The sequence below is a fragment of the Stappia sp. genome, assembly GCF_040110915.1.
GTDB lineage: Bacteria > Pseudomonadota > Alphaproteobacteria > Rhizobiales > Stappiaceae > Stappia.
In genome coordinates this window covers 169,222-226,892 of the sequence record NZ_CP157793.1, presented here as the reverse complement: position 1 = coordinate 226,892, position 57,671 = coordinate 169,222, and the positions used below count along the sequence as shown (strand labels likewise).

Here is a 57,671-nt window from a genome sequence, read left to right as displayed (position 1 = left end):
CATCATGCAATCGGACGACGAAGCCGCTTGCGCGCCCCGTCCCGCGGCCTCGAGCGGCGCGGCCGTGGCTATCCCAGAAGCTGCCTCAGGACGGCGACATCGTCGCTCAACGCACGCACCCGGGCGCGCGCCTCTTCCAGCCGACGCGTGTTCTGGTCGTTGGACAACAGGCCCGCCAGAGCGAGATCCGCCATCGCCTCGCCGATCTCCTGGGCGCTCAGGCGGCCGTCGGGCCGATACCAGCGCGACGTCCAGTTGGCCATGCCGATCACCGCGAAGGCGGCGATATGGGTGTCCACCTGACGGAATTCGCCGGCGGCGATGCCCTGCTCGATGCAATCGACATAGTAATCGTAGATCGCCCGGCGCGAGCTGTTGTAGTCGGCGAGCAGATGGTCGGGGATCTGCGCCTCCAGCCGCGCCAGGCGCACGAAGCGCGCACCGCTGGACAGCCGCCGCACCACCCCGTCGACGATGGCCACCCGCAGCCGTTCGGCCGGGCTGTGCGTCGTGTCGTCGGCCAGTTCCCGCAACCGGCTCAAGGGTTCCAGCGCCTCCGTGTCGATCAGCGCCGCCAGGATCTCGTCCTTCGATCCGAAATAATGGTAGATCGCGGAGCGGCCGAGACCGACCTCGCTGGCGATGGCCGCCATGCTGCAGCGATCGTAGCCCTTCTCGTCGAACATGCGCGCGGCGATGTCGAGAAGCTGTTCGCGCACCAGTTCCTTGCGCGGATTGGTGTCGCGCCGCTCCGCCTTCGGCTGACGCGCCTCGCCGCGCTCGCCGGCGCCATCGCCCCCGTTCCCCATTTCCGTCTCTCCCCGGCGGTCCTTCGCCTCGATACATACAGCAGGTTTTCTACCATCGGTGACGCGCGAAGCGGAACCGGCCCCGCGCCGCGCCTGCCCGCCGTCAGCAAAAAATCTCGAACAGGCCGGCCGCCCCCATGCCGCCGCCGATGCACATGGTCACCACGCCGCGCCGCGCCCCCCGCCGGCGCCCCTCGATCAGAAGATGTCCCGACAGACGCGCGCCGGTCATGCCGAAGGGGTGGCCGACCGCAATCGCGCCGCCGTTCACATTGAGCTTCTCCGGATCGAGACCGAGGCGGTCGCGGCAATGGACCGCCTGGCTGGCGAAGGCCTCGTTCAGTTCCCACAGATCGATGTCGTCCACCGTCAGGCCATGCCGGTCCATAAGCTTCGGCACGGCGAGAACGGGACCGATGCCCATCTCCTCCGGCGCGCAGCCCGCCACGGCGATCCCGCGCAGGGCGCCGAGCGGCGCAAGCCCCAGGCGCTCCGCCCGCCGCCCCTCCATCAGAACCAGCGCCGCCGCGCCGTCGGACAGCTGGGAGGAGTTGCCCGCCGTCACGAAACGCCCCTCCTCGACCAGTTCGCCGTTGGAATAGACCGGCGCCAGACCGGTCAGGCGCTCCAGCGTCGTGTCCGCCCGCGCGCCCTCGTCCCGCTCCAGACGCACGTCCTCATGACGCGTCTCGCCGGTCTCGCGATCCTTCACGAGCTTGCGCGTCGGCAGGGGGGCGAGTTCCGCGTCGAAGCGGCCGGCGGCCTGCGCGGCGGCCGTGCGCTGCTGGCTCTGCAGCGCGAAGGCATCCTGCGCGTCGCGGTCGACGCCATGACGGGCGGCGACGAGTTCGGCCGTCTCGATCATGGGCATGTACATATGCGGCCACCGCGCGGTCACCGCCCGGGAGCGGTTGCGATGGGTGTTCTTGTGGGCATTCTGGGTGAGGCTGATCGATTCCACCCCGCCGGCGAGCACCGTCTCCATCCCGTCGAGCACGATTTGCCGCCCCCCGATGGCCAGCGCCATCAGTCCGGACGAGCACATGCGGTCGACCGTCATTCCCGGCACGGTGTCCGGAAGGCCGGCGGCGGCGGCGGTCAGACGCCCGATGTTGTAGCCCTGCGTGCCCTGTTGCGCCGAGCATCCCATGACGACGTCGTCGACCTCGCCGCCTTCGACACCCGCGCGCTCCAGCGCGGCGCGCGCGGCGTGGCCCGACAGCGCCGGCGCCTCCGTGTCGTTGAAGGCTCCCTTGTAGGCTTTCGCGATCGGCGTTCTCGCCACCGAGACGATGACTGCTTCGCGCATGACAACTCCCTGCCCGGATTCTCTTGCCGGGCGCGGCACTGCGCACGCCCGGGACGGTCCCGGCCTTTTTCAGGCGGACCGGCACGAGGCGCATCGTCCAAGAGGACGAGCGGCCCCTCGACCACCACCTGCCGAATATTCAACGCTCAACCGATAAATTGACACTACGTCGATTAATCGGCATGATGGTGAAAATGCCGACACGGATCGGGCAACGCAGCGGTCGGGCCGGGAGCCCGGGCCCGGCGACAAGATCCGGCGCAAGGCATTGCATCGCGGGAGGAAGCGACATGTTCGACACGGGACGGCACACCGCCGAAATTGCGGATCTCATCGAAAGCATCTACGACACGCTCACCGGCGGCGGCACGCTGCGCCAGTGCCTGATGCTGGTGCGCGACGCCACCGGCGCGATGGAGGTGACGCTCGAGATCGAGACCCGGGGCGCCAGCGTTCGCCACCGTCGCCTGACCTCGAGCGCGGCGGAAGTCCGCGACGAGACGGCGCGCGACGCGGGCCAGCGCCAGGAGCTGTTCGCCACCACCGGCGCCCGGATCACCGCCGACTGCGGAGATCCGCAGGAGGACCACTACCGTCTGCATCTGACGCCGAGCCACGACGGTCAGCCGTTTTCGCCGGACGTTCAGCCGCTCGCCGAGGATCTCCTGCGGCACATGCGCCGCGCGCACCGGCTGGCCGCCCGCATCGACCGGTCCGAGCAGGAGCGCAACGTCTATTCCGGCACGCTCGACCGCCTGGCCGTCGGCGCCATCTTCCTCGATGCTCAAGGCCGGGTCATTCACACCACGCGGGTGGCGCGCGACCTGATCGACAGTCAGGACGGATTGCGGCTGTCGCGCGGCACCCTCGCGGCGGCCGACGCGCTCGACAACCGCGCCCTGCAGGCCGCCATTCGCAGCCGGCTCGCGCCCGCCGAGGCCGCGCCCCGGCCGCATCCGCAAACGCTGGTCGTGTCGCGCCCGTCGGGCGCGCGCGAGCTCGGGCTCATCGTGCACAGCCTGAGCAGTGCGCCCGAAGCGCCGGGCGGCTTCGCCGCCGTGGTGATGATCCGCGATCCGGACCAGGGCGGCGAACCGGAGCGCGCGATCCTGCGCAATCTTTTCGCGATGACGGCGGCGGAAGCGGAAGTCGCCTGCAGCCTGACCTCGGGCCTGTCGCTGGACGAAACGGCGCAATCCCTCAACATCAGCCGCAACACGGCCCGCACGCATCTGCGCTCGATCTTCTCCAAGAGCGGCATCAGCCGGCAGACGGAGTTGATGCGCCTGATGCTGAGCAGCGCGGCCATGCTCGGCATGACGCCGATCGCCAGCCCGGACGACTAGAGCAATTTCAGCAAAAGCTGGAGACTTTTGCGCTCGCGAAATTGCGTAAAAACAAAGACATAGAGTATTTTGCGTGATTCGACATTCACGAGAAATGATCCAGAACGGCCGGCGCGACGGTCGGCCTCGCCCGAACGGCTTGTGTGCGGCGGGAGAGGCGTCGGCCGACCCGCCGCGCGACGGGCCGGCCGGACGGTCAGCAATCGCACTCCACGAAGCGACCGTCGCCGCAGGTCGCGCAGATCTCGGCGATGCGCGCCTTCAGGGCACGGCGCGCCCTGTGCAGACGGACTCCCAGATGGTTGAGGGTCACGCCCTGCTCGGCGGCGACCCCGGCGCGGGGCTCCTCCTCCAGATCGATGCGGCGGATGAGATCGGCGTGATCGTCCCTGAGCCGCTGAAGCGCCAGAGGCACGCACCGGCACAGCGGGACGGCCTCCGCCTCGGGCTCGTCCCGGTCCGCGCGCGGTTCGCGCGCATAGGCCTCCTCGCCGCGCCGCCGGCTCGCCCGCCGGCGGTAGTGATCGATCAGCGTGGAGCGCAGAACGCACTGCAGCCAGGCCTCGGCCTGGGCGCCGTCGTCCGGCGCATCGTGGTGCCGCAGCACCTTCAGACAAAAATCCTGATAGGCGTCCTCCACGTCTTCCGGCCGACTCAGGCGCCAGCGCAGGTATCGGACGTAGAGGCTTCGGTTCTCGATCAGGCGCAGATGCGCCGTTCTTGCCGCGCCGGAGGGGCGGACGGATACAGACATGGACGGATCTCCAGGGATCAGCGTGACACAGGGCCGACGGCGGGTCGCACGCCGCGTCGGCACGGATCGATCAGCTTGCCGCCTGGAGACGCGGCGGTCGGAAATGGGAATAGGCGCGCGACCGCGGTCCGGGCGCCCCTGCAAGGCGCACCGGACGCTCGGCACGCAGGCCGATCACCGGAGCGAGCGGCGGGGGCGGAAGGATCGCCACGCAGGGCCCCACGATGCGGCAGCAACGATCGGCCGTTGCGGCCGGGCGCAAGGGCCCCTCGGTGCCCGGGGATGGCGCCGCACGCGCCAGAATGTGCCGCGCAGAGCGGCCGGCCGGCGCGTTCGACCGGGACACCGCCGGGTGATCCGCCGCGATTGCGGCATCGATCATCGGGGGACTGGCGGCGGGCCGCGTCGCTCCGCCGAGCACCACCACGAGCATCGCGGCCAGGGCGAGGCTCCACCCGATGCGCCGCGTCGCCTGCGCCCATCCGGACGTTTTCAAGGTCCTTGGCGACACCATTTCGTCCCCGTGCGATCCCTGTCAGACCGGGCGGCGACGGGGCGACCGACGTCCGGTCTCCTGCCCCGCCGCGGCCCGATATCGGGAACGTGGCGACACTCTGTGTCGATTTCGGGATCCGGGCGGAACGGTCACGGGATCGTGATGACCCCGCGCACGCCGCCGGAGGCGGCGCACCCGGGGAGCACGGGCCGGGCGGCCCGGACGGTCAGTCGTCGCCCGTCGTCGCGTCGCCCTGCCGCATCATGGCGCCCGGCCGGCCCTGCTGCGCCTGCGTGGCCCGCATGGCCGCGCGCCGCTTCTCCATGCGCTCCAGACGCTTGGCCGGCGCGACGATTTCCTCGCCGGTGACCCGGCCGTCGCCATCGGCGTCCAGCGCCTGAAAACGGTCGACCATGCGTGCACGGATCATCGCCGAATGCAGCGCTTCATACTCGTCGAGCGACAGGGTGCCGTTTCCATCGGCATCGTAGGTTTCGAGCTGACCGGCAAGCCCGCTCCGCAGTTCCTCGGCGCCGAGGGTCCCGTCGTCATCGGCATCGAAGGCATCGAGCCACATGCGGCCCATCATTCTTCCCATGGCTCCCTGGCCCATCATGCCCCCCTGGCCCATCATATCTCCCATGGCCCCCTGGCCCATCATTCCTTGCATGCCACCCTGGCCCATCATTCCGGCGCCCATCATGCCGCCGCTCATCATGGCGCGGTGCATCCGATGCATCGCGGGCATCATGCCCTGCCCCATCATTCCCGAGCGCATACCCTGACTCCTCATGCCGGAATTCATGCCCTGGCCCATCATGCCGGAGCCCATGCCCTGGCCCATCATGCCCATTCCGGGCATGTCCGATTGACCGCTCCCGCCGGGGCTTTGGGCCCAAGCCGGCGCGGCCGTCGCCATTGCGAGGGCAAGAGCCGTAGTCAGCGCGAGCGCGGTCATCGATTTGCGTTTCATCGGTTACCTCATGCGTTTCGAACCGGAAGCGGGAAACGCCCCGCTCCTCTCTTCTTCAGACGCATTCAGGCTTTCGAAATTACAGGCCGGCGCCGGCCGTGTGCAGCGCCCCGAGGCGCGGTCAGCTGACATCGAACCATGTGGTCATGCCGGCGGCGGCATGTTCGAGCATGTGGCAGTGGTAGAGCCACTTGCCCGGATTGTCGGCGACAAAGGCGATCCGGGTCGTCTGGTCCGGGCCGATCAGGAAGGTATCGCGCCAGGGGCGTCCCTCGTCGATGTCACTGCCGGAGCGCTGCAGGATCCGGAAATGATGCCCGTGAACATGCATGGCATGAATGAAGGCCGTCTCGTTCACCGTTTCCAGCACGATGGTTTCGCCGCGCCGGGCCGCGAACAACGGCGTTTCGGGCATGTTCGCCACGCCATTGAAGGCCCAGGCCTGACGGGTGCGGCGGAAGTCGCCGCCGCGCATCTCCTCGCCGCGATAGGTCACCGGACCGATCGGGCGCATCGCGCCGCCGGTCATGCGCAGGCGCACCGTGCGCGCGCTCGCGAGATCGGGCTCGGGAAGCGGGTTCGGCCGCACGACAGGCACCTCGCCCGCCCGCTCCGCCGGCGCGTCCGGCGGCTCGCCCGCCCGGATGCGCGCGAGCGGAAGGGGAGCGGCGCCGGACACATCCTCCAGCGGGATCTGCGTTCCCGCCTCGGGCACCACCAGAAGATCGACGCGCTGCGCCGGCCCCAGAAGAAGCGGCGCATAGGCGAGCCGCACCGGCTCGGGCAGCGCCTGCCCGTCGTAGGCAAGCACACGAGCGTCGAAGCGGTTCGGATCGAGCGCGAATATGCGCGCGTTGGAGGCGTTGATCAGCCGCAGCCGGCAGGGCATGTCCGCCGGCACCGTCAACAGCGGATCCACCCGGCCGTTGACCGTCACGCGGTTGCCGAGCCGCCCGGCATGGCTCCAGTCCATCAGCGACCCGAGGCTGGCGAGATCCAGCCGACCGTCGTCGCCCACCACCCAGTCGTCGAGCATGAGCGTCAGATCCCGTTCCGGCGGGAAGGCCGGGACCTCCTCCTCCACGATCAGCGCTCCGTAGAGCCCGCGCGCGACCTGATTCCAGCTCTTGTTGTGGGCGTGGTACCAATAGGTTCCGGCATCGGGCGCGACGAAGTCGTAGGCGAAGGTCTCCCCCGGCGCGATCGGCGCCTGTGTCAGCCCGGCGACCCCGTCCATCGCATTGGCGAGGCGCAGGCCATGCCAATGCACGGAGGTCGGCTCTTCCAGCCGATTGGTCAGGCGCACGCGCACCCGGGCGCCGCGGGTGACCCGAATCTCCGGACCGGGCGCGCTGGCATTGTACGTCCACAGATTGGACGGCAGCGCGTCAGCCGCGCCGATGGGCGCGCGCGACGGCCCCGCGACAAGATCGATAACCCCGCCGGCCGTCGCCCGCGCATCGCGCGCCAGGGCGAGGCCGGGGGCCCGGGCGGCGAGCAGCGCCGTGCCCGCCCCCGCGAGAAATCCGCGTCGTGACAAAGCCATCATGCGGCCTCCGGAACGGTGAAGGAGGTGGTCATGACCGCGGTCATCGCGAACACGGCCACAAACGCGAGCGCTTCCAATGCGAGCGCCCGGCGGAAACGGAAACCGGCCTCGGCGCCGCCCGACGCAAGCGCCGGCACGAAGCGCCACTTGTTGAGCGCGGCGATGCCCAGAACGAGCGCGACCAGCCCGAGCTTGGCGAGCAGCACCTGTCCGTAGCCCGCGGTCACGAGCGGAACAAGACCGCCGAGCAGCACATAGGCGAAGCCCGCCCCCGCCAGGACCAGCACGGGCACGACGACACTCGCCTGACGCCCGAATCGCTCGGCAATCTCGGCTGCCCGGCGCCTGTCGTCTGACGCGCCGGCCAGGCGGTAGAGCGGGGCCAATGCCCCGACCCAGTAGGCGAGCGCCAGCAGGTGGATCGTCACCAGCCCGCCGAGCGCCCACTGCGGCGCCCGCGTGGCATGGCCGGTCAGGGCGAAGGAACCGGCGACAAGCACCGCGCCGACAAGCGTCGCCGGACCCCGCAAGGGGCGGACCAGGGCGGCGAGCAGAAGGAGGCCGAGCCCGGCAAGGCGGACGCCGGTCGAGGCGCCGAGCGGTCCGTCCAGGCTGATCATGAGGATGTCGGGGTCCGTCATGCCGGCCCACTCGTCCAGCATGCGCCCGCCCTGCACCATCACGCGGACCACGGTGGCCGCGATCGCGAGCAGGGTTGCGCCGATCGCCAGCCGGCGAAGTGCGCCGGCCACCGCGACGCCAACGCGCGGCATCGCGATGGCAAACAGCAGCGAGCCCACTGCAACGAGACTCGAGGCATAGAGAACCAGCTTGCTCGCGGCCGCGAGCAAGCTCCAGGTGTCGAACAGATCGGTCAAGGCTCACTCCCCCGCGACGGAGAAGGAGAAGCCGCCGGTCATCACATGCCCATCCGCCCCGAGCGCCCGCCAGCGCACGCGATACAGGCCCGCGCCATCCAGATCGGGCGTCAGGGTGATGGTCTCGATCTTCGCGCGGGTGGGAATGGCAACGCCGATGTCGTCGCTGCGGCCGCCGCGCTCGCGGACGATGTCCACCTTCATCAGCCGGGCGGGATCGGAAAAGCGCAACTCGAGGCGTTCTGGCGCCGACGCCAGTCGGGCGCCGTCGGGCGGCACCGTCCCGCTCTTTTCGGCGTGCGCCAGACCCGGCGTCGCCGCCAGGCCGTTCGTCAGGCCGGCGATCACGCCGGCAGTCACCACAGTCGCAATTGTCTTCATTGCATGTCTTCCAGATGTGTCCGCGACGGGCGCCTTTCGCACAGACCTCGCGCAAGAGCCGTGCGCACGCCCAAACGGGGCGTCGGCAGGCCGGCGCCGGGTGACGCGCCGTCGACGGTGTCGGGGATCGACCCGCGCGCGGCCGAACCACGGCGCGGGCAAGCTCACACGCTCTGGAAGCGGACGCGTGGCGGAGGCAGGTCGACGGACGTTGCCCGCCCCGGCGCGAGATCGCGCAAGGGGCGCGGCTGCCGGCAGCCGTGGCAGATGGCGGAGGCTGCTTCTGCGGCGCTCACCGGCAGCGCGGGCGCGCCGCAATGAGAGACGAAAATCGACGGAGCCGTGGTCGTGCAGTCCCGGGACGGACCGACCGTCTGGCGCGGGGCGGCAGGGCGGAGCGCGGTCTGCGAAGCATCGCCGCGACGGGACGCTGGCGCCGCGCCGGGCGCACCCTGAACCGCCAGCACCGTGCCGCCCTCCCTTGCGGATTGCGGGACGCCGGCGCCGCCGTGCGCGGCGACCGTGCCGACCAGCATGGCAAGCCCGGCCGCGAAAACGGTCAGGACAATCGAGAGGCGGACGATGGCGCGCGGCAAAGCGGGCATGACCTTCCTGGGCACAGGGAGCGACGGTCGCGATCTCGCAACGCGATTGTGGCCAAAGTCGGTCGGCCGTCCCGGTCGGAATGTCGCAGCCCGTTAGCGGCTGCCCCGCGGGGCCCCGCTCACTCCCACTCGATGGTGCCCGGCGGCTTGGAGGTCACGTCGTAGACGACACGGTTGATGCCCCTGACCTCGTTGATGATGCGCGTCGCGGCGCGGCCGAGGAACTCCATGTCGTAGTGGAAGAAGTCGGCCGTCATGCCGTCGACCGAGGTCACGGCCCTCAGTGCACAGACGAATTCATAGGTGCGCCCGTCGCCCATGACGCCGACCGTCTGGACCGGCAGCAGCACGGCGAAGGCCTGCCAGATCGCGTCGTAGAGACCCGCCTTGCGGATCTCGTCGAGATAGATCGCGTCGGCCTTGCGCAGGATCTCCAGCTTCTCGCGGGTCACGCCGCCCGGGCAGCGGATCGCGAGCCCCGGTCCCGGGAAGGGATGGCGGCCGACGAAGGCGTCGGGCAGGCCAAGCTCGCGGCCCAGTTCCCGCACCTCGTCCTTGAACAATTCGCGCAACGGCTCGACGAGCTTCATGTTCATGCGCTCGGGCAGGCCGCCGACGTTGTGGTGCGACTTGATCGTCACCGACGGCCCGCCGGTGAAGGACACGCTTTCGATCACGTCCGGATAGAGCGTGCCCTGCGCCAGGAAATCGGCGCCACCGATCTTCTTGGCCTCGGCCTCGAACACCTCGATGAACAGCCGGCCGATGGTCTTGCGCTTGATCTCGGGGTCGCTCTCGCCCTCCAGCGCGCCGATGAAAGTGTCGGCGGCGTCCACATGGACGAGCGGGATATTGTAATGTTCGCGGAAGAGCGAGACGACCTGATCCGCCTCGTTCATGCGCATCAGGCCATGGTCGACGAAGATGCAGGTGAGCTGGTCGCCGATCGCCTCGTGGATGAGGACGGCGGCGACCGCGCTGTCGACGCCGCCGGACAGGCCGCAGATCACCTTGCCGTCGCCGACCTGGGCGCGGATGCGGGCCTTGGCGTCCTCGCGGAAGGCCGCCATCGTCCAGTCGCCGGCAAGGCCCGCGATCCTGTGCACGAAGTTGGACAGGAGCTTCGCGCCGTCCGGCGTGTGCACCACCTCCGGGTGGAACTGCACGGCGTAGAACCGCCGCGCCTCGTCGGCGATGGCGGCAAAGGGCGCGCCATCGGACACGGCGACCGCCGTGAAGCCCTCGGGCAGCGCCGTCACCCGGTCGCCGTGGCTCATCCACACCTGATGCCGGCTGCCGACCTCCCACACGCCCTCGAAGAGCGCGCAGTCGCTGACCACATCCACATAGGCGCGACCGAATTCGCGATGGTCGGAGCCTTCCACGCCGCCGCCGAGCTGGGCGACCATGGTCTGCTCGCCGTAGCAGATGCCGAGCACCGGCACGCCGGCGTCGAAAACCTTTTGCGGGGCGCGCGGGGTCGTCGCCTCGGTCACGCTCGCCGGGCCGCCGGAAAGGATCACCGCGTTCGGGCGAAGCTCCTCGAAGGCCTGATCGGCGGACTGGAAGGGCACGATCTCCGAATAGACGCCGGCCTCGCGCACGCGGCGCGCGATCAGCTGGGTCACCTGGGAGCCGAAGTCGATAATGAGGACGCAGTCTGTCATGCGCCGCTTCTACCCAAAGCGTCGCGGGTTTTGAACCGAAATCTGCGCGCCCGTCGCCGGGCTGCCGCAATCTGGCGCGAAGACTGCGGATAACGTCGCCCCCGCCGCCTGCCACGGCGGGCCATCCTTTGACCCGCCGCCACCGCACCCGTAGGCTCGGCAGGCGTTCGCGGCCACGAGTCGCGGCCGCGAAGGGGGCCGGGCGCGAAGATTTCGCGCAGGAACCACGCGGGCGGGGATCCTCCACACTCGCGCGCGCGTTTTTCAAGGGAGCCGCGTCATGCGGACAGATCGTCCATGAGTTCACAGCCCCCCACCTTCGTGCGTCCCGGCGAGAAGGACATGGACCAGGCGCTCGCCGACGCGGCGGCGCAGGAGGCCAGTGGCGATCCGGATGGCGCGCTCAGGGTCTATCTGGAGCTGGTGCAGCGCGACGACCGGGCCCATGAGGCAAAGTACCGGGCCGGCACGGCGCTGATGCGGCGCGGCGATCTGGACGAGGCGGTGACCTTGCTGCGCCAGGTGTCCTTCGCCTGCCCCGATCACGTTCCCGCCCGCGCCAACCTGGGCAACGCGCTGCTGTTGCTGGAGCGCATCGAGCCGGCGCGCGATGCCTTTCTGGCCGTGCTCGAGCGCGCCCCGGACAACCGCAACGCGCTCTACGGCCTGGCCACCGTGCTGATGCGTCTGGGACGGCCGGACGAAGCCGCCCCCTTCGCGCTGCGCCTGAAGGAGCTGCTCCCCGGGTCGGCCGCCGTGCTGACGCTGGATGCCGATGCGCAGGCCGCGCTGAACCGGGTCGCGCCGGCGATCGCGCAATACCGCCAGGCCCTGCGCATCGATCCGGCCTACGGGCCGGCGCTCACCGGGCTGGCCGAAACGCTGTTCCGGCAGAACCGGCTCGACGACGCGGAAGACTACGCCCGCAAGGCCGCGCACATTCAGCCCGAGTCGGCGTCCCTGCAGGCCCTGCTCGGCCGCATCCTGCTGGCGCGCGACGATCTGTCCGGGGCGCTGGCCGCCTTCGATGCCGCCCAGACCCGCGAGCCGGAGAATCCCGACCACGCGGTGCAATTGTCCTCCTGCTACCGGCGCGCCGGCGATCTCATCGGCGCCCTGCGGCAGGCGCGCTATGCCTGGGAACTCGATCCCACCGGCAAGGCCGCGGCCAATGCGCTCGGCACGGCGCTCGCGGCCGCCGGCGCGGCGCAGCGCGCGCGCACCGTGCTGATGTGCCAGGGCCAGCGGGACAAGGTGCCCGACGGCTTCTGGGAGGAGGTCGAGGCGCTGATCGTCCACCTGGACACCCAGGCCCGCACGGCCGCCGCGAAGCGCGACGCGCAGGAGCGCGCGGCGGAGACGGAGCCGGCGGCAGACCTCGACGGCGCGCACGGGGTCGCGGCTCTCCCGGACGCGGATCCCGATGAGCGGGAGGCCACCGACGCGGAGGCCATCGAGGCGAATGCCAACGAAGCGGGCGCGACGACGGCCCGGCGCAAGAGCCCCGCGCCGGATGCGGACGAGCCGGAAACCCTGCCGCTCTTTCCCGACGACCCCTGACCGATCCCCCCGACCGATCCCCCCGACCGGCGTGCCCACGCACCTGCACGGAACGCGTGCATGGCTCCCTCCGACCTGATACATTCTGGTGAATGAATATGTCGGGGAGGACGAGGATGATCACGCGCAGGACATTCGGGCGCGGCCTGCTGGCCGCCGGCGGCATCGCGGCAGTCGGAGCGGGGGGTGGCGGAGGTGCGTCCCGCGCGCGGGCCGCGACGCTTGGCGACGACGGGCTCTACAAGCAGGACTGGTTCGTCGAAAGCTTTCTGGAACTCTCCGACGACATCGCCGAGGCGCAGGACGCGGGCAAGCATTTCGTCGTGATGTTCGAGCAGGCCGGCTGCCCCTTCTGCCGCAAGACGCATGAAGTCAATCTCCAGCGCGCGGATTACCTGCCCTATCTGAAGGAGAATTTCGCGATCCTGCAGCTCGATCTGTTCGGCGCCCGCGAGGTCGTGGATTTCGACGGCGAGGCAATGGAGGAGCGCGCGCTCGGCCGCCGCTGGCTCGTCAATTTCACGCCGACGATCCTGTTCTTCCCGATGCAAGCCGACACGGTGATCGGCCAGCCCGGGCGCCAGGGCGAACTCGCCCGCATCCAGGGCTATCTGCCGCCCTTCTACTTCTACCATTTCTTCGAATGGGTGCGCTCCGGCGCGCATGAAACCCAAGGCTTCCAGCGCTACGCCAACGACCGGGTCAATCAGCTGCGCGAGCAAGGCACGGACCCGGACGCCTGGCGGCTCGGATAACCCGGATGCCGCTGCAAAACCGCGTCGCGCCGGATGGCGCCCTGCATGCCACGCCCCATCGCGGCACGCTCATGGGCAATCGCGGCGGGCGGCTGCACGATCCCGCGACGCGGCGGCTCCTGTCGCAGGGGTGGCGCTCGATCCGCTGGATCGCCTGCACCCTGTGTTTTCGCAGGCGCCATCGCGACGTGATGGGGGCGGGCTATACGGAATTGTTCTTTCTCGACGAGGTGACCGCGCTCGCCGACGGCCACCGCCCCTGCTTCGAGTGCCGGCGGGCCGACGCCCTGCGGTTTCAGGCGGCGTGGCAGACCGCTCACGCGCTGCCCACGCCCCCGCGCGCCAGCGAGATGGACGCACTGCTGCACCGCGAACGGCGCACAGGTCGCACCAAACGCACCCTGCGCCGTCCCCTGTCGGACCTCCCGCCGGGCAGCATGATCCGCATGGGCGACACCCCTCTGGCGGTGCGCGAGACCGGTCTGCTCCCCTGGTCCTTCGCCGGCTATGGGGCGCAAATCGCCCGACCGGCATGCGAGACGCTGGTGGAGCTTCTGACGCCGCCGGCGGTCGTCGCCGCCTTGCAGGCGGGGTACCGTCCGCTGTGGCACGCCAGCGCCGGCCCGTGCTGAACGCGGCGCCTATTCGGCGGCGTTCATCTGCACGGAGACATTGCCGATCGCGGCCTGGATATGGGCGCAGAGCGCGTCATGCACCGGATCGGTGGCCCCTGCGGCGCGCACCAGCGTGATGTCGCAGGGCGGCAGCGGCGGAAAGCCGTCGCCCTCGCCCAGAATGCGCATGCCTGAGCGCACCGCGCTTTCCGGCAGCACGGCGACCGCGAGCCCCGCCTGCACCGCGCCGATCAGCGCGGCGGCGCTCGACGACGTGTAGGACACGACATGGCGGCGGCCGACGCGATCCAGCGCCGCCACCGCCTGCGCCCGCCAGGAACAATTGTTCGGGCCGAGCGCAAGACGCAGCGTCTCCTCGCAATGCAGGCACAGCTTGGCCGGCGCAACCCAGTGCAAGGGCTCGCGGCGGATCACGTCGCCAGCGATATCCTTGCAATCGTCGGAGGTGATGATCGCGAGATCCAGATCGCCGCGCCGGATCAGATCCACCGTGGACAAGGATCCCTGACACTGCACGGCGATCTCGATCGCCGGGTTCAGCCGGGCGAAGGCGGCCAGCACCTGCGGCAACAGACGTTCGGCATAATCGTCGGGCAGGCCGAGCCGCACCCGCGCGACCGTGGTGGGCTCGGTGAACTGGCACAGCGTCTCGTCGTTCAGCCGGATCATCCGCTGCGCAAAGTCGATCAGCCTGTGCCCGTCCTCCGTCAGGCGCGACTGGCGGCCGTCCTTGACGAAGATCGGCCGCTCCAGCCGTTCCTCGAGCCGTTTCATCTGCATGGAAACGGCCGACTGGGTCTTGTTGACCGCCTCCGCCGCCTTCGTGAAGCTGCCAAGCTCCGCGATGGCCAGAAACGTGCGCAACTGGTCGATGTCCAGAGCATGCGGCATGGATCGCGTCTCCCGTGTCTCGACGCCTTTCGTCGAGGCCCTGCGTCAAGGCCTCCCGGCGGGCCATCAAGGCCAGGCCCTAATACATCACCGATTGAGATCAGTATCCATTCAAAACATTCGATTGTCTCATTATTAAGCCTGACTTACCGTTCCAGTCATCGCAACAGCAAACCCCGCACCGACCTGTCCGGTCGTGCCGCTGACACCAGGCGTTTCCCCGCGAGGCGCCGGAAAGGAGACTGACGCCATGTCGCAGACCTGTGACCCGCGCGCGCCCGCCGCGCCTCCCTGCCCTCCGTCCCGCGGATCCGCGCTCCAGGCCGGACGCGGCGCGCTTGTCGCCGGCGCCGCGCCGGTGGCGGGCCTCATCGCCACGCTGTGGCGGCGCTACCGCAACCGGCGTCAGATCACGCGGCTTCTCGACATGGACGAGCGCATGCTGCGCGACCTCGGAATCGAACGCGCCGACGTTCAGGCCGCGCTCTACGGCGACCACGGGCTCGATCCGAGCGTGAAGCTGAGCCTCTTGCGCAACCGCTCGGCCAATCGCGCCCGGCCGGCCCGGCGTCCCTGACCACACCTCGAGTGCGCCCGGGCCGGCGACCGGCTGCCCGTCGGTCGCCCGCACATCGGCAATCCTGCGCTGATCGTCTTGCCAACGACCCGCGCGCGGCACGCCCCTTCCGCCGCGCGCCCGGTCCGCAAGGCCCTGTCGGCCCCTCGCCGACGCACCTGGCCCGCCCTTCGGGGCGGGCTTTTTTTTGGCGCGCCACGTTTTTTTTTGCGCGCCACGTTTTGTACGCCACGGACGAGCGAAGCCCGGCATCCCCGGTCAGGAGAGCCCCCGCGGGATCCGAATCAGGAGCGGGTGCGCCCCTCCGAGGACACCTTCTCGAAAAACGTCTCGAAGCCGCGGATCTGCGTGTCCTGGATGTCGCGGCCGAGCGCGATCCAGCGATCCAGCAGGGCGGCGTCGCGGTCCGTCGGCGCGTCGTTCGGTGCCTCGTCTGCGGGCGCGTCGTCTGCGGGCGCTTCGGCGTTGGGCGCATCGTCGTTGGGCGTGACGGAGGCCTGTTGGCCCGGGCTGTCGGTGTCCGGCGCTTTCGTTCCGGTCGCGGGCGCGGCCTCCGGGCGCCCCGGTTGCTCGAACAGGCCCAGATAGCCGTCCCAGAAGGAGCGCATCGCCTCGGTGTAGGGCGCCATCATCCGCATGGGATTGGGCGCCGGTTTCGGTCGCCCGCGCGCATAGCCGGCGAGAAAGGCGTCCAGCAGGTCCCGGGCCGGCCCGCCGGTGAACTGGCGCGCCACCTGGCCGAGCGCGAGCGTGGCGACGACCGGCATCAGCGTTTCCACGCCGGGGCGCTCCAGACCGGTCTGCCGGGCCACGAAATCCGCCAGCGCGCGCTGCGTCTCCGCCGTGCCGAAGAACAGCGCCAGCGGCTCGCCGACCAGACCGTCGGGATCGGGCAGCGAGCGGATGCGCCCGGGCCCGGGCATCAGCGCCATCAGCGTCTCGAGGCTGGACGGCGAGGTCGCGAAGCGGCGCAGGCCGGCAAAGGCGGCCGGCATCAGCGCCTCGGCCGCGCGCAGGATATCGCCCTCGCTCCAGCCGAACTGCCGCTGCATCCGCTCGACCACGGCAGCCGGGTCGAAGGCAGCGGGATCGAAGGCAGCCGGAGATGGAAATCCGTCGCTCATGGCGCGCCCTTCCTGGTTGCGGGGCCCCATCATCGGCGCTTGCACCGGGTCGGTCAAATCCGTCACCGCGCGGATGCCGCGCGGGTTGACGGCCGGATCTCAGGGATCAGTAGGCGTAATCCGCGAAGGCGCGGGCCAGATCGCCCTTCCACTCGCCGTGATAGCGGCGCAGCATGACATCGGCCGGCGACAGTCCGCTCGCCAGCGTCTCCTCGACAGCCGCGAGATGCACGCGCTCGTCCTGGCCGCCGTCGTTGATGCGCGCGCGCCGCTTGAGCCCCTCGCGGGAGAGCGCCGCCATCTCCTTGGCGATCTCCAGAACGGTCGTCCCGCGGAACGGCGTCTCCAGACCGCCGCGCGGCACCGCGTCGCGCAGGGCCGCGCGCTCACCGTCCGTCCAATCGCGCACCATCTGCCACGCCTGATCGAGAATGCCGGGATCGTAGAGCAGCCCGACCCAGAGCGCGGGCAGCGCGCAGATGCGCCGCCAGGGGCCGCCATCCGCGCCGCGCATTTCCAGATATTTCTTCAGCCGCACATCCGGGAACAGGGTCGAGAGGTGGTTGTTCCAGTCGCCGAGCGTCGGCTCGGGGTCGGGAATCACGCCCTTGAGCGCGCCGTTCATGAACTGGCGGAAGGTCGTGCCGGTCACATCGTGATAGGCGCTGCCGCGCTTGACGAAATACATCGGCACGTCGATCGCCCATTCGACATAGGCCTCGAAGCCGAAGCCCTCGTCGAAGGCGATGGGCAGCCCGCCGGAGCGGTCGTTGTCCGTGTCCTTCCAGATCTCGGCGCGGAACGACCTGAAGCCGTTCGGCTTGCCGTCGGTGAAGGGCGAATTGGCGAAGATCGCGGTGGCCACCGGCTGCAGCGCCAGACCGACCCGCATCTTCTTGCGCATGTCGGCCTCGTCGGCGAAGTCGAGGTTCACCTGGATCGTGGAGGTGCGATACATCATGTCGAGGCCGAGCGTGCCGACCTTCGGCATGTAGCGCGTCATGATCTCGTAGCGCGACTTGGGCATCGCCGGCACGTCCTCGCGCCGCCAGGTCGGCGTCATGCCGAGACCGAGGAAGCCGATGCCGAGCGGTTCGGCCACCTGCCGCACCTGCGCCAGATGGCAATTGGTCTCGCGGCAGGTCTGGTGCAGGTTTTCCAGCGGCGCGCCGGAAAGCTCGAACTGCCCGCCCGGCTCGATGGAGATCGCGCCGCCGCCGACCGGATCCGCCAGACCGATGATCAGCCCGTTGTCGTCGATCCGTTCCCATCCGAGCAGGCGCTCCATGCCCGACAGCACGGCCTCCACGCCGCGTTCCCCGGCATAGGGAATCGGCGACAGATCCGCGACGTTGAAGCCGAATTTCTCGTGTTCGGTGCCGATGCGGAAGTCGCTGGGCGGCTTGCATCCGGCCTCGAGCGTCGCGGCGAGCTCCGCCACCCCGCCAACCGGGGTGATGTCGATGGTGTCGCGGGCCATGATCGGTAATCCTTCGAATGGTCGGCGCGCACCATACTCAGCCGCCTGCGGCAAAACAAATGCGATTTTTCGTGATCCGACGCCAAAGGCCGGGTCGCCGAAAACCGTGAGCTCACTCCCAGTCTCCGACGACCGCCTGCACGAGCGCAAGGGCCGCAACGGCGGCCGTATCGGCGCGCAGCACGCGGGGGCCCAGCGGGATCGGCGTGACGGAGGTTTCGGCGCGCAATCGCGCGCGTTCCTCTTCCGAAAACCCGCCCTCCGGGCCGATCAGCACCGCGAGCGGCCCGCGCGCGAGCGTCTCCAGCGCCGGCAGCGGGTTCTGCGTTGCCTCGCCCTCGTCGCAGAAGATCAGCCGGCGCGCGCCCTCGGCCGCCGCCCAGCCGGCAAGCAGCTTGTCGAGCGCGACCGGCTCGCGGATCTCAGGGATACTCAGCACCCCGCATTGCTCGCAGGCCTCAATGGCGTTGGCGCGCATGCGTTCGAGATTGACCCGCGCCGCCTGGGTGTGGCGGGTGATCACCGGCCGCAGCACGCCCGCTCCCATCTCCACCGCCTTTTGCACCATGTAGTCGAGACGCGCGTGTTTCAGCGGCGCGAAGAGGTAATGCAGGTCCGGCGCCGCGCCTTGCACGCGCGTCCGCTCCCGGCAGACGAGCGACGCCTGCTTGCGCCCCTCCACCTCCAGCTCGGCGCGCCATTCCCCGTCGTGCCCGTTGAAGACGAGCACCGCATCGCCCGCCTTCAGCCGCAACACGTTCAGCAGGTAATTGGCCTGGGCCCGCTCGACGGCGACACGCGCCGCCTCCCCGAGCGGCGCCTCCACGAACAGACGCTGCATGCGAAACTCGTAACGCGGCATTCGATTCCCGATCCCTTCGATGTCCGTTTCCCGGTGCCCGCGTCCCCGCTGCGGATGGTCCGTGGCCGCATGGCGCCGCGCCTGTCGATAGCCCCGCGCCGCCCCTTGACGGGGCTGCCCGACTGGGGTCCCCTCACAGGCCGGTTCGACGCAGCGGGGACGGTCTTGGCAGACAGCAGCAACATCGCCGAATACTCGGTGTCAGAGATTTCCGGCGCGATCAAGCGCACGATGGAAGACACCTACGGCTATGTGCGCGTACGCGGCGAGCTGGGTCGCATCTCGCGCCCCGCCTCGGGTCACGTCTATCTCGACCTCAAGGACGAGCGCGCCGTGCTGTCCGGCGTCATCTGGCGCGGCCAGGCCAGCCGGCTCAAGATCCAGCCCGAGCAGGGCATGGAGGTGATCGCCAGCGGCAAGATCACCACCTTCCCGGGTCAGTCCAAGTACCAGATGGTCATCGACACGCTGGAGCCGGCCGGCGTCGGCGCGCTGATGGCGCTTCTGGAGGAACGGCGCAAGACACTCGCCGCCGAGGGCCTGTTCGCGGCCGAACGAAAGCGCCCCCTGCCGGCGCTGCCGCGCGTCATCGGCGTGGTCACCTCGCCGACCGGCGCGGTCATCCGCGACATTCTCCACCGCATCTCGGACCGCTTTCCGCTGCATGTGCTGGTGTGGCCGGTGCGGGTGCAGGGCGAGACCTGCGGCGCGGAGGTCGCCAACGGCATCGCAGGCTTCAACCGTCTGCCGGAGGGCGGCGCGATCCCGCGCCCGGATCTCATCATCGTGGCGCGCGGCGGCGGGTCGCTGGAGGATCTGTGGGGCTTCAACGACGAGGCCGTGGTGCGCGCGGCGGCCGCCTCCGACATTCCGCTGATCTCCGCCGTCGGCCACGAGACCGACTGGACGCTGATCGATCATGCGGCCGACCTGCGCGCCCCGACGCCCACGGGTGCTGCGGAGTTCGCCGTGCCGGTGCGCGCCGAACTGCTGGCGAGCGTCGACGATCTGGCCCGCCGTCAGGTCGCGGCGCTGCTTCGCCTTGCCCGCACGCGGCGCACGGAGTTGCGCGCGGCCGCCGCCGCCCTGCCCTCGCCGCGCGACCTTCTCGCCTTGCCGCGTCAGCGCCTCGACACCTCCGGCGAACGGCTCGCCCCGGCGCTGAACGCGACCCTGCGCGACCGGCGCAACCGCTTCACCGCCGCGACCGCGCGGCTGTCCCCGCATGCGCTGGCGCGCGGGCTCGGAATCGCCCGCGAGCGGCTTGCCGGGTTTGAGGGACGCCTGGCGCGTGCCCACGCCCAGCGCCTCGCGGCGGAGCGGGCGCGGCTGTCCGCCTCCGCCAAGCTGCTCGACAGCCTGTCCTACAAGAACGTGCTCGCGCGCGGCTACGCGCTGGTGCGCGACGCGGACGGCCAGCCGATCCGCTCCGCGAAGGGCGTCGTTCCGGGCGCGCGGATCGGGATCGAATTCGGCGACGACAGCCGGCTCGACGCGGTCGCCGGCGGCGACGGCCCCGCGCCCGCGCCCTCCGACGACGCGCCCGCGAAACCCGCCGCGAAACCGCGCCGGGCCAAGGCGAAGGCTGCCGCGGCGAAATCGGCCCCGACGCAGGGCACGCTCTTCTGACAGCGCAGGATCTGATCGCCGAATGCAAAAAGGGGCGCCGCGCGGGCGCCCCTTTGTCTTGTCGCGACGTTTCCTCGCTGGCCGTCACATGATCGACGGCAGGAAGGTCACGATCGCCGGGAAGGCGACGAGGCCGCCGATGGTCAGCACGTCGGCGACGAAGAACGGGGTCGCGCCGCGGAAGACTTCCTGCACCGGAATGTCGTCGCGCACCCCCGCCACCACGAAGCAGTTGAGCCCGATGGGCGGGGTTATGAGACAGAGCTCCGCCATCTTCACCACCAGGATGCCGAACCAGATCGCGCACATTTCCCCCGACATGCCGAAGGCGCTGTCGGCCGCCGACACGCTCTCGCCGCCGTTGAGCGCGATCACCGCCGGATAGACCACCGGCAGCGTGAGGATCAGCATGCCGATCGCATCCATGAACATGCCGAGCACCGCATAGGCGCAGAGGATCAGGATCAGCACCAGCCAGGGCGAGAACTCCAACGACACGATGAAGTCGCGGAAGGCCTCGGGAAGCTGGGCGAAGCCGAGAAAGCGCACATAGACCAGCACGCCCCAGATCAGGGTGAAGATCATCACCGTGAGCTTGGCCGTCTCGTGCAGCGCCTGCCACAGCTGCTTGCCGCGCATGCCGTTGACGACGGCGGAGACGAGCACGACGAAGGCGCCGAGCGCACCGGCTTCCGTCGGCGTCGCATAGCCGAAGTAGAGCGAGCCGAAGATGATCACCACCACCGCGATGATCGGCAGCGTGCCGGGCACCGAGGCGAAACGCTGGCCCCAGGTGAAGCCGCGCACCGGCGGCGCGTCGCCCTTCCACATCGCAAGCCCGATGATGATCGCCACATAGACGACGGCCGAGAAGATGCCCGGCAGGAAGCCGGCGATCAGCAGCTTGGCCACCGATTGCTCGACCAGGATCGCGTAGATCACGAGGATGGCCGAGGGCGGGATCAGCGAGGCCAGCGTGCCGCCGGCCGCGACCACGGCCGCCGACAGGCGCTTGGAATACCCCACCGCCAGCATCTCGGGGATCGCGACGCGGGCGAACACGGCCGCCGTTGCGACCGATGCGCCGGAGACGGCGGCGAAACCGGCGGTCGCGAAGACCGTCCCCACCGCCATGCCGCCCGGCAGCCAGCCGAGCCAGCGCTTCGCGGCCTCGAACAATTGCCGGGTGAAGCCGGCATAGAAGGCGAGGAAGCCGATCAGGATGAAGGTCGGCAGCACCGACAGCGAATAGGTGACCGACTTGGAATGCGGAATGGTGCCGGCCATCTTGAGCGCCACGACCACGCCGCGCTCGAAGCCGAGCTTCTGGGTGAAGATCGCGATCAGCCCGAGAATGCCGACCAGAGCGGCGGCGAAGGCGACGCGCATGCCGAAGATGACGAGGACGAGAAGCAGGCCCGTCATGATCAGGCCGATATCGAAGGGGGTCATCGGCCGCGTCCTTCCCTGGTGGTCGTGTCGTCGTCGGAGCCGAAGGTCTCCTCGATTTCGTGACGGGCGACGTCCTCGATGTCGGCGATCACCGGCACCGCGATCGGCTCGGCCCCCGGATCGCGCACGAGACGCCAGTAGCCGTAGATCTGCAGGGTGAGGCGGGCGAGCAGGAGCGACAGGGCGACCGGCACCACGAGTTTGGACGGCCAGGTCGGCAGGCCGATGTCGATCGAGCTGTCGCCGATGGTCCAGGAGCGCTCGAAGTGGAACCAGGAGCCATAGACCAGCGCCGCGACGACGAGCCAGATCAGCACCACGCCGAGCAGCTCGAACACCCACAGCGCGCGCCCCGACAGCTTGCCGAGGACCAGTTCCATGCGGATATGGCCGCCGAGGCGCTGGCAGTAGGCGACGCCCATGAAGGCGAAGACGGCCATGGCCTGCTCGGTGATATCGATGAACCCGGGAACGGGCAGGTTGAAGCCGTTGCGGCCGATGATCTGAAGGACCGCAAGTAGCATGAGCACGAGAATGCTTGCCGCGGCCACCATGTTGAACGCGTTCTCGACCTTGAGCAGCCACCCGTCGAAACGGATGTATGTGCCCGGCCGTTGCCGCGATGCGGAGGCGGATGTCATGACGATCTCCAACCGGTGCGCCGACACGGCGCCGGATCGGGAAACAGGGCGAAAGCGACAGGGCGCAAGACGGAATCGATATGCGGTGGCGCCGGTAAGCGGATGCGCCGGAGCGGTGTCCGTGCGTCGCGACGTCCGTGCGTCACGACCGGAGCGTCGCGATCGACGCCCGACCCGCACCAGGCGGACCGTCGCGGCCAGCGACCGAGACGGGTCGTCGGTCCCGGCTGTCGAGACGGACAGCGCGTCCTTCCCTCGGCGCGCGACGCGCCCCCGATACCGGCCGGCGCGTCGGACGCGCCGGCCGTCGTCCCGTCGAGGCGGGAGCGGTGCCGGATCAGTTCAGCTTGGACTGAACCAGCTCAAGCAGCTCCTTGCCCGGAATGCCCTTGGCGTCCATCTCCGCGACCCAGGCGTCCCAGAGCGGCTGACCGGCCTTCGCCTTGAAGGCGTCGATCTGCTCCTTGGGGAAGGTGACCTGCTCGATGTTCATCTCCTCGAGCGTCGGGTACCACCTGTCGTAGACCTTCTCATAGGTCGCCAGATAGTGGTCGATCGCCGGGCCGACGGAGGAATCGAAGGCTTCCTTGAAGTTGTCCGGCAGCGCGTTGTAGGCGTCGATGTTGACCACGACCGGGCAGTTCACCGTGCCGGGGTTCAGGTTGGTGGTCCACCAGTTGCCCGCTTCCACCGTATTGAACGACAGATGCGCGTGCGGGGCGAAGGAGGCTGCCCTGACGGTGCCCGAATCGATCGCCTGGAAGGTCTCGGACGCCGTCACCGTGGTCGGCACCGCCCCGATCGTCTCCATCGCCGTGCCGACACCGCCGAGCGCGCGCACGCGCATGCCCTCGAAGTCCGACACCTGGGTCGGCGCGTCGCCCTTGCCGACGAAATTGTACTGCGGCATCGGCGAGGACATCACGAGCCGGGCGTTCCAGCGCGCGAGATCCTTCTCGACCGCCGGATGGGCATAGACCGCACGGTCCAGCTCGACCTGCGTCTCCAGATCCGGCACGCCAAGGAAGGGCAGTTCCAGAACGGTGAGCGTCGGGTTCTTGTCGGCGTGGTAGGAGGCGCAGAACTGGGCCATCTCGAAGGCGCCGATCGAGATGCCGTCGAGGTTCTCGCGCGACTTCGACAGGGATTCGCCATAGGCGAGATTGAGCTTGAACTCGCCGTTCGTCTTCTCGCTGACCAGTTCGGCGAGCTTCTCGACATGCTCGGTGAAGGCGCGGCGCTTGCCCCACAGCGAGACGTTCCACTCAAGCGCGATGGTCTCGGCGGCGAAGCCGAACGTCAGAACGGTGGCCGTGCCAAGCACGGCCAGTTTGCGGCCTGCATGCATGAATTGATCCTCCCACAGGATGTTGTTCGCGTATCCCGCGCCCTCCGACGCGAGCCGGTTTTAACTGCGCAAACACCATGCCAGTTTCGCCCCCCTTCGCTCAAGGGGCACGACTGACGCAACGTCGCGGGTATCGACCGCCGGATTGCGGGCCGTTCGCGCCGCCGTTGTTCGATTGCCCCGCCCCACTCTTCGGCAACTTCTTGCCGAGATCGTCGGCGGATCGGCAAGAAGTTGCCGAAGGGCGGATTCTCCCCGTCGGACGCAAATCGGGGCCGCGCGGTGTCCCGCACGGCCCCGTTGCGTGTCCCGGGGGTGTTCGAAGGATGCGTTGGAGCCCGCGTCAGGCGGCCCGAACGGCGGCGAGGAAGTCTTCCACCCGTGCCTTGAGCTGCTCGGACTTGCTGCTCAGTTCGCCGGCGACGGCCGTGACCTGGGTGGCCGCCGCGCCGGTTTCTCCGGCCGCGCGCGTCACCTCCAGGATGTTGCTGCTGACCTCCTGCGCGCCTTCGGACGCCTGCTCGACGTTGCGGGCGATCTCGCCGGTGGCGGCCGTCTGTTCCTCGACCGCGGAGGAAATCCCGAGCGCGATGTCGTTGATCTCCCCGATCACGGCGCCGATCGACTGGATGGCGGCCACCGCGCCGTCCGTCTCGGACTGGATGCCGGTGATCTGCTTGCCGATGTCCTCGGTGGCCTTGGCGGTCTGGCTGGCCAGTTCCTTGACCTCCGCCGCGACGACGGCGAAGCCCTTGCCGGCTTCACCTGCGCGCGCCGCCTCGATGGTGGCATTGAGCGCCAGCAGGTTGGTCTGCTCGGCGATGTCCGAGATCAGCTTCACCACGTCGCCGATCTTCTGGGCGGCGAGCGCGAGGCCCTGCACCTGACGGTCGGTGTCGGCGGCCTGCGACACCGCGCCCGATGCGATCTTCGACGAGGCATCGACCTGACGGGCGATCTCCTGGATCGAGGTGGTGAGTTCCTCGGTCGCGGAAGCCACAGTCTGGAAATTGTTCGAGGCCTGTTCGGCGGCGCTGGCGACGTTCGTGGCGCGGTGATTGGTGTCCTCCGCAATGCCCGACATGGACACGGCGGTGCTTTCCATTTCCGTCGAGGCGCCGGCGACCGCGTTCAGCAGTTCCGACACGCCGGCGTCGAAGTCCTGCGTCAACGTCTCGATGCGGCGGGCCCGCTCCTCGCGGGCGGCGCTTTCCGCCACCTCGCGCGCGGCCAGTTCCTCGGCCTTGATCATGTTTTCCTTGAAGACCTCGACGGCGGCCGCCATGGCACCGACCTCGTCGCCGCGTCCGGTCCCGGGAATGTCGGTCGTCTTGTCGCCCTTTGCGAGCCGGCCCATGGCGCCGGTGATGGCCTGGATCGGACGCGAGATGCCGGTGCCGATCAGCCAGGCGGCGAGACCGCCGATCAGGAGGCTGAGGACGGCGGCGCCGGCGGTCACCGTCACCGCGGTCTTCATCGCCGCGCTCGTCTGCGGTCCGAGCGTGTCCTGCTCGCTCTTGATGTCCAGCTTCATGGCCTCCAGCGCGCTCGCCACGCGCGGCCCGATGGCCCCGAGCGTGCCGTCGATCACCGCGTTGCGCTGCGCGATCGCATCGTGAACGCCGCGCAGGGCCGCGACATAGGTTTCGCGCAGATCACCCAGACCGGCGGCGGCGGCGCGGCGTTGCGGATCGGCAAGCGCTGCCACCATCGCCTGCTGCGCGGCCTGCATCTCCTCCGCCTCGCGCATCGCACGGTCGAAGGCGACCTGCTCGTTGGTGACCAGAAACTTCGAGGCGTACAGGCGCAGCATGAGCAGATTGCGTTGCGCCGCTGCGACCCGATAGGCGCCGGCGAGGTTTCCGTCCGCCTCGGCCCCGGTCATGATGCGGGCCAGGGTGGCCTCGATCTGCGGACCGACCTTGTCGAGCGTTCCGAACACCAGACCGTCGCGCGTCGACTGAAGGCGAACCACCTCGTCGAAGGCCTCCAGATAGGCGTCGAGATCGCGGGCCGTCTGCTCGACCACGGCTTTCTTCTCGGGGCTGTTGACCAGGCCGGCCAGACGCTCGTTGAGCTCCTGGGTGCGCGTGGCGCGCTCCTGCACCCGGGCGATCGCTTCCTGCGAGGCATTGTTGGTGAACCCCAGGACCGCCAGGCGCGCCTCCAGCAGGTTGGCCTGCACCTCACCAGCATAATTCGTCTGGATCGCGGTCGCGCGATAGCGGGACAGGCCATCCTCGCCGCGCCACAGATTCACGCTTCCCGTGACGCTGATCCCGAGAAGACACAGCAGGACGAGACCGAAGCCGCCCATCACCTTTGTCGATATGCCGATGTTGGCCAAGAATTTCATCGCAACCCCCGAAAAAACGAGCCCCAGGACCGGGGTGCCCGCGGATTTCACGCAAGCGTCTTCCGCCCGCCGGACGACGACGGGCATGACGTGACGGTATGGAGGCACAGCGATCAAAATTGTTTCTTGAACAATTTCGCACTTATATTAATTCAGAATTTATATAAATAAGATAATCCTTTAGCCCGATCCGCCTCGACGACCGGGACGCAAGGGCTGCATCGTTCCCGTAACTGTGTCGATCTGTCGGCACAGATTTGCGCAAGGCCCACCGCAGCCCGGCAAGGCCCGTCGTCGCGCTTTGCCGGGGCGCCATGGCTCGCCCGCCGTTTCCGGTTCCGCCCCTGACGAGAATTGTTCAGCCCTGGCGGGAAATGCCCAGCCGGCTCATCTTTTCGTTCAGCGTGCGGCGCGGCAGGTCGAGTTCCTCCAGAACCGCCGCGATCGATCCGTCATGGCGGGACAGGGCGTCGGCGATGATCCGCCGTTCGTGGGCTTCCATCAGATCCTTGAGGCGACCGCGCGCGACCGCCCCCGTCCGGTCGCGCGCGCCGCTCGCCAGCGTGGACAGGGACACGGGCCCCATGGGCGTGGCCAGCACGAAGCGCTCAGCCAGATTGCGCAACTCGCGCACGTTGCCCGGCCACGTGTGGGAGGCCAGAAAGGCGAGGTCCTCGTCGCTCAGCACCGGTCGCGCGCTGCCATAGTCGGCCGCGAAACGGTTGAGGAACCGGTCGAACAGGAGATGCACGTCGCCGCCGCGCTCTCTGAGCGGCGGGATGCGGATCTCCACCGCGTTGAGCCGATAGAGCAGATCGGCGCGCAGGCGGTTGTCCGCCACGGCCGCGTGCGGGTCGGTGTTGGCGGCGCTGACGACGCGAAGATCGACCGGCACCGGTCCGCGCCCGCCGAGACGGTCGACCTCGCGCTCCTGGAGCGCGCGCAGGAGCTTCGGCTGGAGCGCCAGCGGCATGGAGACGATCTCGTCGAGAAACAACACGCCGCCGTCCGCCTGTTCGATCCGCCCGGGTCGCTCCCGGTCGGCGCCGGTGAAGGCGCCGGCCTCATGGCCGAACAGTTCCGCCTCGACCATTGTGTCCGGCAAGGCGGCGCAATTCACCGCAACGAAGGGGCCTTGCGCGCGCGGCGAGAGTTCATGCAGGGCGCGCGCCACCACCTCCTTGCCGGTGCCCGTCTCACCGATGATCAGCACCGAGGCCTCGGTGGCCGCGTAATGCGCGATCTCCTCGCGCAGCCGCCGCATCTCCGGGCTTTCGCCGATGAGCCGCGCCTCCAGGCCCTGCAAGTCCTCCAGCCGGCGCGTGAGCGCGCGGTTTTCCAGTACGAGCCGGCGATGGTCCACCGCCCGACGCACCACCGCCGCCACGACGTCCGGGTCGAAGGGCTTTTCGATGAAATCCGCCGCGCCCTGGCGCATGGCCTCCACCGCCATGGCCACATCGCCATGACCGGTCAGCAGCACCACCGGCAGATCGGGATCGATCTCCTTCGCCCTGCGCAGCAGATCCAGCCCGCTGGCGCCCGGCAACAGCACATCGGAGACGATGCAGCCGGGAAACTCGGCGGTGATCCTGTCCAGCCCGGTCTCGGCATCCACGGCCTCGATCGGCGTGAACCCGGCCAGCCGCATCCACTGCCTGAGGCCCGCGCGCATGGCCGGGTCGTCATCGACGACAAGCACCGGCGGGGCGCCCTCCCAGGCTCTTTGCGTCTCGCTTCCTTGCGTCTCGCTCACGTTTCGCTCACGCCTCGCTCGCCTCACGGGCTGCGGCCTCGCCGTCGCGCTGTGGCGCCCGCGCGTCGCACCCGGTCGCAGGCAGCGCCAGAACGAAGGCCGCCCCGCCGCCCGGGCTTTCCGAAACCGTCAGCGTTCCGCCGAGGTCATCGACGATCCGGGCGGAAATCGCAAGCCCGAGCCCCAGGCCGCCGGCCGCCTGCTTGGTCGAATAAAACGGCTCGAACACCCGCGTCTGCGCATCCTGCGGAATGCCCGTGCCGTTGTCGGAGATCTCCACGCGGACCTGGCCGCCTTCCGCCCAGGCACGGGCCTCCACCCGGGGTTCCCCGACGCCCTGGCAGGCGTCGATCGCATTGCGCAGCAGGTTGACCAGCACCTGTTCGACGCGCAAGGGCGCGGTGTCGGCGCTCAGGGCCGTGTCGGGCAACTCCAGATGCAGCTCCACGCCGGTTTCCGCGATGCGCGGCTGCACCAGCTTGGCGCTCGTCTTCACGCAGTCGCGCAGGTCCACCGTCTCGATCCGCGATTCCGCCGGACGCGCGAAGCGCTTGAGATCCTGCGTCAGCATCGCCATGCGCTTGCGCAGCGCATCGATCTCGTCGAGATTCTCGCGCACCGCACCGGTCTCGCCGCGCTCCTGATAGAGCCGCGCGCCGGAGACGAACATGCCCAGCGCGGCGAGCGGCTGGTTGAGCTCATGCGCCACCGCCGCCGACATCTCTCCCACGGCCGCCAGCCGGCTGGCGCGCTGCAGGTCGGACTGCGCCGCGCGCAGCTCCGTCTCGACGCGGCGGCGTTCCTCGACTTCCTCGGTCAGCCGCCGGTTCAGATCGCGCAAGGCGGCCGCGTCGCGCCGCAGGCCGGCGGTCACCCGCCGCAGCCGCCAGCCGCGCACGACCAGCAGCGCGATCGCATAGAGCAGGATGAGCGTCACCGCCCCCGCCCAGACCGCCCCGCGCGGCGCCAGCAATTCGTGCATGGGGGTGAAGTAATGGATCGTCCAGTTCAGCAGACCGACCTTGAGGCGGGTCTGGCGAAAGGCCGTGCCGTCGATGACCAGTTCGGTGGCGCGCGCCGGCCCGCGCTGCAAGGTGGCGAGCCGCACGCCGCCGTATTGCCGGTTTTCGCGGATGGCGGCGACCACCATGTCCTCGAGCGGCGCAATGGAGGCGTAGCGCCAGGTGTCGCGGGCGCTCAGGAAGACCACGCCATGCACGTCGCTGAGTGCGACGAGTTCGCCGCCGTCGCGCCAGCTGCGCTCCAGCCGGTCCATGTCGACCTTCACCACGACGACGCCGCGCGGCTCGCCCTCCGGCGTGGCGCGGGCGAAGAAGAAGCCCGGCTTTCCCGTCGTCGCGCCGACCGCGAAGAAACGCCCCTCCTCGCCGGCCATCGCGGCCTCGAAATAGGGGCGAAACGCATAGTTGCTCCCGAGGAAGGAGGAAGCCGTGTCGAAGTTGCTGGTGGCGACCGTCCGTCCTTGCGCGTTCATGACATAGAGCGCCTCGGCGCCGGTCGCGGCCGCCAGTTCCTTCAGGAAGCGGTTGGTCGCATCGACCCGGCCGGGGTCGACCAGCACCCCGACCGCCCTCGGGTCGCGCGCAAGCACATAGGGAAGATAGCGATACTGCTCGAGTTCGCGCAGGATCGACTCGCGATAGAGCGTCAGCCGCTCGCGGGCGCGGGTGTCGCTGTCGGCCTGCACCCGGCCCTGCACCCAGTCGGCGAGAAAGACCGCCGCCACCAGGACAAGCACGGGCGGCAGCGCCCAGGCCCAGCGCAACCAGAAAACGTTTTTCCGCCATATTGCACGCTCTGACATATCCGTCGTGGACTTGCCCGGGCTGCGGTCATATGTGTTTCGTATCGTCATGGCCGTGTTCGGCAGGCGGTTTGCGGGGAGGCGCGCGGAGCGATCCGAGTGCGGCGGCACGCGCCGGAGCGGCGTCCTGCCCGACGGCGCGTTGCGGGGCAAGACGATCCGCGATGCGGGACACATCACCGGCCCCACATTGACCGGCCCCATAATGACCGGAAAGGACGCCAATGCAATTTTCGTTGAGTGAAGAAGAAACCCTGATCCAGGACACGGCGCGCAGGCTCGCCGAGGACCGGATCGCCCCGCTTGCCGAAGAGCTGGACCGGGGCGAGGGCCGGGAGGCCTTTCTCGCCAATCTGCGCTGCCTTGCGGAAAACGGCTTCATGGGGCTCAACGTGTCGCCGGACCATGGCGGCACGGGCGCGGGCACGGTGGCCTTCGCCCTCGCGGTGGAGGAGATCGGCCGGGCCTGCGCCTCCACCGGCGTGACGGTGTCCGTGTCCAACATGGTCGCGGAGGTGATCCAGGCGGTGGGGTCGGACGAGCAGCGGGCGGCCTATCTGCCGAAGCTCACCGACGGCACCTATTCCGCCGGCGCCTTCTGCCTGACGGAGGCCGGGGCCGGCTCCGACCCGTCCGCGATGAAGACGAAAGCCGTGGCCGACGGCAATCACTATGTGCTCAACGGCGCGAAGCTCTACATCACCTCGGCGGAATACGCCGGCGTCTTCGTCGTTTGGGCGGTGACCGATCCGGACGCCCCGAAAGGCCGTGGCATCAGTTGTTTCCTGGTCGAGGCCGACACGCCGGGCGTGGTCGTCGGCAAAGCGGAAAAGAAGATGGGGCAGACGGGATCGGCCACCAACGAGGTGCTGTTCCAGGACTGCCGCGTGCCGGCGAGCGCCATGATGGGCACGCTCAACGACGGCTTCCGCATCGCGGTCGGCGAGCTGGCCGGCGGGCGCATCGGGATCGCGGCGCTGGCACTCGGCATCGCGCGCGCCGCCATGGAGCGGGCCAAGGCCTATGTCGCCGAGCGCCGGCAGTTCGGCAAGGCGATCGCCGACATGCAGGGCGTGCAATGGATGATCGCGGACCGGGAGACCGATCTCGAGGCGGCACGGCTGCTGATCCTTCAGGCGGCAAGCCTCAAGGACGCCGGCAAACCCTTCGGCCGCGAGGCCTCGATGGCCAAGCTCTTCGCCTCGGAAGCCGCGCAGCGCGCCACCTACACCGCGCTGCAGCTGCACGGCGGCGCCGGCTACATCCAGGACTATCCGCTGGAACGCTTCGCCCGCGACGCGCGGATCACCACGATCTACGAGGGCACCTCGGAGATCCAGCGGCTGATCATCGCGCGCGAGGCGATGAAGGCGGTGTGACGCAGGACGGGTCGCGAGAGCGGCCCTGCGGCGAGACCGCCTTGCGTCGCTCAGCCACCACAAAAACGGCCGGCGCCGACGCGCCGGCCGCGTTTGAAAGACGCGCCCGCCCCGTTCACGCGGGACCGGCGCCCGCGCAAGATCAATCGGACGGCAGGATCACCGCGTCGATGACGTGAATGACGCCGTTGTCCGCCTTGATGTCGGCGGTCACCACATTGGCGCCGTCGACGGTCACACCGCTGCCGGACTTCACGACCTCGATGGTGCGGTCGCCGCTGCCCTTGAGCGTTTCGACTTCGCTGGTCCCGTCCGCGATCATGTCGGACGTCACCTCGCTGCCGACGACGTGGTAGCTGAGAATGGCCGCGAGCTGATCCTTGTTCTCCGGCTTCAGCAGGTTTTCCACCGTGCCCTCGGGCAGGGCGGCGAAGGCTTCGTCGGTCGGCGCGAAGACCGTCAGCGACCCGGTCGTGGCCAGCGTCTCGGCGAGACCCGCAGCCTCCGCGGCGGCAAGAAGCGTGGAGAACGAGCCCGCTTCCTTCGCGGTTTCGACGATGTTCGCCGCATTGGCGGCACCCGCCATGGCAAGAAACGCGGCAGCAGACAGACCGATGATCGATTTACGCATGAAGATGCCTCCGTTTTTACATTACGAAAAATTCACATTGGCGCGCCCGACCGGATGTCAGGCCGGACACGACGGGTTCTACGCGCCACGGAGACTTCAGTTTTATTCGTTTAATTCAAAATCAACCCTGATTTGCATTTGATCCGCAACCGACCACGCCGCGTACGCGCGTCCCGCGATGCGGTTGTGGCGCCTGCGGGAAAACCCCACCTCTCTTCACAAGCAATTGATCCCGGTCAAGGATCGGTCATGATCCTCGTCCTAACGTCCGGGTCTGGATCGGCCGGAGGCGGATGCGTGACGGATGCGCCCGGCCGGATAACGGAGGGATATCCATATGGCGATCAAGGACATCACAACGCTCGTCGATCTGAGCGGCAAACAGAAGACCGCGCAGGTGGCGCTGGAACTCGGCACCCGCACCGGCGCTCATGTCACGGGGCTGACGGTCGCCTTCGAGCCGGTGGTCCCGGGCTTCATCGCGGCCCCCATGCCGCCCGACTACGTGGAGATCGCCCGCAACCAGGCGCTGAAGGCCGCCAAGGAATCCGGCGAGGTCTTCACCGAGATGGCCCGCAAGGCCGGCGCCTCCGCGGAGGTGCGCACGGCGGAGCTCATCACCGGCGGCTCGACGGAGCCGGTGCTTGTCCATTGCCGGCTCACCGACCTTGTCGTCATCGGCCAGGAGAACCCGGACGATCCGGAGCCCATGCGCGAGATGCTGATCGAATCGGTGCTGTTCGAGGCCGGCGTTCCCGTGCTCGTCGTGCCCTACATCGGCGGCGGCCTGCCGATGAAGAACGTCATGGTCGCCTGGGACGGCAGCCCGACGGCGAGCCGCGCGGTGCATGCCGCCCTGCCCATGCTGCAGATGGCGGAGAAGGTCACGGTCATGATCGTGGAGACCGGCAAGGCGGCCGCCGGCCAGCCGGGCGCCGACATCGCCACCTATCTCGCCCGTCACGGGCTCAACGTGACCATCGACGTCGTGCCCCGGCCGCAGTCGGGCGTCGCCGACGCGATCCTCAACTACGTGTCGGACAACGGCATCGACATGATCGCCATGGGCGGCTACGGCCATTCGCGCATGCGCGAGTTCCTGTTCGGCGGCGCGACGCGGGACATCCTCGCGGCGATGACCGTTCCGGTGCTGATGGCTCACTGACCGGCGCGTCTGCCCGCCGCGACACCCGGTCGCGGCGGACAGTCTCGCGGGGGCGCCGCGACACCTGGTCGCGGCGGACAGTCTCGCGGGGGCGCCGCGACACCTGGTCGCGGCGGACGGGGGCGCGGGAGTGCCATCGAACCGTCGTGAATCGGATACACAGTGCCCGGGGAGGCGTCGCCGAAAGGCGCCGAAGGATCGATGCCGTCGGCCAGGTGCGCGGACGGGCTGAAGCCGAAGGACGTTTCCCGTGACCCTGCGCAATCTCGAAGGCCTCTTCCGCCCGACATCGCTCGCCGTCGTCGGCCCCGACCGGATCGGCGAGGCCGCGCTGGACCTGCTGCTCACCCGTCTCGCCCAAGGCGGCTTTCGCGGTCCCATGACGGTCGTCGGCTGCGGCAAGGACGTGCCCGACGGCTTCCGGCCGAAACGCCGGCTTCAGGATCTCGACGCGCCGGCCGATCTCATGCTCTACGTCGGCGCGCCGTCCGAGGCCGCCGAGGCGATCCGCACCGCCGGCGACGCCGGCACCCGCGCCGCCATCGCCCTGTCGCCCGGTTACGACCGCTGGAGCGAGGCGGAGGTGACGGCCGCGCTTCAGGCGGCGCGCCCCAATACCTTGCGCCTGCTCGGCCCCGGCAGCCTCGGCGTCGCCGCGCCCGCCGCCCGCCTCGCCGCGCATCTGGGCGTGACCCACGCGCAGGCCGGCGACCTCGCCTTCATCGCCCGCTCCGGCACCATCGTGAACGCGACGCTCGCCTGGGCGGCGTCCAACAGCGTCGGCTTTTCCGCCGTCGCGTCGCTCGGCCAGCGCACCGACATCGACGTGTCGGACCTGCTCGACTGGTTCGCGCTCGACTACCGCACCCGCGCGATCCTGGTGCATCTGGAAACCATCGGAAATCCGCGCAAGTTCCTGTCCGCCGCGCGCGCGGCCGCCCGCTCCAAGCCGGTGATCGTGCTGCGCTCCGGCGCCAGCCGCGAGGCGCGCGGCGAGGGGCGCACCCATGCCGGACGGCTCGCCGTCCCGGATGCGGTGTTCGATGCCGCCCTGGCGCGGGCCGGTGTCCTGCGCGTCGACGACATCGACGAGATGTTCCAGGCGGCGGAAACCGTGACCCGGATCAAGCCGGGCGCCGGGCGCCGTCTGGCCATCGTCGCCACCGGCGGCAGTCTCGCCACCATCGCCGCCGACCAGCTGGAGCGGCAGGGCGGCGCGCTGGCCGATCTCGGGCCCGACAGTCGCGCGGCGCTGGCCGCGCTTCAGCGCCCCGGGCGCGACGGCGCCAATCCGCTGGCGCTGCACGAAACCTCCGCGCCGGCCGACTATGCCACCGCCGCGACGACGCTTCTGTCGGACCGGGCGGTCGACGGCGTGCTGGTGGTCGCCGCGCCCTCCGCCTTCGCGCCGGTCGCCGAAACCGCCGATGCGCTGGCGGCCGCCTATGCCGCCTATCGGCCGAGCTACGGGCGCAAGAAACCGCTGCTCGTGTCGCTGGCCACCGGCGCGCCGCTGCCGCGCCAGGCGCTTGATGCGGCGCGCGTGCCCTGCCATGGCAGCGCCTTCGAGGCCGTGCGCGCCTTTCTGCACCTTGCCCGCTACGCCGAGGGCCGCGACCAACTGATGGCCGCCCCGCCGAGCCTGCCGGACGATTTTTCCCCCGATGTCGCCCGCGCGCGGGAGCTGGTCCGCGCCGCGCTCGACGCGGAGCGGACCTGGCTCACCCCGCCGGAGGTGGCCGCACTGCTTGACGCCTACGCGATCCCGCAGGTGCCGACGCGCCTTGCCGAGACGCCCGAAGCGGCGGCGGAGATCGCGCGCGAGATGCTGACCGGCAGCGATCGGCTCGCGCTCAAGCTCGTCTCGCCGGACCTCCCCTTCAAGTCGGACGTCGGCGGCGTGGTGCTCGATCTCGACACGCCGGAGGCGGTGGAAACGACGGCGCGTGAGCTGATCGACCGCGTGTCGGCCGCCCACCCGCAGGCCCGGATCACCGGGATCGTGCTGCAGCCCATGCTGGTGCACAGCCACGCCAGCGAGCTGTTCGTCGGCATGGCGGACGATGCCACCTTCGGGCCCGTGCTGCTGTTCGGCCACGGCGGCACGGCGGTGGAGATCGTCGGCGACATCGCGCTCGCCCTGCCGCCGCTCGACCTCAACCTGGCGCAGGCCCTGTTGCGCCAGACGCGGATCGTCAAGCTGCTGAACGGCTTTCGCAACCGCCCGCCCGCGCATCTCGACGCCATCGCGCTGACCTTGGTCAAGATCTCCCAGATCGCCACCGACATTCCCGAAATCCGGGAGATGGACATCAATCCGCTGGTCGCCCATGGCGCGGGGGTCTGCGCGCTCGACGCCCGGGTCGCCATCGCCGAGCCGGCGCAGCGCGCCGGCCGCCACGGCACCTCGCGGCTGGCGATCGCCCCCTACCCCAAGGAATGGGAACGCACGCTGACGCTCAAGGACGGGTCCGACGTCTTCGTCGCGCCCGTGCGCCCGGAAGACGAGGAGCGTTACCGCCGCTTCTTCGAGCATGTGTCGGCGGAGGATCTGCGCCTGCGCTTCTTCGCCCCGGTCAAGGAGTTCAATCACGCCTTCATGGCGCGGCTCGTCCAGCTCGACTATTCGCGCGCCATGGCCTTCGCCGCCTCCGATCCGGCGACGGGCGAGATCCTCGGCGTGGTGCGGCTGCACGCCGACCCGGACCATCGGACCGGCGAATACGCGATCCTGGTGCAATCGTCGCTGAAGGGCGTCGGCCTCGGCTGGGCGCTGATGCAGCTCATCATCGACTATGCCGCCGCCGACGGCATCGAGACGATCAAGGGCGAGGTGCTGAAGGAAAACACCACCATGCTCGCCATGTGCACGGGGCTCGGCTTCTCGATCAAGTCGTCGCCCGACGACGACGCCATCGCCGAGGTCACCCTGCCGGTCGCGAGCGCAGCGGCCGGCGGCTGAGGCGCGCGGGCGCCTCTCGGCCGCGACTGGACCGCCTTACCCGGCGCGGATCTCGCTCAGGCTCTTCACCGGCGTGATCGCCTCCGGATCGAGCTTGAGGTGCAGCAGCGCGGGCTTGCCCGAGGCCAGCGCCCGTTCGAACGCCGGGCCGAAGGCCTCCGCCGTCTCCACCGTTTCCGCGTGGGCGTCATAGGCGCGCGCCAGTGCCGCGAAATCCGGATTGACCAGCGTCGTCGCCGACACGCGCCCCGGGAAGTCGCGCTCCTGGTGCATGCGGATCGTGCCGTACATCCCGTTGTCGACGACCACCAGCACCAGCGCCGCCTTTTCCTGCGCCGCCGTGCCGAACTCCTGCATGGTCATCTGCAGGCAGCCGTCGCCGGCAAAGCAGACGACCGTCCGCTCGGGATACTTCAGCTTGGCGGCGACGGCGGCGGGCAGGCCGTAGCCCATCGAGCCGCTGGTCGGGGCAAGCTGCGTGTTCATCTCGTGGAAGCGGTGGAAGCGATGCACCCAGGTCGCGTAATTGCCGGCGCCGTTGGTCAACACCGCGTCGCGCGGCAGGTGGCTCTCCAGCCAGTCCATGACATCGGCCATCTGCAGCGCACCGGGCACGCGCGGACGCGCCCCCGACCACGCGAGATAATCTGCATGGGCAGCCTCCGCCGCGCCCGGCCAGGGGCATTCGACCGGGGGCTGAACGGCCTCCAGCGCCGCGCAGAAGCCGTTGGGCGAGGCATGGATCGCCAGCGCCGGACGATAGACGCGGCCGAGTTCCTCCGCACCGGCATGCACATGCACCAGCGTCTGCGCCGGCACGGGAATGTCGAACAGCGTGTAGGACTGGCTCGGCATCTCCGACAGACGGCCGCCGACCAGAAGCACCAGATCCGCCTCGCGGATGCGCGCAGCCAGCGCCGGATTGATGCCGATGCCGACGTCGCCCGCATAATTGGGATGGTCGTGATCGAACAGCATCTGGCGGCGGAACGAACAGGCCACGGGGAGATCGAAGCGCTCGGCGAACCGCGTGAAGGCGGCGCGCGCGGGCTCGCTCCAGCGGCTGCCGCCGAGGATCGCGATCGGGCGTTTCGCCGCCCACAGCCGCTTTTGCAGATCGGCCATCTGGGTCAGGCCGGGATGGGTCTCGACCGGCACGAAGGGCGCAAGGTCCGGCACGCCCGCGCCTTTCGCCAGCACGTCCTCGGGCAGCGCCAGAACGACCGGCCCCGGGCGCCCGGAGGTGGCCGTGTGATAGGCCCGCGAGAGCATTTCGGGAATGCGCGCCGGATCCTCGATCTCGGCCACCCATTTGGCGATGCCGCCGAACATCTGGCGGTAGTCGACCTCCTGGAAGGCGTCGCGCCCGCGCATGCCCGTCTCGATCTGGCCGACGAAGAGGATCATCGGCGTGGAATCCTGCTGTGCCACATGCAGGCCGGCGGCGGCGTTGGTGGCGCCCGGGCCGCGCGTCACCATGCAGATGCCCGGCATCCCGGTCATCTTGCCCCAGGCCTCGGCCATCATTGCCGCGCCGCCTTCCTGGCGGCACACGGTCACGGGAATGCTGGCGTCATGCAGCGCGTCGAGCACCGGCAGATAGCTTTCGCCGGGAACGCAGAACACCCGTTCCGCCCCGAGTTGCTCGAGCGCGCGCACCAAAAGCGCGCCTCCCGGTGCCGTCGTCCCTTCCGCCTCCGAGATCCTGTCCATGACCTGCCTTTCCGGTTGTTTTCGCCCCGCCGATCCGCGTTCTCCGGATATAACCCCGGATGCGCGCCGCAATCAAAAGCAGGAACGGCGGCAACCCATTCCAAAACGGAATGAGCAACCGCCGTCACGGCATTATCGCGCGGTGCAGGTCCGGGACCCGGACGATCACAGATCCTGGACGGTCACCACCTGGAAGGTGTGCAGGTCGCCGTCCTCGTCGCGGATGGAGACGTATTCGCCGGGGCGGAAGGGGTGCGAGCCGAAGCGGTAGCCCGCCTCGTCGTCCTCGTCGCCGCCGATGTCATAGTGGAAGGCCCAGGAGCCGCCCGGACGGTGCAGCAGATGGCCGATGTCCTCTTCCTCGTCGGCCCAGAAGCGACGCACCCGGCATTCGTCGCGGTGCTTCTTCCATTGCACCGCGTCGATGTGATCCTCGGCATCGAGCGGCGCGATGAACTCGTAGCCGTGCCGCGACGAGCCGTTCGGAAATTCCTTCGTGCGGGCCAGGTTGAGCCGGATCTTCTTCAAGCCATGGTGTGCGGTCATGGGCGCACCGTCTCCTTCGTCACAGCATTGGATGTGCCCCCAGTGTCGCCGCCGCGGCGCCGGAAGCAATGCGCGAAATCAAAGTCCTGCCGCTTGTGCACCGGTGGTCGCACCGGCGCGGCCGCCCGTCACGACTCGCGCGCGTCCCACGCAGGCTAAGCCGGAGAAGAGGGAGCGGAGCGGCACGTCGCTTCGGATGCCCGGGAGCAGGAACCGCCTTTTCGGGGCTCCCCGATCCCGGCTTTCCGCTGCGCTCCAGCCGGGACGACGCGCAGGAGTACGCGCGGCCCGGCAGCGCAGACAAAAGGTGGGGCTGGAACACCAGCCCCCGCGCGGTCCGACCGCGCAAACAAAAAAGGCGGGGCTGGTGTTCCAGCCCCGCCAGGGGTCAACATCGGCTGCTTGGGAGGGAGACCAGACGACGTCGTACCCGTGTACGCTTTGCGAGCGCGGGCCGCGGCTCAGCCGGCGGCGCGGATGGCCGGGAGCGGCGCCTCGATGCGCTGCTCGGCCGTTGCCGCCGGACGACGACGGCGCACGCCCTGATAGGCGAGGCGATGGTGGAAATCGCAGTAGGAGCGGCCATTGTCCGCGTCGCGGCTGCAGAAGTGGAAATCCGGGTCGGCCGGATCGCCGATCGGCCACTTGCAGGAGCGGCTGGTCAGCGTCATCAGCGTCATGCGATCTTCGGCACTGACGTCGCTGTGCTCGATCTCGAACGCCGAGCGCTCGAGTTCCAGATCGTAGCGCTTGCGGTACTGGACGTCGGAGGCATTGTCGCGGGCCGCCGGCTTGCTGCCGACCAGCGCGAGCGAAGGCTTGCCCCGCTGGATACGCGGCTTGGGACGATGGCTCGTCGCCGGCGAGCGCTTCGGCAGCCCCATGCGGTGGGCCTTGCCGATCACCGCGTTGCGGGTGATGCCGGCCATGACATAAGCGATCTGGCTGGCGCTCAGGCCCTGCAGCCAGAGCTTGCGCAACAGATCTTCGCGTTCCTGGGTCCATGCCATAGTGATGCCCCTATTCTTCTGCTTCTTCTGCCGGCCAGCCCGTCACCAGAACGCGATACACAGGTGCCCTGTCCGGTGCCGCGCATGCCCGCGCCGCGCCGGTTCCCAGCCGTTCGTTTGTGCCTAAAGCGATCGAGACCGCCGTGATCCTCATGCCGCGGGTTCGCCCCGCGTGGTTCGTCGTCGGCCAGTAAGCTCGACCTCGACTATGCGTATTTTATAATTAACAAAACCTTAACGCGTCAATTTTTTCATGTTTTCAAAATGATTATTACTTCCTTTTCTCCAGTATTATTGAAGTGAGAGACCCAACAAGAATATCAATAACATCATTCTGAAATCTTTTATTCACCTCTGCTTTTTCCTGCTCAGGATGGGCGAAATTCATCTCACCGGAAACAGAAAACAAAAGCTTCTGGTTCTCTTTTCGCATGTCAAGGATCCCGTCCGAACACATTTTCTCGATCTTTCGGCGTACAGTCGAATAGGGAATATCGGTTTCCTCCGATATCATCTCAATATCCGCATCGATCTTGTTGGCATTCGCGATGGCAATCGTGGTCAGGATCATAAGTTGACCCAGATCCTTGACTTCGTATTCCTCCATGAAGCGGAACATGAGACTGAAGAACATCTCATAGAGACGCAGGATACGGTGCGCCTGGGTCGACAGCGCGTCGCCTGAGTCGGTCATCCCATCCCCCTTCAGTGTTTTGTTTCGTCAATTTGACGAAGCATGCCGATTCAAGGGCGCGTTTCAACGCGCTGCAACGCCCGGACGTAACCGAATCGACAGGTTACGCCCTGTAAATTGGGGGCAACCGCGCGTTTTCCACATATTTGGGCAAAACGCCTCTTGCCAAGCCTCAATCATTGGCGATGTCGAAGACGGTGCGCATGAGCGCGCGGACCATGTCCGCGGACATGTCCGGCGGAGCGCCTGGCGCGCCCGTGTCGTCGAGATGGGCCGCGTCCGCCGCCGGCGTCCATTGAAAGACGACCGACTTTCCCCGCCGCCCCTTGGACACCAGCCCGCGTTCCAGATAGGGGCGCAGGCGCCGCTCCACGGTCGAGCGGGAACTGTCCAGTTTCTCGGCGAGCAATTCGGCATCGACCGGGGCACCGCGCAGGTCGCCCACGGCCACCAGCACGAGCATGAGCACGTCGCTCACGTCGCGCACCTGCAGCCGGTCCTGCATCTGCAGCGTCAGATCGTAATAGGCTTCCAGCAGCCGGCGCAGGCGATAGTCGGCCGCCCCCGAGCCCGTTACCGAGCCGCTTCCTGCGCCTTCACCTGTGCCTTCTCCCGGCCCCTCGGCCATTGCGTCCCCGCCCCCGGCTTGCGTCCGGGGCCAGAGTGACGCGAAGGCGTGTGCGCCGCAAGCGGCGAGGCGGCCGGTGTCCGTCGGCCGTTCGCCACCTCAGGGACGAACGGCCCGCGCCATATGCGCGGCGACGGGAAAGGACAGCGACCCGTCCGCCGCCACATGCGGCGCGAGCGCCTGTTTCATGTCGGCGACGATCAGGTCGATCACCGGCTGCTTGAGCGTCACGCCGGAAAAGGGGAACCACCCCTTCACGTCCGACAGCACAAGGGCTTCCACGGAGGGAAACCGCGCCGTGATCGTATGCGTGCGGATGGTCGGCGCGGTCGTCCCGGCGGCGCGGAACACCGCCTCGAGATCGCCCTCGCGGCCGAGCGAGAAGGCGGCGCGCAGCGCCTGCGACAGGACCGGCCCGATCCACTCCCCGTACCGTGCGGCGATCGTGTCATAGACCGGGTTTCGCTCCAGGGCGTCGAAGACGAGCACCGTCAGCGCGCCGCCCGGCGCCAGCACGCGCCACATCTCCGACAGCGCGGCCTCGGGATCGTCGAACAGCATCACGGCGAACTGGCAGACCACATGATCGAACCGTTCCGCCTCGAAGGGCAGGCAAGCGGCATCCGCCCTCTGCCAGCCGATCTCCGGCGCGCCACGCCGCGCGATCTCCAGCATCGCCGGGTTGGCATCCACGCCGACGACGCCCGCCGGATCGCCGAGTCGCGCGGCAAGCTCCTGCGCCAGCACGCCCGTGCCGCAGGCCACGTCGAGAAGCCGCTGCCCGCGCAGCGGCGCGACTTCGTCTGCCGCTAGACGGGCGAAGCTGCGAAACACCGCCGCCACCAGCAAGTCGTCGAAAGCGGCGGCGGCCTGCGTCATCTCCGGCGCGGTCGTTGCGTCCATCTCCATCTCCCGCTGTCTCTCCCGCGGTGGCCGTGACCATCCGTGCCACCGTGTTTCACGCCAGGGGTCGGCGGCGCCCGCCACCGCGCCTGCGAGAGCGCGCGGGCGCGGCCGTCAGGGGGACGACCCGCGTGCATTTTCGGCGAGGATGAGCGAGAAGTGCAATTTCGGATTGCATTCATGAAAGACGATGCGCGACCTATCCGGCTGTTTGGCGGTCGCGCTCAGCCGCCGTCGCCTGCAGCGCGCGCGTCGGGCGCGGCGAGCCGGCGGGCGAAGGCTTCGGCCGGCAGCGCCGGGTCGAAGAGAAAGCCTTGCGCCTTGCGGCAGGCGATCTTCTTCAGAAAGGCCAGATCCGCCGGCGCCTCGACGCCCTCGGCCACCATGCGCAGTCCCATGCTGTGCGCCAGATCGACGATGGCCTTCACGATCACCTGGCCCTCGGGGTTGTCCGCGATCCCGACGATGTAGTCCCGGCCGATCTTGACCCCCTCGATGCGCAGGTCGCGCAACCGGGTCAGCGATGCGAGACCGGAGCCGAAGTCGTCGTGCAGGATCGTCACGCCAGCCGCGCCGAGGGCCTTGAACACGCGCTCGATCCGTCCCGGCTCGTCGCTCAACAGGACGTCCTCGCGGATCTCGAAGCGCATCGCTCCGCCTGGGATGCCAAGCGCCCGCAACCGCTGCAGGACGTCCTCCACGAAGCCCGGCGCCTGCAATCGCGCGGCCGAGACATTCAGGCTGACGATCCCGGGATCGAGGCCCCGCGACCGCCAGGCGCCGACATCCTGCGTCACCAGACGAAACATGGTCTCGTCAAGAAGCCGCACGCAGTCGGGGTCCTGGAAGGCGGCGCCGAACACGTCCGGTCCGAGCCAGCCGTCATCGGTGCGGATGCGCGCCAGCGCCTCGGCCCCCGCGATCCGGCCGCTGTCGAGATGGACGATGGGCTGGTAATGCGGCTCCAGCACGCCGGTGCGCACGGCCGTGCGCACCAGATCCACGGCGGCCCGACGACTGTCGAAGACCGTGCCCACCTCCGCGCTGTAGCCGCGCACCATGCCACGGCCGGAGCGCTTGGCCCGGTAGAGCGCCATGTCGGCGCATCTCAGCAGATCTTCCGGCGTCCCTGCATCCTCCGGCGCGCGCGCGACGCCCACCGAGGCGCCCACATGCAGGGTCGCGCCGGAGAAGACGATGGGCACGCGGATCGCGCGCAACAGATCTTCCGCACGCCGGTCCAGCGCTGCGTCGTCCGCCTCGACGGTCATCAGGATCGCGAATTCATCGCCACCGATGCGCGAACACAATCCCTCGTCCGCCGTCCAGTCGCGCAAACGCGAAGAAACGACGCGGATGACCTCGTCGCCCGCCTGATGGCCGAAGGTGTCGTTGGTCTGCTTGAAGCCGTCGAGGTCGATCAGGATGAGAGCAAGCGCGCGTCCGCTCCGCGCCGCCGCCGCGAGGTCTTCCGCCAGGCGCATGTTGAACCGCGCCCGGTTGGCCAGTCCCGACAGTGCGTCCACATGCGCGCTTTCCCAGAGCCGGCGTTCGGCCTCGTGCTGCTCCGTGACGTCCTGGATGACCCCGCTGATCTCGCGCGTCTCCGCCTCCGGGCCGGCCCCGGCCTGCGGCGGCGCGCCGGTCACCTCGCCGATGAAGCGAACGCGCCGGTCGCGGCCCCGTGCCGTGCGCAGCGTCGCCTCGATGAAGAAGGGCTCGCCCGTCTCCAGCGCCGAGGAGATCGCCTCGGTGACCTTGTCCGCCTCCGCGCCCGGATAATAGGCGATGGCCTCCGCAAGGCCCGGCGGATCGCCCACAGGCAGATCATGGATGGCGAAGACCTGCTCCGACCAGGTCAGCTTGCCCTCTGCAACATCGACCCGCCAGGCGCCGATTTCCGCCATGGTCTCGATCTGCCGCAGCAAGCGTTCGCGCCGGTCCGCCGCCGCGCGCTGGCGCTCGGCCGTAGCAGAGGCGCGATAGGCGCGCAGGAGCCCCTCGACCACGGTCGCAAGCCGGCGCAACCGGTGCAAGGGCACCTCCGCGGCCCGGCGCGGGACGGTGTCGATGACGCAGAGGGTGCCGATCGCATGCCCGCCGTCGGCATGAACCGGACAGCCGGCGTAGAAGCGGATGCCCGGCGCGCCGGTCACCAGAGGGTTGTCGCGAAACCGGGGGTCTGTCCGCGCGTCCTCGACCACCATCATATCGTCCTGCAGGATCGTATGACGGCAAAAGGCATTCTCGCGCGGCGTGCCGTCGATCTGCAGCCCGACGCGGGCCTTGAACCACTGCGCGCGCTCGCCGATGAGAGACACCAGCGATATGGGACACGACAGCATGTCCGCCGCCGTCTCGACAATCGCGGTGAAGGCCGGATCGTCCGGCGTGTGCCATATGCCGAGCGCGCGAAGCGCGTCGAGCCGCGCCGCTTCGTCTCCCGGCACGGGCTGCGTTGCATTCACCACTCCGCGCGCTCCTCAAGGATCGCCTGTCTGGGGTCGCCTGCCAGGGGGCGCCTGCCAGGGATCGCCTGCCAGGGATCGCCTGTGCGGGGTCCCCCGTCAGGGGTCGCCTGACCGCCGACCGCCCGGCGATGCATCCACCGCGCCGGCCCGCCTGACGACCCGTCCGTCGTGCACCGAGCCCGTCGGTCATCGGGGGTATCTCGGTTCGACGCCCCCCGTTTCAAGACCTGCCGGCGCGCATCGGCCCGCGTGGTTAGCAAAGCCTTGCGTGCTCGTTCTGCCTCCCCCGGGGCTGGCGCCCGCGCAGCCCGCGGTCGCTTTCATCGAAGGTCGAGTTTGCGGCGAGTCGCGCGCCCGAGAAAGCGCGGCCCGACCCGGCGAGTGGAAAGGCGGGCGGCGCGGTCCGCGTCCGTCAGGCGGGCGTGGCGAAGACGTCCTTGATCCGGTCTTTCATCCAGCGGTGGCCGGGGTCCTGTTCGCAATCGCGATGCCACACGAGATGCCATTGCTGCGCCGGGCGCTCGAGCGGCAGGTCGAAGAGCTTGAGGCCGAAGGCGGTCCGCAGGCTTTCGGCCATCGAGCGCGGCAGCACCGCGAAGAGATCGGTGCGCGCGACGAGCCCCGGCAGCGACCACAGACGGGTCACCGTGCAGGTCATCGTCCGCGCCACCTGCTTTTCGCGCATCTCGCTTTCGGTGTGCGTCGTGCGGCGCAGGCTCTCGTCCAGGCTGGCGAGACGCACGCGCGGCATGTCCTTCAGCGTGAAACGTTCGACCGCGCCGAACTCCGGATGATCGGCCCGGCACACCAGACAGACATCCTCGTCGAACAGATAGGCACTGGTGACATGCGCATCGTGAATGGGGTTCGGAACGATGGCGAAATCGGCGCGCCGCGACGCCAGCGTCTCGGCGATGTCGATGTTGAACAGCGGCGCCGTGCGAAAGGCGATCCCGTACCCCTTGTCGACGACGTCCGAGATCAGCGGAGGCAGCAGCTGAAGCTCGATCGAATCCGGCAAAAGCAGCGAGAAGACCCGGTCGCTGGTCACCGGGTCGAAGCCCTGCCCGACGTCGATCGATGTCTCGATGGCCTGCAAGGCCTGGCGAACGGCCGGCGCCAGCCGGTCGGCGCGCGGCGTGGGGACGTAGTCGCCGCCTTTCCGTTCGAACAGCGCGTCGTCGAGATGCTCGCGCAGGCGTCGCAGCGCATTGCTGACCGCCGATTGTGTGACCCCGAGCTTTTCCGCCGCGCGTGTGTTGCTGCGCGTTGCATAGACGGTGTCGAACACCAGAAGAAGGTTGAGATCCAGCCGCCGCAAACTCACGAATTCGATAACTTTCGTCTCGAGAGAATTTCGGCAAAAATAACAAGGCTGAAGCCACGTTCAAGTGAACAATCAGCTGCAGGCCTGTTTTTTTGAAGCTGTCATTTTTCTTGTGAACCGGGCGTGTTTTTCAAGCTTATGGTGCAGCGCAAGAACAGCGCCGACAATCGAACGCCCGAGCCGGTCAACGGATCGCGAGCGATCGGGCGCACAGGCGCGATCGGGCGCACAAGCCGGCATCCGCTCCGGCAGGGTCTGGCAATCACGATTTTGCTGATGATGACCGGGATCTGAAAATGCTCGGGGAAACGGTCGAACCCGAGAAGATGGTACAGACGGTTGGATTTGAACCAACGACCTTCGGAGCCACAATCCGACGCTCTAACCAACTGAGCTACGTCTGCACTGTATTTCGGTGGCGGAACCTAGTTTGAAACCGCGCCGAATGCAAGAGGGGCGCACGCGCGCGGCGCTCTCGTCCACAGCCGGCGCGAAGCGCGCCTTGCGGCCCGGCACAGGGGCCGGAAATGGGGCCGGAACAAGAGGCAGCACAAGAGGCAGCACAAGGGGCCGCCCGGCAAAGAAAAACCCGGCGCCACAGGGCGCCGGGTCGTGCCGGACAGAGCCCGGCGTGTTGGGTCGCGGCCTTTTCCGCCGCGCAGGGCTTACGCCGCCTTGAAGTCCTTCGACGCCTTCTCGACGGCGTCCTTGACGGTCTCCGTCATCTCGCTGCCGAGCTTGGTGGACAGCTCCTGCATGTCCTTGGCCTGGGCGGTCAGCGTCTCGAACTGGCTGCGCGCGAAGCTCGTCTGCAGCTCGATCATGTCGGCGACGGACTTGACCTCGAACAGATCCTTCACGAACTGGAAGGTCGCGTCGGTGTTCGTCTTGGCGTTGTCCACGGCCTTGTGGTTGAAGTCGAGGACGCCGCGACGGGTCGTCTCGAAGCTGTCTTCCATCATGTCCGTGGCTTCCTCGGCCATGGTCTTGAACTTGGCGTAGGCGTCGCGTGCCTGCTCGATGCCCTTTTCCGCCATCTCGCGGGAAACGGACGGGATTTCCATCTTCGGCATGGTGAACGCCTCGAAATTCGGGAACGGGGTGACCGTCGACTCGGTCGTCTTGGCGGTCTTGGCGCGGGCCGTCTTCGGCGCCGGCGCCGCGGCTGCGGTCTTGGTTTCGGTCATGCTTTCAACTCCTTTGGCCGGAATGGATGGCGCCACCCTTGGCGCCGTGGCCGGAAAAGAACTTGCGACCACCACACGAAACGCATTGTGCTCGCCATCTACGATGGCCTTATCTAGCAAAGCTTATTGTGCAATGCAACATAAATTTTGCATCGCACAAAACACTCGATTTTCCAGAGATATAGAAAGCGCCGTCCCGCATGGGGACCCGGGATGGAGGCACCCGGACCGTCACGCCTTGCAGCCACTCTCGCGCCGGGCGCGCCAATGATCGTCGAGCGTGGCAAAGGTCGCGCGTGGCGAAGGTCGTCGACCGCCGCCTCGGGCCCGCCGCGCGCAGCAATGCGAGGCGGCCCGGCATCGAACCCGGCCTGGGCGCCGTCGCCGGTCGGGCGACGGCGCGCCGCGTGTCGTCAGGGCTTGCCGGCCTTGGACGCCTGCTGGGCGGTCTTCGAGGCCTTGTCGCCGAGGTCGCGGACCTGCTCGCCGAGCGCTTCCATCTGCTTGCGCATGTATTCGCCCTGCAGCTGGAGCATCTGCTGCGGATCTTCCGCGCGCACCATCTTCTGGGCCAGATCGAAGGCGGCCGCCACATGCTCCTCGGTGTATTCGAGCGCGGTGCGGCTGAAGTCGTCGGCGCCGGCCTTCACGGTCTTGGCCGATTCCTCGACCGAGCCGATCGTCTTGCGCATCGTCGCCATGTATTCGTCGAACGCCTTGCGCGCCTGCTCGACGCTCTGGTCGGCCATCTCGCGCATCTGATCGGGGATTTCGAAGCCGGTCTTGTCGCTCTTCGTCACGTCACTCTCCTTGATCTGGCCGTTGATCTGGCCGTTAGTCCGGCCACCGCCATGCAGGGTCCCGGCATCCGGGTTTTCGATGTCACCACCGTTCACCACACTGCGGACCAAGAACCCGTCGCAACGGGTCGATCCCCGCAGAGCCCTCGCCGACGGACATCCGTCGACAGGCTTTCACCGGTGACCGTCGCCGGGGCCCGCCACGGTCTTCCGGCCAAAGGCAACCGCGTGCCGGTGTCTAGCGATCCTAGATGAAATCCCGATGAAACGCATCCCGATCGGGCACATCCATTCGGCGCAGACGGGCGAGCATTCGAGGGACCCGGTGAGCGGTCGCGGGCGCGATCCCGGCCGCGCGTTCCGGGCGTCCGCGCTCCTGCGCGACGGCACGCGATGTTAACCAGCTTGCAAGAGTCTGGGCTGCAAGGGGGCCTGTGCCGTGGACGACTCGACGCGAAACCGATATTTACGCTTTATTTACTGCGTAATGAGTTTGCCCGATCGGCTTGCGGACTTGGCAGACTGGCTGCAACGGCGGAGATGATGTGTCCATGACCAGCCAAATCACCAGCCAGGTGAGCACCTTCATGGCGTTGAGCGGCCTCGCCGCGACCAACGCTCTCCTGGACGATCCGCGCCCGGCCTGGGTGTGGGGCGACGACGGCAAGTCCATCCTGTGGTCGAATCCGGCCGGCGCGGCCTTTTTCGGCGTCCGCTCGCTCGCCGGTCTGGCGGATCTGTCGGGCCTGTCGCGCGCGCCTGCGCGTCCGCATATCGCCCGGGTGGCGGCGAGCGGGGCGGAGGATCGCGACACGACCGAACGCCTGCGCTTCTATCGCGGGCTTCGGGTGATGCTGCTCACCTGCAGCTGCCGCCGCCTCGCGCTGCCCGGCGGGGGCAGCGGCGCGCTGATCATCGCCAATGACGCGCCGACCGCCGCCCGCGGCGCGCCCGCGGCCACCGATCTTGTCGCGCTCGTGGACAACGCGGCACTCGGCGCGGCCATGCTGTTTTCCGCGGACGGGTCCCTCGCCGCCCATGTCGGCCCGCTCGACCCGCCCCCCTTCGACACGGTGCGCGCACGCCTGCAGAGGGCCAAGCATGTGCCCGTGCGCACCGACCTGCCGGTCGGCGACGCGCACCATGCGGCCGCCATCCTGACGCTCGACGGCGGCGAGGTGCTCGTCACCCTCGCCGCGCAGCCGTTGCCGGACAGCGCCCCGGACACGGCCCCGGGCACCGCCCCGGATGCGGGTACGGACGAACGCGCCGAGACGCAGGACGGCGACGCGCCGGACGAGAGCGAACGCCCCACGGCGACGCCCGACGACACGACACGCGATGCGCCCGCGCCCTCGCGTCGGCGTGGCTGGAGCGCGGCCGCCGGCGGCCTGTTCGGCTTTGCCAGCGCCACCCGCTTCCTGTCGCCCTCGCCTTCCGCCGACCGTCCGACCGCCGACGCGCAGGAAGCCAACACGCCCCCTCCGAGCGTCGACACCACGCCGGAGGAGACCGTGGCGGCGTCAGAGGTGCCCACCGCCGACGTTGCCGCCGACATGGCGTCGGAGCCCGCGCAAGAGACGCCGGAAACGCCCGACGGCGGACCGGAAGCCCCCGACGTCGGCGATGCGGCCATGGCCTCCGAGACCGAACCGCCGGTGGACGATGTCCCGACGGATGTCCCGGCCGAAACCGCGGACAGGACCGGCGCGGATGCGCCGGTCACGCCGGAGGCGGAAGACGCGTCTGCGGAGCGGGTCGCCGCGCCGGAGGACACATTCGGCACAGATGACGACGCCCATGGCGACACGCCGGAGAATGCGCGCGCCGAGGCGCCTTCCGTCGCCGACGCCACGCAGGACGCGCCCGAGGACGCATCCGAAGACGAGACTTCCGAGGATCAAGCCGGCGACGGCGACGCGGCGGAGCCCGGCCCGGATGCGGAGGATCTCGACGCGGTGTTGAGCGCGGATACCGCCGATTCCGGCTTCGTGTTCGCGCCGCGCGGGCGCCCGGTGCGCTTTGCCTGGAAGATGGATGTCGACCGTCGCTTCACCTTTCTGTCGCCGGAGTTCGCCGAGGCGCTCGGCCCGGAAGCGGCGGATGTGGTCGGGCTCACCTGGGACGAGGTGGCCGAGCGCTTCGATCTCGACCGGGACGGACGGGTGGCCGCCGCGCTCAAGCGCCGGGATACCTGGAGCGGGCGCTCCGTCGACTGGCCGGTGAGCGGCGCGGCCCTGCGCGTGCCGGTCGACATGGCCGCGCTCCCGGCCTTCGACCGCTTCCGCGTGTTCGAGGGCTTTCGCGGCTTCGGCGTTTGCCGCACGGCCGATGCGGTGGACGATCCGGATGCGCTCGGGCGCAGCCTGACCCGCGAGCCGCCGGCGCAGGCGGGGGCCGCCCTGACCGCCGGACTTGCGGCGGATGTGACCGCACCGGACCACGGAACAGCCGACGAGACGGGCGACGATACGGACGGCGAGCCGGGTGAGGCGCACGCGGAGCCTGCCGCGACCGAAGACGATCGGACCGGGGATCTGCAGGCCCCGGACGAGCGCGCCGAAGGGGGGCCGGACGCCGATCTCTTCGCCGACGCGGGTGACGCGCCCGCGAGGGATGTCGAGGCTGCCGACGCGGAGAGCGTGGGAGACGACGCCAACGCCGGCATGATCGCGGCCGGCGCGGATGCGCTCGCGGACGACAGCCCGACGCCTCTGGCGGACGACGCGCCGGCGCAGCCGGAAGAGCACGCTGAAGATCGCACGGAGGCAACGCCGGACGCGACGGCCGGGGCCGACGAGACCGACGCGCGCGACGACCACGCGGCGGCGGACGACGACGCGACGGCTCACCCTGAGGCCGACGCCGGCGAACCCGAGACGGCCGAAGGGGTCGATGCGGCCGACGCGGCAGACGCGCCGGGCGAGCACGCGGAGATCGATGCCGGGATCGAGGCAGGCGGCATCGCCGCCGACGACGACGGGACGCAGGACGCGACCGTCGACGACACGCCCTCCAAAACGGTTGCAGAAACGCCCCCCGCAACACCGGAGACGCCGCCGCTCACCCCGCCGGCCGAAGATCCGGCGCTGGCCACCTCGCGCCTGTCCCGGCCGGAGCGCGAGGCGTTCCGCAAGATCGCCGAAACGCTCGGCCGCACGACGCAGGCCCCGGCCGACGCCACGTCACCGGACGCCGGCGGGGGCATCGAGCGGACGGTCGATCTTCAGGCCGCCGATCTTCAGGCCGCCCTTGAGACGTCCGGAGAGGCGTCCAGCGAGACAAGCGGGGAGACGGATCGGGACGCGGACGGACAGAGCGACGAGGCGCCCGCATCCCCGGATGCGGCCCCGGATTCGGCCCCTGACGCGGCAAATGTACATCGCCTGCCGCTGCGGGCGACGGGCGCCGCGTCCGGCGACGCAGCGGATGCGGATCCGGACCTCGATCCCGAGACCGACATGGCGGCGGGCATTCCCGACACGGTGCGCACCCGCCTGCTCGACCGGCTGCCGGTCGGCGTGGCGATCGTCGCCGGCGACCTCGTCGGCTACGCCAACGCCACGCTGCTCGACCTGCTCGGTTTCGCGGACCTCCGCCAGCTCAACGACGCGGGCGGGCTCGACGCGCTGTTCGCCGAGCCGGAGCACTGGCCGAGCACGGTCCCGGGCGCCGAGACCGAGCGCACCATGCGCCTCAATCTCGCCGACGGCAGCACGCGTCCGGTCAAGGCCCGGCTGCATGCCGTGCCATGGAACGGCGAAACGGCGCTGATGATGTCGCTGCTGGACCGCCACGACCCGGCCCAGGAGGCCGCCCTCGACAAGCTGCACGAGGTGCAGACCGCGCTCGCCAGTGCCGAGGCGCATCTGTCGGAGATGGATGCCGTTCTGGAAACCGCGACCGACGGCGTGCTGATCCTCGACGAGGCCGCCGGCATCGTGAAGGTGAACCGCTCCGCCGAGGCGCTGTTCAACGCCAGCCGCGACGACATGGTCGGCGAGGATCTCACCAGCTTCCTTGCCCCCGAAAGCCACCGCGACGCGCGCGACTATTTCGACGGGCTGGCCAAGAACGGCGTCGCCAGCGTTCTCAACGACGGGCGCGAGGTGATCGGCCAGGTGTACGGCGGCGGCCTCATTCCGCTGTTCATGACCATCGGCCGCGTCGGCGCGGCCCCCGACGGCCTGCATTACTGCGCCGTGCTGCGCGACATCACCCAGTGGAAGACGGCGGAGGAGGAACTCACCGACGCCAAGCGCCAGGCGGAGACGGCCAGCTCCAAGAAGTCGGATTTCCTCGCCAAGATCAGCCATGAGATCCGCACGCCGCTCAACGCCATCATCGGCTTTTCCGAAGTCATGATGGAAGAGCGCTTCGGGCCCATCGGCAACGACCGCTACAAGGGCTATCTGCGCGACATCCACAATTCGGGCTCGCACATCATGAGCCTGATCAACGACCTGCTGGATCTGTCGAAGATCGAGGCGGGCAAGCTCGACCTCACCTTCGAGGCGGTGTCGGCCAACGACATCATCCGCGAATGCGTCGCCCTGATGCAGCCGCAGGCCAACCGCGAGCGCGTGATCATCCGCGCCAGCCTGCCGGGCTCCGTGCCCTCCATCGTCGCGGACGGGCGCTCGATCCGCCAGGTGGTGCTGAACCTCCTGTCGAACGCCATCAAGTTCAACCAGCCGGGCGGTCAGGTGATCGTGTCCACCGCGCTGGAGGACAGCGGCGAGGTGATCCTGCGCGTGCGCGACACGGGACTGGGCATGAGCCAGAAGGATCTGGAATCGGCGATGGAGCCGTTCCGGCAGTTGCACACCGCCCGCCACGGCGGCGGCACGGGCCTCGGCCTGCCGCTCACCAAGGCGCTGGTGGAGGCCAACCGGGCGAGCTTCCGCATCGATTCGGAGCTCAATCAGGGCACGCTGGTGGAGATCACCTTCCCGCCCCAGCGGGTGCTGGCCGAATAGGCCGGCCAGATCGCAGCGCGCCGATTGACGCGGGCAGGACGCGCGGGCCACTCTGCGGGCTCCCGCCTTGCCGCTCGGCCCGTGCCGTTCAGCCCTTGCCGTAGAGCCCGTGCCGTCCAGACCATCCCGGAGACCGCCATGCTGACCCTCGCCGCCATCGAGGACGCCGCCGATATCGTCTATCGGGCGATGCGTCCGACCCCGCAATACGCCTGGCCGCTGCTTGCCGAAGCGGTGGGGCGCACGGTCTGGGTCAAGCATGAGAACCACACGCCGACCGGCGCCTTCAAGGTGCGCGGCGGTCTCGTGCTGCTGCGCGACATCGCCGAACATGCGCCGCGCGGCGCCGGTGTGATCTCCGCCACCCGCGGAAATCACGGCCAGAGCCTCGCCTTCGCCGCGCGCCGCTATGGGCTCGCCTGTCACATCGTCGTGCCGCAGGGCAACTCGCGCGAGAAGAACGCCGCGATGACAGCCTTCGGCGCCAATCTGATCGAGCATGGCGAGGACTTCGACGCCGCCAAGGCCCATGCGGCGATGCTGGCCGAGGAGCAGGGTCTGATCATGGTGCCGAGCTTCCACGCCGATCTGGTGCGCGGTGTCGCCACCTACGGTCTGGAGTTCTTCCGCGCCGTGCCCGATCTCGACGTGGTCTATGTGCCCATCGGGCTGGGCTCGGGCATCTGCAGCCTGATCTCCGCGCGCGACGCGCTCAACCTGACGACGAAGATCGTCGGCGTCGTTTCCGACAAGGCGGACGCCTATGCGCGTTCGCTGGAAAGCGGACGGCTCACCGAGACGTCGAGCGCCGCGACCTTCGCCGACGGCATGGCGGTGCGCTGTCCCGACGAGACGGCGCTCGCCATGATCCGCGCCGGGGCGGAGGACATCGTGCGCGTCAGCGACGACCAGGTGGCGGACGCCATCCGCCTCTACTACCGCACCACCCACAACGCCGCCGAGGGCGCCGGCGCCGCGCCGCTCGCCGCGCTGATGGCCGACCGGGTGCGGGGCGCGACGCCGGGCGTCATCCTGTGCGGGCAGAACATCGACACGGACAAGATGGTTACCGTGCTGCAGGGCGGCACGCCGGCGCCCTGAACGCCGGCACCCTGAACGCCGGCACCCTGAGGGGCACCGCGCTTCACTCCTAGAGCCGGTCGCGCAGCGCGAACCAGCTCATGGCGAGCACCAGGATCGGCCAGCGCAGCGCCCGCCCGCCCGGGAAGCGCGGGGTCGGCAGCGCCGAAAAGACATCGAAGCGGTCGCTGTCGCCCAACATCGCCTGCGCGGTGACGTGGCCGCAAAAGCCGGCCATGGCGACGCCGTGCCCGGAAAAGCCCGCCGCGACATAGACGCCGGGCCGGCTGCGCGTCAGGCAGGGCAGGCGCGACTGGGTCACGCCGAGCGTTCCGCCCCAGGCATGTGAGACGGGCACGCCGGAAAGCTGCGGGTAGACATTCGCCAGATGGCCGCGCACGAAGCGCTCGATATCGGGCGGAAAGCCCCGGCGATAGGTTTCGCCGCCGCCGAACAAAAGCCGGCGGTCCTGCGTCAGCCGCCAGTAGTAGACCACGAAGCGGCTGTCGGAGACCGCCTCGCGTCCGGGGATCAGCCGGTCGGCCTGCTCCTGCGACAGCGGCTCGGTCGTCAGGATGAAATTGTTGATCGGCATGACGCGGGCCTCGCTGTCCGCGTCGATCCCGGCGAGATAGCCGTTGCCGGCGAGCAGCACATTGTCCGCCTGTACCGCGCCCTGACCGGTGCGCACCTCGACGCCGCCGGCATGATCGACGAGCCCGGTGACGGGGCTCGCCTCATGGATCGCGCCGCCGGCCGCCTCCAGCGCGTCGGCGAGCCCTTGCGCGAGCTTCAGCGTGTGCAGGTGCCCCGCGCCCGCGTCGCGCACGCCGCCGAAATAGGCCTCCGTCCCGATCGCCGCACCAAGCTCCGCACGCGTCAGCGGCGCGAGCTTGTCGTAGCCGTAGTCGCGGGCGAGCTTCTCGGCGTAGTCCCATTCCTCGGCGACGAAGTGTTCCTTGTGCGCCGCCTCGATCAGGCCGGGCATCCACTCGCAGTCGATGGAATACCGCTGCCGCCGGTCGTGCAGCAGCGCCTTGGCGTCCTCCGCCATGGTCCACAGGTGGCGCGCCGTGTCCTTGCCGAAGGAGGCTTCGAGGAAATGCTGGTCGCGCCTCTGTCCGCTGTGCAACTGCCCGCCGTTGCGCCCGCTTGCGCCCCAGCCGATCCGGTTGGCCTCGAGCAGAACGACGGAGCGCCCCGCCTCGGCGAGCGTCAGCGCCGCGTTGAGTCCGGTGAAGCCGCCGCCGACCACGGCGACATCGGCCCGCACCGTGCCCGCGAGCGGCGCCCGCAGACCGCGCTCGGGCACCGTCGCGGCATAATAGGACGGCGCATGCGGATGCAGCAGATCGGTCATCGGCGGCCCCCTTGCCTCAGGCCGCGATGCGCCCGTCGCGCTTCAACGCCGCATAGGTGTCGTCGAGCGTGCGTTCGGCGCGCGCGACCAGGTCGTCGGCTTCTTCATGGGTCAACACCAGCGGCGGCGAGATCACCATGCTGTCGCGCACGCTGCGCATGACCAGCCCGTTCGCGAAGGAGATGTCGCGGCACAGGGTGCCGACCTCGCCGACCGGCTGGAAGGCCCGGCTCCGGTCACCCTTGGCCGGCACCAGTTCCAGCGCGCCGATGAGCCCCACCATGCGCGCCTCGCCGACCAGCGGATGATCGCCCAGCGCGCGCCATTTCTTCTGCAGATAGGGCCCGATGTCATCGGCGACCCGGCCGACGAGGTTCTCGCGCTGGATGATCTCCAGATTGGCGAGCGCCGCCGCGCAGCAGGCCGGATGGCCGGAGTAGGTGTAGCCGTGGAAGAACTCGCCGCCCTTCTCGATGAAGGCATCGGCGACGCGGTCCGACACCATCACGCCGCCGATCGGCAGATAGCCGGAGGACAGCCCCTTGGCGATGGGCATCAGATCCGGCTCGACGCCGAAATATTCGGACCCGAACCAGGTGCCGAGCCGGCCGAAGCCGCAGATCACCTCGTCGACGACGAGCAGAATGTCGCGCTCCTTGCAGATGCGGGCGACTTCCGGCCAATAACTGTCGGGCGGGATGATGACGCCGCCGGCGCCCTGGATCGGCTCGGCGATGAAGGCCGCCACCGTGTCTCCGCCCAACTGGTCGATGGCGCGTTCGAGCTCGCGCGCCGCCTTGAGGCCGAAATCGTGCGGGCTCATGTCGCCGCCCTCGCCGAACCAGTAGGGCTGGGCGATGTGGTGCACGCCCGGCAGCGGCAGGTCGCCCTGTTCGTGCATCGCCGTCATGCCGCCGAGGCTGGTGCCGGCGAGTGTCGAACCGTGGTAGCCGTTCCAGCGGCCGATGATCGTCTTCTTTCTCGGTTGGCCCATCAGGTCCCAATAGGTGCGGACCATGCGGAACACGGTGTCATTCGCCTCGGAGCCGGAGGAGGTGAAGAACACGCGGTTGAACTGCGGCGGGGTCAGTTCCGAGAGCTTTTCGGCAAGCGCGATCGCCGGCGGGTGGCTGGTCTTGAAGAAGGTGTTGAAATAGTCGAGCTCCAGCATCTGGCGATGCACCGCGTCGGCGATCTCGCGGCGGCCATGACCCACCTGACAGCACCACAGGCCGGCCATGCCGTCGAGATAGCGGTTGCCGTCGCTGTCGGTCAGCCAGACGCCGTCGGCCTCAGTGATGATGCGCGAGCCCTCGCGATTGAGCGCGCCGGTGTCGGTGAAGGGATGGATGTGGTGCGCCGCATCGCGCGCCTGAAGATCCTTCGTCGGATAGAGGTTGGATGCACCGGACATGGCGTGCTGATCTCCCGATTGCGGCGGCGCCGGGGGCGCGCGCCGTGAAACACTGTCGAAAAGGCCGGACGCGGTGAGGCGGCAACGCCTCACACGTTGAGGAGCAGGTATTCGCGCTCCCAGGGGCTGATCACCGCCATGAAGGTCTCGAATTCCTCCTGCTTGATCGCCCGATAGGTCGCCACGAATTTCTCGCCGAAGACCTCGTTGAGTTCCTCGCACTCCTCGAACATCGCCACCGCCTCCAGCAGGCCGCGCGGCAGCGCGTGCATATGGTCGCTGGAGTATCCGGTGCGCGGTTCGTCGGGGGTGAGCTTCTGCATCATGCCGAGATAGCCGCAGGCAAGCGAGGCGGCGATGGCGAGATAGGGATTGGCATCCGAGGAGGGCACGCGGTTTTCCAGCCGGCGCGCCGCGGGCTTGGCGTTGGGCACGCGCAGTCCCACCGTGCGGTTGTCATAGCCCCAGAAGACATTGACCGGCGCCGTGCTGTCGCGGGAAAAGCGGCGGTAGGAGTTCACGTAGGGCGCCATGATGCAGGTCACCGCCGGCAGGAAGGCCTGATGCCCGGCGATGAAGGACAGGAACTCGCGGCTCGCCTCCCCGTCCTTGTTGGAGAAGATGTTGTCGCCGGTCTTCTTGTCGATCACCGACTGGTGGATGTGCATGGACGAGCCGGGCTGGTTCGACATCGGCTTGGCCATGAAGGTGGCGTACATGTCGTGGCGCAGCGCGGCCTCGCGGATGGTGCGCTTGAACAGGAACACCTGGTCCGCGAGCTCCAGCGGATGGCCGTGACGCAGGTTGATCTCCATCTGCGCCGCGCCCTCCTCGTGGATGAGCGTGTCGATCTCCAGCCCCTGCGCCTCCGACAGGTCGTAGATGTCGTCGATCAGATCGTCGAATTCGTTGAGCGCCGAGATCGAATAGGACTGACGCCCGACCTCGGGGCGGCCCGAGCGCCCGGTCGGCGGCTCCAGCGGATAGTCCGGGTCAGTGTTCGGTCGCACGAGGTAGAACTCGATTTCCGGCGCGACGAGCGGCTCCCAGCCCTCGTCCTCGTAAAGTTGCAGGACGCGCTTGAGCACGTTGCGCGGCGCCGTCTCCACCGGAATACCCTCGCGGGTATAGGCGTCGTGGATGAGCTGGGCGGTCGGATCGCTTTCCCAGGGCACGGTCGTGAGTGTCGCGTAATCGGCCTTGAAGAACAGGTCGCCGTCGGTCGGATTGTGCTGGAAGCGCTGGTCGTCGGGCGGATAGTCGCCGGAAATCGTCTGCGCGAAGATCGACGAGGGCATCGTCATGATGGGGCCGGAGAAGAATTTTTCCGTCGGCATCATCTTGCCGCGCGCCACGCCGGCGAGATCGGGCACGATGCACTCGATATCCTCGATGCCGCGCTCCGAAAGCCAGATCCGCGCCTCGTCGAGATCGGCGACGCCGCGCAGGCTGTCGACCTTCGGTTGCGCCTTCTTTTTTTTGCTCACGATTGTCACCTGTCCCAACGCGGCGTGGCGACACCGGTCGACCACGCACCCGCGCATTTGTGATCACATTTTCGCCGATGTCAATCGGCGGCCCCGGCCGCGCACAGCGCGCCCCCCTCATCGAGAAGGTCCATCCCGCAGCGGATGTCCCCGGCCACCGCGGCGCGCAAGGCATTGGCGTCGCCCGCCCGAACCGCCTCGATGGCCTCCTTGTGGTGGTCCTCCAGCGCGGCCGTTCCCACCCGCCCGTATACCGTTCGCATGAAGGGCGCAAACT

General features: G+C 68.9%; 45 protein-coding genes and 1 tRNA gene (1 of these 46 running past the window's edge). 11 read left to right on the top strand and 35 right to left on the bottom strand.

Going from position 1 to position 57,671, the window contains the following annotated elements; translation table 11 throughout:
- Positions 1-68: 68 nt before the first annotated feature.
- Positions 69-809 (bottom strand): TetR/AcrR family transcriptional regulator, encoded by a 741-nt coding sequence (locus ABL312_RS01020; protein ID WP_349359514.1) that lies wholly within the window; start codon positions 807-809, stop codon positions 69-71.
- 103 nt (positions 810-912) lie between these two features.
- Positions 913-2,118, bottom strand: coding sequence for an acetyl-CoA C-acyltransferase (locus tag ABL312_RS01015; protein ID WP_349359513.1), 1,206 nt, complete (start codon positions 2,116-2,118; stop codon positions 913-915).
- Positions 2,119-2,408: 290 nt separating this feature from the next.
- Between ABL312_RS01015 and ABL312_RS01010 the strand changes: the two genes are divergently transcribed.
- Positions 2,409-3,464: a LuxR C-terminal-related transcriptional regulator gene (locus tag ABL312_RS01010; RefSeq protein ID WP_349359512.1), complete on the top strand. Its 1,056-nt coding sequence runs from the start codon at positions 2,409-2,411 to the stop codon at positions 3,462-3,464.
- A gap of 196 nt (positions 3,465-3,660) precedes the next feature.
- Here ABL312_RS01010 and ABL312_RS01005 read toward each other — a convergent pair whose 3' ends face one another.
- From ABL312_RS01005 to guaA, 7 genes are all read right to left on the bottom strand, one after another.
- Positions 3,661-4,218 carry an RNA polymerase sigma factor gene (locus ABL312_RS01005; protein ID WP_349359511.1) on the bottom strand — a complete coding sequence of 186 codons (558 nt, stop codon included), beginning with the start codon at positions 4,216-4,218 and terminating at the stop codon, positions 3,661-3,663.
- 722 nt (positions 4,219-4,940) lie between these two features.
- On the bottom strand, positions 4,941-5,687 hold the full coding sequence (locus tag ABL312_RS01000) for a hypothetical protein (RefSeq protein ID WP_349359510.1): 747 nt from the start codon (positions 5,685-5,687) through the stop codon (positions 4,941-4,943).
- Between the two features lie 121 nt (positions 5,688-5,808).
- A complete protein-coding gene (locus ABL312_RS00995; protein WP_349359509.1) occupies positions 5,809-7,236 on the bottom strand; it encodes a multicopper oxidase family protein in 1,428 nt (475 codons plus the stop codon).
- Positions 7,233-8,114 (bottom strand): CopD family protein, encoded by an 882-nt coding sequence (locus ABL312_RS00990; RefSeq protein ID WP_349359508.1) that lies wholly within the window; start codon positions 8,112-8,114, stop codon positions 7,233-7,235. Before ABL312_RS00990 ends, ABL312_RS00995 begins: the two co-directional genes overlap by 4 nt.
- 3 nt (positions 8,115-8,117) lie before the next feature.
- Positions 8,118-8,495, bottom strand: coding sequence for a copper resistance CopC family protein (locus tag ABL312_RS00985; protein ID WP_349359507.1), 378 nt, complete (start codon positions 8,493-8,495; stop codon positions 8,118-8,120).
- Positions 8,496-8,659: 164 nt separating this feature from the next.
- Positions 8,660-9,091, bottom strand: coding sequence for a hypothetical protein (locus tag ABL312_RS00980; RefSeq protein WP_349359506.1), 432 nt, complete (start codon positions 9,089-9,091; stop codon positions 8,660-8,662).
- A gap of 128 nt (positions 9,092-9,219) precedes the next feature.
- Entirely contained in the window at positions 9,220-10,767 is a 1,548-nt protein-coding gene (gene guaA / locus ABL312_RS00975; protein ID WP_349359505.1) for a glutamine-hydrolyzing GMP synthase, read from the bottom strand.
- Between the two features lie 297 nt (positions 10,768-11,064).
- On the opposite strand from guaA, the gene ABL312_RS00970 reads away from it, so the two are divergent.
- From ABL312_RS00970 to ABL312_RS00960, 3 genes are all read left to right on the top strand, one after another.
- On the top strand, positions 11,065-12,327 hold the full coding sequence (locus ABL312_RS00970) for a tetratricopeptide repeat protein (RefSeq protein ID WP_349359504.1): 1,263 nt from the start codon (positions 11,065-11,067) through the stop codon (positions 12,325-12,327).
- 116 nt (positions 12,328-12,443) lie between these two features.
- A complete protein-coding gene (locus tag ABL312_RS00965) occupies positions 12,444-13,082 on the top strand; it encodes a thioredoxin family protein (protein ID WP_349359503.1) in 639 nt (212 codons plus the stop codon).
- 5 nt (positions 13,083-13,087) lie between these two features.
- On the top strand, positions 13,088-13,714 hold the full coding sequence (locus ABL312_RS00960) for a hypothetical protein (RefSeq protein ID WP_349359502.1): 627 nt from the start codon (positions 13,088-13,090) through the stop codon (positions 13,712-13,714).
- Positions 13,715-13,723: 9 nt separating this feature from the next.
- On the opposite strand, the gene ABL312_RS00955 is transcribed toward ABL312_RS00960, so the two are convergent.
- On the bottom strand, positions 13,724-14,608 hold the full coding sequence (locus tag ABL312_RS00955; RefSeq protein WP_349359501.1) for a LysR substrate-binding domain-containing protein: 885 nt from the start codon (positions 14,606-14,608) through the stop codon (positions 13,724-13,726).
- Positions 14,609-14,858: 250 nt separating this feature from the next.
- Here ABL312_RS00955 and ABL312_RS00950 point away from each other — a divergent pair, with 250 nt between their 5' ends.
- Positions 14,859-15,185: a DUF1127 domain-containing protein gene (locus ABL312_RS00950; protein WP_349359500.1), complete on the top strand. Its 327-nt coding sequence runs from the start codon at positions 14,859-14,861 to the stop codon at positions 15,183-15,185.
- 284 nt (positions 15,186-15,469) lie between these two features.
- Here ABL312_RS00950 and ABL312_RS00945 read toward each other — a convergent pair whose 3' ends face one another.
- The 3 genes from ABL312_RS00945 to ABL312_RS00935 form a co-directional block, all read right to left on the bottom strand.
- Entirely contained in the window at positions 15,470-16,309 is an 840-nt protein-coding gene (locus ABL312_RS00945; protein ID WP_349359499.1) for a DUF937 domain-containing protein, read from the bottom strand.
- 106 nt (positions 16,310-16,415) lie between these two features.
- Positions 16,416-17,789 carry a glutamate--cysteine ligase gene (locus ABL312_RS00940; RefSeq protein WP_349359498.1) on the bottom strand — a complete coding sequence of 458 codons (1,374 nt, stop codon included), beginning with the start codon at positions 17,787-17,789 and terminating at the stop codon, positions 16,416-16,418.
- Between the two features lie 112 nt (positions 17,790-17,901).
- Positions 17,902-18,630 carry a 16S rRNA (uracil(1498)-N(3))-methyltransferase gene (locus tag ABL312_RS00935; protein WP_349359497.1) on the bottom strand — a complete coding sequence of 243 codons (729 nt, stop codon included), beginning with the start codon at positions 18,628-18,630 and terminating at the stop codon, positions 17,902-17,904.
- 186 nt (positions 18,631-18,816) lie between these two features.
- Between ABL312_RS00935 and xseA the strand changes: the two genes are divergently transcribed.
- The gene (gene xseA / locus ABL312_RS00930; protein WP_349359496.1) at positions 18,817-20,280 is read left to right on the top strand and encodes an exodeoxyribonuclease VII large subunit; all 1,464 of its coding nucleotides are present in this window, start codon (positions 18,817-18,819) and stop codon (positions 20,278-20,280) included.
- A gap of 84 nt (positions 20,281-20,364) precedes the next feature.
- On the opposite strand, the gene ABL312_RS00925 is transcribed toward xseA, so the two are convergent.
- The 6 genes from ABL312_RS00925 to ABL312_RS00900 form a co-directional block, all read right to left on the bottom strand.
- The gene (locus ABL312_RS00925) at positions 20,365-21,732 is read right to left on the bottom strand and encodes a TRAP transporter large permease (RefSeq protein WP_349359495.1); all 1,368 of its coding nucleotides are present in this window, start codon (positions 21,730-21,732) and stop codon (positions 20,365-20,367) included.
- Positions 21,729-22,373, bottom strand: coding sequence for a TRAP transporter small permease (locus ABL312_RS00920; protein WP_349359494.1), 645 nt, complete (start codon positions 22,371-22,373; stop codon positions 21,729-21,731). Before ABL312_RS00920 ends, ABL312_RS00925 begins: the two co-directional genes overlap by 4 nt.
- Before the next feature lie 337 nt (positions 22,374-22,710).
- Positions 22,711-23,721: a TRAP transporter substrate-binding protein DctP gene (dctP, locus tag ABL312_RS00915; RefSeq protein ID WP_349359493.1), complete on the bottom strand. Its 1,011-nt coding sequence runs from the start codon at positions 23,719-23,721 to the stop codon at positions 22,711-22,713.
- 343 nt (positions 23,722-24,064) lie between these two features.
- Positions 24,065-26,185, bottom strand: a complete 2,121-nt coding sequence (locus ABL312_RS00910) for a methyl-accepting chemotaxis protein (protein WP_349361312.1) — start codon at positions 26,183-26,185, stop codon at positions 24,065-24,067.
- Positions 26,186-26,435: 250 nt separating this feature from the next.
- On the bottom strand, positions 26,436-27,833 hold the full coding sequence (locus tag ABL312_RS00905) for a sigma-54 dependent transcriptional regulator (RefSeq protein WP_349359492.1): 1,398 nt from the start codon (positions 27,831-27,833) through the stop codon (positions 26,436-26,438).
- Between the two features lie 7 nt (positions 27,834-27,840).
- Positions 27,841-29,619: an ATP-binding protein gene (locus ABL312_RS00900; protein ID WP_349359491.1), complete on the bottom strand. Its 1,779-nt coding sequence runs from the start codon at positions 29,617-29,619 to the stop codon at positions 27,841-27,843.
- Positions 29,620-29,882: 263 nt separating this feature from the next.
- On the opposite strand from ABL312_RS00900, the gene ABL312_RS00895 reads away from it, so the two are divergent.
- Positions 29,883-31,037 carry an acyl-CoA dehydrogenase family protein gene (locus ABL312_RS00895; RefSeq protein ID WP_349359490.1) on the top strand — a complete coding sequence of 385 codons (1,155 nt, stop codon included), beginning with the start codon at positions 29,883-29,885 and terminating at the stop codon, positions 31,035-31,037.
- 142 nt (positions 31,038-31,179) lie between these two features.
- On the opposite strand, the gene ABL312_RS00890 is transcribed toward ABL312_RS00895, so the two are convergent.
- The gene (locus ABL312_RS00890; protein ID WP_349359489.1) at positions 31,180-31,668 is read right to left on the bottom strand and encodes a fasciclin domain-containing protein; all 489 of its coding nucleotides are present in this window, start codon (positions 31,666-31,668) and stop codon (positions 31,180-31,182) included.
- 337 nt (positions 31,669-32,005) lie between these two features.
- On the opposite strand from ABL312_RS00890, the gene ABL312_RS00885 reads away from it, so the two are divergent.
- Positions 32,006-32,833, top strand: coding sequence for a universal stress protein (locus tag ABL312_RS00885; RefSeq protein WP_349359488.1), 828 nt, complete (start codon positions 32,006-32,008; stop codon positions 32,831-32,833).
- Between the two features lie 250 nt (positions 32,834-33,083).
- Positions 33,084-35,795 (top strand): GNAT family N-acetyltransferase, encoded by a 2,712-nt coding sequence (locus ABL312_RS00880; RefSeq protein WP_349359487.1) that lies wholly within the window; start codon positions 33,084-33,086, stop codon positions 35,793-35,795.
- A 36-nt stretch (positions 35,796-35,831) separates the two neighbouring features.
- Here ABL312_RS00880 and ABL312_RS00875 read toward each other — a convergent pair whose 3' ends face one another.
- From ABL312_RS00875 to ABL312_RS00825, 11 genes are all read right to left on the bottom strand, one after another.
- The gene (locus ABL312_RS00875) at positions 35,832-37,508 is read right to left on the bottom strand and encodes a thiamine pyrophosphate-binding protein (protein ID WP_349359486.1); all 1,677 of its coding nucleotides are present in this window, start codon (positions 37,506-37,508) and stop codon (positions 35,832-35,834) included.
- Positions 37,509-37,673: 165 nt separating this feature from the next.
- Positions 37,674-38,054: a hypothetical protein gene (locus tag ABL312_RS00870; RefSeq protein WP_349359485.1), complete on the bottom strand. Its 381-nt coding sequence runs from the start codon at positions 38,052-38,054 to the stop codon at positions 37,674-37,676.
- Between the two features lie 461 nt (positions 38,055-38,515).
- Positions 38,516-39,064, bottom strand: coding sequence for a GcrA family cell cycle regulator (locus ABL312_RS00865; RefSeq protein WP_349359484.1), 549 nt, complete (start codon positions 39,062-39,064; stop codon positions 38,516-38,518).
- 271 nt (positions 39,065-39,335) lie between these two features.
- Positions 39,336-39,758, bottom strand: coding sequence for a hypothetical protein (locus ABL312_RS00860; protein ID WP_349359483.1), 423 nt, complete (start codon positions 39,756-39,758; stop codon positions 39,336-39,338).
- A gap of 172 nt (positions 39,759-39,930) precedes the next feature.
- A complete protein-coding gene (locus ABL312_RS00855) occupies positions 39,931-40,386 on the bottom strand; it encodes a hypothetical protein (RefSeq protein ID WP_349359482.1) in 456 nt (151 codons plus the stop codon).
- A gap of 99 nt (positions 40,387-40,485) precedes the next feature.
- Entirely contained in the window at positions 40,486-41,289 is an 804-nt protein-coding gene (locus ABL312_RS00850) for a methyltransferase domain-containing protein (protein WP_349359481.1), read from the bottom strand.
- Between the two features lie 224 nt (positions 41,290-41,513).
- Complete coding sequence (locus ABL312_RS00845; protein ID WP_349359480.1) at positions 41,514-43,760, bottom strand: EAL domain-containing protein; 2,247 nt, start codon at positions 43,758-43,760, stop codon at positions 41,514-41,516.
- 412 nt (positions 43,761-44,172) lie between these two features.
- Complete coding sequence (locus tag ABL312_RS00840; protein ID WP_349359479.1) at positions 44,173-45,087, bottom strand: LysR family transcriptional regulator; 915 nt, start codon at positions 45,085-45,087, stop codon at positions 44,173-44,175.
- Positions 45,088-45,414: 327 nt separating this feature from the next.
- A tRNA-His gene (locus ABL312_RS00835) sits at positions 45,415-45,491 on the bottom strand.
- A 261-nt stretch (positions 45,492-45,752) separates the two neighbouring features.
- The gene (locus ABL312_RS00830; protein WP_349359478.1) at positions 45,753-46,274 is read right to left on the bottom strand and encodes a phasin; all 522 of its coding nucleotides are present in this window, start codon (positions 46,272-46,274) and stop codon (positions 45,753-45,755) included.
- Positions 46,275-46,687: 413 nt separating this feature from the next.
- Positions 46,688-47,074 (bottom strand): phasin, encoded by a 387-nt coding sequence (locus ABL312_RS00825; protein ID WP_349359477.1) that lies wholly within the window; start codon positions 47,072-47,074, stop codon positions 46,688-46,690.
- 551 nt (positions 47,075-47,625) lie between these two features.
- Between ABL312_RS00825 and ABL312_RS00820 the strand changes: the two genes are divergently transcribed.
- Together ABL312_RS00820 and ABL312_RS00815 are read left to right on the top strand one after the other, a co-directional pair.
- Positions 47,626-52,053, top strand: a complete 4,428-nt coding sequence (locus ABL312_RS00820) for an ATP-binding protein (RefSeq protein WP_349359476.1) — start codon at positions 47,626-47,628, stop codon at positions 52,051-52,053.
- A 138-nt stretch (positions 52,054-52,191) separates the two neighbouring features.
- Positions 52,192-53,154, top strand: a complete 963-nt coding sequence (locus ABL312_RS00815) for a threonine dehydratase (protein WP_349359475.1) — start codon at positions 52,192-52,194, stop codon at positions 53,152-53,154.
- A 49-nt stretch (positions 53,155-53,203) separates the two neighbouring features.
- On the opposite strand, the gene ABL312_RS00810 is transcribed toward ABL312_RS00815, so the two are convergent.
- The 4 genes from ABL312_RS00810 to ABL312_RS00795 all read right to left on the bottom strand — a co-directional run.
- Positions 53,204-54,493: an FAD-binding oxidoreductase gene (locus ABL312_RS00810; protein ID WP_349359474.1), complete on the bottom strand. Its 1,290-nt coding sequence runs from the start codon at positions 54,491-54,493 to the stop codon at positions 53,204-53,206.
- Between the two features lie 16 nt (positions 54,494-54,509).
- On the bottom strand, positions 54,510-55,907 hold the full coding sequence (locus ABL312_RS00805; RefSeq protein WP_349359473.1) for an aspartate aminotransferase family protein: 1,398 nt from the start codon (positions 55,905-55,907) through the stop codon (positions 54,510-54,512).
- Between the two features lie 89 nt (positions 55,908-55,996).
- Positions 55,997-57,394, bottom strand: a complete 1,398-nt coding sequence (locus tag ABL312_RS00800; RefSeq protein WP_349359472.1) for a glutamine synthetase family protein — start codon at positions 57,392-57,394, stop codon at positions 55,997-55,999.
- Between the two features lie 80 nt (positions 57,395-57,474).
- Positions 57,475-57,671: the final stretch of a GntR family transcriptional regulator gene (locus ABL312_RS00795; RefSeq protein WP_349359471.1), read on the bottom strand. It continues 526 nt past the right edge of the window; 197 of the gene's 723 nt are visible here — the last part of the coding sequence; its start codon lies beyond the right edge, outside the window; its stop codon occupies positions 57,475-57,477.

Excerpts from the sequence above, each read along its gene's own strand:
- ABL312_RS00985 (WP_349359507.1), bottom strand. The coding sequence starts at position 8,495 with ATGAAGACAATTGCGACTGTGGTGACTGCCGGCGTGATCGCCGGCCTG.
- ABL312_RS00830 (WP_349359478.1), bottom strand. The coding sequence starts at position 46,274 with ATGACCGAAACCAAGACCGCAGCCGCGGCGCCGGCGCCGAAGACGGCC.
- dctP (WP_349359493.1), bottom strand. The coding sequence starts at position 23,721 with ATGCATGCAGGCCGCAAACTGGCCGTGCTTGGCACGGCCACCGTTCTG.
- guaA (WP_349359505.1), bottom strand. The coding sequence starts at position 10,767 with ATGACAGACTGCGTCCTCATTATCGACTTCGGCTCCCAGGTGACCCAG.
- ABL312_RS01005 (WP_349359511.1), bottom strand. The coding sequence starts at position 4,218 with ATGTCTGTATCCGTCCGCCCCTCCGGCGCGGCAAGAACGGCGCATCTG.
- ABL312_RS01010 (WP_349359512.1), top strand. The coding sequence starts at position 2,409 with ATGTTCGACACGGGACGGCACACCGCCGAAATTGCGGATCTCATCGAA.
- ABL312_RS01000 (WP_349359510.1), bottom strand. The coding sequence starts at position 5,687 with ATGAAACGCAAATCGATGACCGCGCTCGCGCTGACTACGGCTCTTGCC.
- ABL312_RS00925 (WP_349359495.1), bottom strand. The coding sequence starts at position 21,732 with ATGACCCCCTTCGATATCGGCCTGATCATGACGGGCCTGCTTCTCGTC.
- ABL312_RS00820 (WP_349359476.1), top strand. The coding sequence starts at position 47,626 with ATGACCAGCCAAATCACCAGCCAGGTGAGCACCTTCATGGCGTTGAGC.
- ABL312_RS00965 (WP_349359503.1), top strand. The coding sequence starts at position 12,444 with ATGATCACGCGCAGGACATTCGGGCGCGGCCTGCTGGCCGCCGGCGGC.
- ABL312_RS00970 (WP_349359504.1), top strand. The coding sequence starts at position 11,065 with ATGAGTTCACAGCCCCCCACCTTCGTGCGTCCCGGCGAGAAGGACATG.
- ABL312_RS00955 (WP_349359501.1), bottom strand. The coding sequence starts at position 14,608 with ATGCCGCATGCTCTGGACATCGACCAGTTGCGCACGTTTCTGGCCATC.
- ABL312_RS00865 (WP_349359484.1), bottom strand. The coding sequence starts at position 39,064 with ATGGCATGGACCCAGGAACGCGAAGATCTGTTGCGCAAGCTCTGGCTG.
- ABL312_RS00805 (WP_349359473.1), bottom strand. The coding sequence starts at position 55,907 with ATGTCCGGTGCATCCAACCTCTATCCGACGAAGGATCTTCAGGCGCGC.
- ABL312_RS00860 (WP_349359483.1), bottom strand. The coding sequence starts at position 39,758 with ATGACCGACTCAGGCGACGCGCTGTCGACCCAGGCGCACCGTATCCTG.
- ABL312_RS00995 (WP_349359509.1), bottom strand. The coding sequence starts at position 7,236 with ATGATGGCTTTGTCACGACGCGGATTTCTCGCGGGGGCGGGCACGGCG.
- ABL312_RS00890 (WP_349359489.1), bottom strand. The coding sequence starts at position 31,668 with ATGCGTAAATCGATCATCGGTCTGTCTGCTGCCGCGTTTCTTGCCATG.
- ABL312_RS00850 (WP_349359481.1), bottom strand. The coding sequence starts at position 41,289 with ATGGACGCAACGACCGCGCCGGAGATGACGCAGGCCGCCGCCGCTTTC.
- ABL312_RS00920 (WP_349359494.1), bottom strand. The coding sequence starts at position 22,373 with ATGACATCCGCCTCCGCATCGCGGCAACGGCCGGGCACATACATCCGT.
- ABL312_RS00870 (WP_349359485.1), bottom strand. The coding sequence starts at position 38,054 with ATGACCGCACACCATGGCTTGAAGAAGATCCGGCTCAACCTGGCCCGC.
- ABL312_RS00810 (WP_349359474.1), bottom strand. The coding sequence starts at position 54,493 with ATGACCGATCTGCTGCATCCGCATGCGCCGTCCTATTATGCCGCGACG.
- ABL312_RS00935 (WP_349359497.1), bottom strand. The coding sequence starts at position 18,630 with ATGCAGCGTCTGTTCGTGGAGGCGCCGCTCGGGGAGGCGGCGCGTGTC.
- ABL312_RS00885 (WP_349359488.1), top strand. The coding sequence starts at position 32,006 with ATGGCGATCAAGGACATCACAACGCTCGTCGATCTGAGCGGCAAACAG.
- ABL312_RS00895 (WP_349359490.1), top strand. The coding sequence starts at position 29,883 with ATGCAATTTTCGTTGAGTGAAGAAGAAACCCTGATCCAGGACACGGCG.
- ABL312_RS00950 (WP_349359500.1), top strand. The coding sequence starts at position 14,859 with ATGTCGCAGACCTGTGACCCGCGCGCGCCCGCCGCGCCTCCCTGCCCT.
- ABL312_RS00945 (WP_349359499.1), bottom strand. The coding sequence starts at position 16,309 with ATGAGCGACGGATTTCCATCTCCGGCTGCCTTCGATCCCGCTGCCTTC.
- ABL312_RS01015 (WP_349359513.1), bottom strand. The coding sequence starts at position 2,118 with ATGCGCGAAGCAGTCATCGTCTCGGTGGCGAGAACGCCGATCGCGAAA.
- ABL312_RS00815 (WP_349359475.1), top strand. The coding sequence starts at position 52,192 with ATGCTGACCCTCGCCGCCATCGAGGACGCCGCCGATATCGTCTATCGG.
- ABL312_RS00875 (WP_349359486.1), bottom strand. The coding sequence starts at position 37,508 with ATGGACAGGATCTCGGAGGCGGAAGGGACGACGGCACCGGGAGGCGCG.
- ABL312_RS01020 (WP_349359514.1), bottom strand. The coding sequence starts at position 809 with ATGGGGAACGGGGGCGATGGCGCCGGCGAGCGCGGCGAGGCGCGTCAG.
- ABL312_RS00855 (WP_349359482.1), bottom strand. The coding sequence starts at position 40,386 with ATGGCCGAGGGGCCGGGAGAAGGCACAGGTGAAGGCGCAGGAAGCGGC.
- ABL312_RS00960 (WP_349359502.1), top strand. The coding sequence starts at position 13,088 with ATGCCGCTGCAAAACCGCGTCGCGCCGGATGGCGCCCTGCATGCCACG.
- ABL312_RS00940 (WP_349359498.1), bottom strand. The coding sequence starts at position 17,789 with ATGGCCCGCGACACCATCGACATCACCCCGGTTGGCGGGGTGGCGGAG.